The organism is Vreelandella sp. L-15 (assembly GCF_056857635.1).
The window spans coordinates 56,461-111,665 of the sequence record NZ_JBSXNN010000093.1 but is presented as its reverse complement, the minus strand read 5'-3'; the positions used below and the strand labels follow the sequence as shown (position 1 = coordinate 111,665).

At 58.4% G+C, this 55,205-nt stretch carries 63 protein-coding genes and 1 pseudogene (1 of these 64 running past the window's edge); 41 read left to right on the top strand and 23 right to left on the bottom strand.

Annotated features, from left to right (window positions below; all coding sequences use genetic code 11):
- Positions 1–1,232 precede the first annotated feature (1,232 nt).
- From AC13CY_RS15035 to AC13CY_RS15025, 3 genes are all read right to left on the bottom strand, one after another.
- Complete coding sequence (locus AC13CY_RS15035; protein ID WP_483052747.1) at positions 1,233–1,994, bottom strand: DNA adenine methylase; 762 nt, start codon at positions 1,992–1,994, stop codon at positions 1,233–1,235.
- A gap of 126 nt (positions 1,995–2,120) precedes the next feature.
- A complete protein-coding gene (locus AC13CY_RS15030) occupies positions 2,121–3,167 on the bottom strand; it encodes a phage portal protein (RefSeq protein WP_483052746.1) in 1,047 nt (348 codons plus the stop codon).
- Entirely contained in the window at positions 3,164–4,942 is a 1,779-nt protein-coding gene (locus AC13CY_RS15025) for a terminase large subunit domain-containing protein (protein WP_483052745.1), read from the bottom strand. The genes AC13CY_RS15030 and AC13CY_RS15025 overlap by 4 nt, the downstream gene beginning before the upstream one ends.
- 146 nt (positions 4,943–5,088) lie before the next feature.
- On the opposite strand from AC13CY_RS15025, the gene AC13CY_RS15020 reads away from it, so the two are divergent.
- From AC13CY_RS15020 to AC13CY_RS14935, 18 genes are all read left to right on the top strand, one after another.
- Complete coding sequence (locus tag AC13CY_RS15020) at positions 5,089–5,901, top strand: GPO family capsid scaffolding protein (RefSeq protein ID WP_483052744.1); 813 nt, start codon at positions 5,089–5,091, stop codon at positions 5,899–5,901.
- Positions 5,902–5,910: 9 nt separating this feature from the next.
- Positions 5,911–6,960, top strand: coding sequence for a phage major capsid protein, P2 family (locus AC13CY_RS15015; RefSeq protein ID WP_483052743.1), 1,050 nt, complete (start codon positions 5,911–5,913; stop codon positions 6,958–6,960).
- Between the two features lie 9 nt (positions 6,961–6,969).
- Entirely contained in the window at positions 6,970–7,650 is a 681-nt protein-coding gene (gpM, locus tag AC13CY_RS15010) for a phage terminase small subunit (protein ID WP_483052742.1), read from the top strand.
- 146 nt (positions 7,651–7,796) lie between these two features.
- A complete protein-coding gene (locus AC13CY_RS15005; RefSeq protein ID WP_483052741.1) occupies positions 7,797–8,282 on the top strand; it encodes a head completion/stabilization protein in 486 nt (161 codons plus the stop codon).
- A complete protein-coding gene (locus AC13CY_RS15000) occupies positions 8,279–8,494 on the top strand; it encodes a tail protein X (protein ID WP_483052740.1) in 216 nt (71 codons plus the stop codon). Before AC13CY_RS15005 ends, AC13CY_RS15000 begins: the two co-directional genes overlap by 4 nt.
- Before the next feature lie 23 nt (positions 8,495–8,517).
- Entirely contained in the window at positions 8,518–8,721 is a 204-nt protein-coding gene (locus AC13CY_RS14995) for a hypothetical protein (protein WP_044627847.1), read from the top strand.
- Entirely contained in the window at positions 8,690–9,196 is a 507-nt protein-coding gene (locus AC13CY_RS14990) for a lysozyme (protein WP_483052739.1), read from the top strand. Before AC13CY_RS14995 ends, AC13CY_RS14990 begins: the two co-directional genes overlap by 32 nt.
- On the top strand, positions 9,193–9,615 hold the full coding sequence (gene lysB, locus AC13CY_RS14985; protein WP_483052738.1) for an Rz-like lysis system protein LysB: 423 nt from the start codon (positions 9,193–9,195) through the stop codon (positions 9,613–9,615). The genes AC13CY_RS14990 and lysB overlap by 4 nt, the downstream gene beginning before the upstream one ends.
- Positions 9,515–9,760 carry an Rz1-like lysis system protein LysC gene (gene lysC, locus AC13CY_RS14980; RefSeq protein ID WP_483052737.1) on the top strand — a complete coding sequence of 82 codons (246 nt, stop codon included), beginning with the start codon at positions 9,515–9,517 and terminating at the stop codon, positions 9,758–9,760. The genes lysB and lysC overlap by 101 nt, the downstream gene beginning before the upstream one ends.
- A complete protein-coding gene (locus AC13CY_RS14975) occupies positions 9,723–10,217 on the top strand; it encodes a phage tail protein (protein WP_483052736.1) in 495 nt (164 codons plus the stop codon). The genes lysC and AC13CY_RS14975 overlap by 38 nt, the downstream gene beginning before the upstream one ends.
- 1 nt (position 10,218) lies before the next feature.
- Positions 10,219–10,665 (top strand): phage virion morphogenesis protein, encoded by a 447-nt coding sequence (locus AC13CY_RS14970; RefSeq protein WP_483052735.1) that lies wholly within the window; start codon positions 10,219–10,221, stop codon positions 10,663–10,665.
- Positions 10,666–10,741: 76 nt separating this feature from the next.
- On the top strand, positions 10,742–11,281 hold the full coding sequence (locus AC13CY_RS14965; RefSeq protein ID WP_483052734.1) for a phage baseplate assembly protein V: 540 nt from the start codon (positions 10,742–10,744) through the stop codon (positions 11,279–11,281).
- Positions 11,281–11,478, top strand: coding sequence for a hypothetical protein (locus tag AC13CY_RS14960; protein WP_483052733.1), 198 nt, complete (start codon positions 11,281–11,283; stop codon positions 11,476–11,478). The genes AC13CY_RS14965 and AC13CY_RS14960 overlap by 1 nt, the downstream gene beginning before the upstream one ends.
- Before the next feature lies 1 nt (position 11,479).
- Positions 11,480–11,830, top strand: coding sequence for a GPW/gp25 family protein (locus tag AC13CY_RS14955; RefSeq protein ID WP_483052732.1), 351 nt, complete (start codon positions 11,480–11,482; stop codon positions 11,828–11,830).
- Complete coding sequence (locus tag AC13CY_RS14950; protein ID WP_483052731.1) at positions 11,827–12,723, top strand: baseplate assembly protein; 897 nt, start codon at positions 11,827–11,829, stop codon at positions 12,721–12,723. Before AC13CY_RS14955 ends, AC13CY_RS14950 begins: the two co-directional genes overlap by 4 nt.
- Positions 12,716–13,402, top strand: a complete 687-nt coding sequence (locus AC13CY_RS14945) for a phage tail protein I (protein ID WP_483052730.1) — start codon at positions 12,716–12,718, stop codon at positions 13,400–13,402. The genes AC13CY_RS14950 and AC13CY_RS14945 overlap by 8 nt, the downstream gene beginning before the upstream one ends.
- 4 nt (positions 13,403–13,406) lie before the next feature.
- The gene (locus AC13CY_RS14940; protein ID WP_483052729.1) at positions 13,407–16,070 is read left to right on the top strand and encodes a DUF7483 domain-containing protein; all 2,664 of its coding nucleotides are present in this window, start codon (positions 13,407–13,409) and stop codon (positions 16,068–16,070) included.
- A 15-nt stretch (positions 16,071–16,085) separates the two neighbouring features.
- The gene (locus AC13CY_RS14935; RefSeq protein WP_483052728.1) at positions 16,086–16,754 is read left to right on the top strand and encodes a DUF4376 domain-containing protein; all 669 of its coding nucleotides are present in this window, start codon (positions 16,086–16,088) and stop codon (positions 16,752–16,754) included.
- 52 nt (positions 16,755–16,806) lie between these two features.
- Here AC13CY_RS14935 and AC13CY_RS14930 read toward each other — a convergent pair whose 3' ends face one another.
- The 3 genes from AC13CY_RS14930 to AC13CY_RS14920 form a co-directional block, all read right to left on the bottom strand.
- Positions 16,807–17,127 (bottom strand): hypothetical protein, encoded by a 321-nt coding sequence (locus AC13CY_RS14930; RefSeq protein ID WP_483052727.1) that lies wholly within the window; start codon positions 17,125–17,127, stop codon positions 16,807–16,809.
- On the bottom strand, positions 17,117–17,389 hold the full coding sequence (locus AC13CY_RS14925) for a hypothetical protein (protein WP_483052726.1): 273 nt from the start codon (positions 17,387–17,389) through the stop codon (positions 17,117–17,119). Before AC13CY_RS14925 ends, AC13CY_RS14930 begins: the two co-directional genes overlap by 11 nt.
- Positions 17,390–17,648: 259 nt before the next feature.
- Entirely contained in the window at positions 17,649–18,497 is an 849-nt protein-coding gene (locus AC13CY_RS14920) for a hypothetical protein (RefSeq protein WP_483052725.1), read from the bottom strand.
- A gap of 166 nt (positions 18,498–18,663) precedes the next feature.
- Between AC13CY_RS14920 and AC13CY_RS14915 the strand changes: the two genes are divergently transcribed.
- Genes AC13CY_RS14915 through AC13CY_RS14885 form a run of 7 tightly spaced genes read left to right on the top strand, consistent with a single transcriptional unit; the run spans position 18,664 to position 24,923 of the window.
- On the top strand, positions 18,664–19,848 hold the full coding sequence (locus AC13CY_RS14915; RefSeq protein ID WP_483052724.1) for a phage tail sheath protein: 1,185 nt from the start codon (positions 18,664–18,666) through the stop codon (positions 19,846–19,848).
- A 21-nt stretch (positions 19,849–19,869) separates the two neighbouring features.
- Positions 19,870–20,382: a phage major tail tube protein gene (locus tag AC13CY_RS14910; RefSeq protein WP_044627860.1), complete on the top strand. Its 513-nt coding sequence runs from the start codon at positions 19,870–19,872 to the stop codon at positions 20,380–20,382.
- 55 nt (positions 20,383–20,437) lie between these two features.
- On the top strand, positions 20,438–20,746 hold the full coding sequence (locus tag AC13CY_RS14905) for a phage tail assembly protein (RefSeq protein WP_139525405.1): 309 nt from the start codon (positions 20,438–20,440) through the stop codon (positions 20,744–20,746).
- Between the two features lie 26 nt (positions 20,747–20,772).
- A complete protein-coding gene (locus tag AC13CY_RS14900) occupies positions 20,773–20,910 on the top strand; it encodes a GpE family phage tail protein (RefSeq protein ID WP_082051383.1) in 138 nt (45 codons plus the stop codon).
- Positions 20,900–23,482, top strand: coding sequence for a phage tail tape measure protein (locus tag AC13CY_RS14895; RefSeq protein WP_483052723.1), 2,583 nt, complete (start codon positions 20,900–20,902; stop codon positions 23,480–23,482). Before AC13CY_RS14900 ends, AC13CY_RS14895 begins: the two co-directional genes overlap by 11 nt.
- 14 nt (positions 23,483–23,496) lie before the next feature.
- The gene (locus tag AC13CY_RS14890; protein ID WP_483052722.1) at positions 23,497–23,940 is read left to right on the top strand and encodes a phage tail protein; all 444 of its coding nucleotides are present in this window, start codon (positions 23,497–23,499) and stop codon (positions 23,938–23,940) included.
- Positions 23,937–24,923, top strand: coding sequence for a phage late control D family protein (locus tag AC13CY_RS14885; protein WP_483052721.1), 987 nt, complete (start codon positions 23,937–23,939; stop codon positions 24,921–24,923). Before AC13CY_RS14890 ends, AC13CY_RS14885 begins: the two co-directional genes overlap by 4 nt.
- Before the next feature lie 2 nt (positions 24,924–24,925).
- On the opposite strand, the gene AC13CY_RS14880 is transcribed toward AC13CY_RS14885, so the two are convergent.
- The 6 genes from AC13CY_RS14880 to AC13CY_RS14855 form a co-directional block, all read right to left on the bottom strand.
- A complete protein-coding gene (locus AC13CY_RS14880) occupies positions 24,926–25,921 on the bottom strand; it encodes a hypothetical protein (protein ID WP_483052720.1) in 996 nt (331 codons plus the stop codon).
- Between the two features lie 248 nt (positions 25,922–26,169).
- A complete protein-coding gene (locus tag AC13CY_RS14875; RefSeq protein WP_483052719.1) occupies positions 26,170–26,520 on the bottom strand; it encodes a transcriptional repressor LexA in 351 nt (116 codons plus the stop codon).
- 173 nt (positions 26,521–26,693) lie between these two features.
- Entirely contained in the window at positions 26,694–27,065 is a 372-nt protein-coding gene (locus tag AC13CY_RS14870) for an ASCH domain-containing protein (protein WP_483052718.1), read from the bottom strand.
- Positions 27,043–28,098 (bottom strand): N-acetyltransferase, encoded by a 1,056-nt coding sequence (locus AC13CY_RS14865; RefSeq protein WP_483052717.1) that lies wholly within the window; start codon positions 28,096–28,098, stop codon positions 27,043–27,045. The genes AC13CY_RS14870 and AC13CY_RS14865 overlap by 23 nt, the downstream gene beginning before the upstream one ends.
- A 339-nt stretch (positions 28,099–28,437) precedes the next feature.
- The gene (locus AC13CY_RS14860; RefSeq protein ID WP_483052716.1) at positions 28,438–29,355 is read right to left on the bottom strand and encodes a BRCT domain-containing protein; all 918 of its coding nucleotides are present in this window, start codon (positions 29,353–29,355) and stop codon (positions 28,438–28,440) included.
- Positions 29,356–29,420: 65 nt separating this feature from the next.
- Positions 29,421–30,086 carry an XRE family transcriptional regulator gene (locus AC13CY_RS14855; protein WP_483052715.1) on the bottom strand — a complete coding sequence of 222 codons (666 nt, stop codon included), beginning with the start codon at positions 30,084–30,086 and terminating at the stop codon, positions 29,421–29,423.
- Between the two features lie 92 nt (positions 30,087–30,178).
- On the opposite strand from AC13CY_RS14855, the gene AC13CY_RS14850 reads away from it, so the two are divergent.
- The 13 genes from AC13CY_RS14850 (at position 30,179) to AC13CY_RS14790 (ending at position 37,280) form a co-directional block, all read left to right on the top strand.
- On the top strand, positions 30,179–30,505 hold the full coding sequence (locus AC13CY_RS14850) for a hypothetical protein (protein ID WP_483052714.1): 327 nt from the start codon (positions 30,179–30,181) through the stop codon (positions 30,503–30,505).
- Between the two features lie 45 nt (positions 30,506–30,550).
- Complete coding sequence (locus AC13CY_RS14845; RefSeq protein WP_483052713.1) at positions 30,551–30,757, top strand: hypothetical protein; 207 nt, start codon at positions 30,551–30,553, stop codon at positions 30,755–30,757.
- A 25-nt stretch (positions 30,758–30,782) separates the two neighbouring features.
- Positions 30,783–30,986 carry a hypothetical protein gene (locus AC13CY_RS14840; RefSeq protein ID WP_044627875.1) on the top strand — a complete coding sequence of 68 codons (204 nt, stop codon included), beginning with the start codon at positions 30,783–30,785 and terminating at the stop codon, positions 30,984–30,986.
- 38 nt (positions 30,987–31,024) lie between these two features.
- On the top strand, positions 31,025–31,225 hold the full coding sequence (locus AC13CY_RS14835; RefSeq protein WP_239296065.1) for a hypothetical protein: 201 nt from the start codon (positions 31,025–31,027) through the stop codon (positions 31,223–31,225).
- Positions 31,225–31,509 (top strand): Ogr/Delta-like zinc finger protein, encoded by a 285-nt coding sequence (locus AC13CY_RS14830; protein ID WP_219863131.1) that lies wholly within the window; start codon positions 31,225–31,227, stop codon positions 31,507–31,509. Before AC13CY_RS14835 ends, AC13CY_RS14830 begins: the two co-directional genes overlap by 1 nt.
- Positions 31,510–31,670: 161 nt before the next feature.
- Positions 31,671–34,337, top strand: a complete 2,667-nt coding sequence (locus tag AC13CY_RS14825) for a toprim domain-containing protein (RefSeq protein ID WP_483052712.1) — start codon at positions 31,671–31,673, stop codon at positions 34,335–34,337.
- A gap of 11 nt (positions 34,338–34,348) precedes the next feature.
- On the top strand, positions 34,349–34,747 hold the full coding sequence (locus tag AC13CY_RS14820) for a DUF7673 family protein (RefSeq protein ID WP_483052711.1): 399 nt from the start codon (positions 34,349–34,351) through the stop codon (positions 34,745–34,747).
- A 2-nt stretch (positions 34,748–34,749) separates the two neighbouring features.
- Entirely contained in the window at positions 34,750–34,965 is a 216-nt protein-coding gene (locus tag AC13CY_RS14815) for a TraR/DksA family transcriptional regulator (protein WP_483052710.1), read from the top strand.
- Entirely contained in the window at positions 34,955–35,248 is a 294-nt protein-coding gene (locus AC13CY_RS14810; protein ID WP_483052709.1) for a hypothetical protein, read from the top strand. The genes AC13CY_RS14815 and AC13CY_RS14810 overlap by 11 nt, the downstream gene beginning before the upstream one ends.
- On the top strand, positions 35,245–35,502 hold the full coding sequence (locus AC13CY_RS14805; protein WP_483052708.1) for a pyocin activator PrtN family protein: 258 nt from the start codon (positions 35,245–35,247) through the stop codon (positions 35,500–35,502). The genes AC13CY_RS14810 and AC13CY_RS14805 overlap by 4 nt, the downstream gene beginning before the upstream one ends.
- Before the next feature lie 62 nt (positions 35,503–35,564).
- Positions 35,565–35,954, top strand: a complete 390-nt coding sequence (locus tag AC13CY_RS14800) for a (deoxy)nucleoside triphosphate pyrophosphohydrolase (RefSeq protein WP_483052707.1) — start codon at positions 35,565–35,567, stop codon at positions 35,952–35,954.
- Positions 35,941–36,759: an HNH endonuclease gene (locus tag AC13CY_RS14795; protein WP_483052706.1), complete on the top strand. Its 819-nt coding sequence runs from the start codon at positions 35,941–35,943 to the stop codon at positions 36,757–36,759. The genes AC13CY_RS14800 and AC13CY_RS14795 overlap by 14 nt, the downstream gene beginning before the upstream one ends.
- Positions 36,760–36,764: 5 nt before the next feature.
- Complete coding sequence (locus AC13CY_RS14790) at positions 36,765–37,280, top strand: hypothetical protein (RefSeq protein ID WP_483052705.1); 516 nt, start codon at positions 36,765–36,767, stop codon at positions 37,278–37,280.
- Here the strand turns inward: AC13CY_RS14790 and AC13CY_RS14785 are convergent.
- Positions 37,263–38,318, bottom strand: coding sequence for a site-specific integrase (locus AC13CY_RS14785; protein ID WP_483052704.1), 1,056 nt, complete (start codon positions 38,316–38,318; stop codon positions 37,263–37,265). The two genes, AC13CY_RS14790 and AC13CY_RS14785, sit on opposite strands and share 18 nt — an antisense overlap.
- A 130-nt stretch (positions 38,319–38,448) precedes the next feature.
- Here AC13CY_RS14785 and dusA point away from each other — a divergent pair, with 130 nt between their 5' ends.
- A complete protein-coding gene (gene dusA / locus AC13CY_RS14780) occupies positions 38,449–39,495 on the top strand; it encodes a tRNA dihydrouridine(20/20a) synthase DusA (protein ID WP_483052754.1) in 1,047 nt (348 codons plus the stop codon).
- Between the two features lie 67 nt (positions 39,496–39,562).
- Here dusA and AC13CY_RS14775 read toward each other — a convergent pair whose 3' ends face one another.
- Entirely contained in the window at positions 39,563–41,017 is a 1,455-nt protein-coding gene (locus AC13CY_RS14775; protein ID WP_483052703.1) for a catalase, read from the bottom strand.
- Positions 41,018–41,209: 192 nt separating this feature from the next.
- Positions 41,210–42,241: a succinylglutamate desuccinylase/aspartoacylase family protein gene (locus tag AC13CY_RS14770; RefSeq protein WP_483052702.1), complete on the bottom strand. Its 1,032-nt coding sequence runs from the start codon at positions 42,239–42,241 to the stop codon at positions 41,210–41,212.
- A gap of 199 nt (positions 42,242–42,440) precedes the next feature.
- Here AC13CY_RS14770 and AC13CY_RS14765 point away from each other — a divergent pair, with 199 nt between their 5' ends.
- Together AC13CY_RS14765 and AC13CY_RS14760 are read left to right on the top strand one after the other, a co-directional pair.
- The gene (locus AC13CY_RS14765; RefSeq protein ID WP_483052701.1) at positions 42,441–43,052 is read left to right on the top strand and encodes a TetR family transcriptional regulator; all 612 of its coding nucleotides are present in this window, start codon (positions 42,441–42,443) and stop codon (positions 43,050–43,052) included.
- A 61-nt stretch (positions 43,053–43,113) separates the two neighbouring features.
- A complete protein-coding gene (locus AC13CY_RS14760) occupies positions 43,114–44,043 on the top strand; it encodes an alpha/beta fold hydrolase (RefSeq protein WP_483052700.1) in 930 nt (309 codons plus the stop codon).
- Between the two features lie 6 nt (positions 44,044–44,049).
- Here AC13CY_RS14760 and AC13CY_RS14755 read toward each other — a convergent pair whose 3' ends face one another.
- The 8 genes and pseudogenes from AC13CY_RS14755 to AC13CY_RS14720 all read right to left on the bottom strand — a co-directional run.
- A complete protein-coding gene (locus tag AC13CY_RS14755; protein WP_081137441.1) occupies positions 44,050–44,724 on the bottom strand; it encodes a hypothetical protein in 675 nt (224 codons plus the stop codon).
- 220 nt (positions 44,725–44,944) lie between these two features.
- Entirely contained in the window at positions 44,945–48,133 is a 3,189-nt protein-coding gene (locus AC13CY_RS14750) for an efflux RND transporter permease subunit (protein ID WP_483052699.1), read from the bottom strand.
- A complete protein-coding gene (locus tag AC13CY_RS14745) occupies positions 48,133–49,404 on the bottom strand; it encodes an efflux RND transporter periplasmic adaptor subunit (RefSeq protein ID WP_483052698.1) in 1,272 nt (423 codons plus the stop codon). Before AC13CY_RS14745 ends, AC13CY_RS14750 begins: the two co-directional genes overlap by 1 nt.
- A gap of 66 nt (positions 49,405–49,470) precedes the next feature.
- A complete protein-coding gene (locus AC13CY_RS14740; protein WP_483052697.1) occupies positions 49,471–50,931 on the bottom strand; it encodes a TolC family outer membrane protein in 1,461 nt (486 codons plus the stop codon).
- Between the two features lie 148 nt (positions 50,932–51,079).
- Positions 51,080–53,035 (bottom strand): sigma 54-interacting transcriptional regulator, encoded by a 1,956-nt coding sequence (locus AC13CY_RS14735; RefSeq protein WP_083602225.1) that lies wholly within the window; start codon positions 53,033–53,035, stop codon positions 51,080–51,082.
- A 241-nt stretch (positions 53,036–53,276) separates the two neighbouring features.
- A pseudogene (locus AC13CY_RS14730) lies at positions 53,277–53,693 on the bottom strand (FUSC family membrane protein); the annotation flags it as partial.
- Positions 53,694–53,870: 177 nt separating this feature from the next.
- Positions 53,871–54,506 carry an outer membrane protein gene (locus tag AC13CY_RS14725; RefSeq protein WP_483052753.1) on the bottom strand — a complete coding sequence of 212 codons (636 nt, stop codon included), beginning with the start codon at positions 54,504–54,506 and terminating at the stop codon, positions 53,871–53,873.
- Positions 54,507–54,660: 154 nt separating this feature from the next.
- A protein-coding gene (locus AC13CY_RS14720; protein ID WP_074210897.1) for an IS256 family transposase crosses the window boundary here: on the bottom strand, positions 54,661–55,205 show its final stretch. 709 nt of this gene lie beyond the right edge of the window; only the last 545 of its 1,254 coding nucleotides appear in the window; its start codon lies beyond the right edge, outside the window; its stop codon occupies positions 54,661–54,663.

Here is a 55,205-nt window from a genome sequence, read left to right as displayed (position 1 = left end):
CGCTGGCCTCGAATTAAGCTAGCCACTGCTGCCCCCACTGATATAAAGATGAGCAATTTTATTTCCTAATGCCATTGAGCGAGGCGACGAGTGCCACACCTATGGTTTAGTGGTGTCCGGCTGCCATTCAGCAGGCGACACCTTCGAAAACACCTAGCAAGGATGATGAACACCAGCGATGTCGGAAGGAATTTTTGAGCCTCCCCTTCCCCGTCAACACACTGCATCAAGGCGCAGCGACTTATTTTGTGCTGCCTACCCTTTCTTGCGTACAATTGCCCGCCAACGCGCCCACCACTTCTGATAGGTCACCATGTAGACCATGGTGTTGCTGTTCGTTTAGCGAATAGCCGCGATCAGAGGGCAATAGATGTGTGTACTTACATCGCATACCAAGTATGCAAGTGATTAATATGACGAAACAAAACCCAGCAGAAGCGGCCCGCCGATTTTCTGTAGCTCCGATGATGGATTAGACCGAACCCCCGCCGTTAAGCCTCCCGTTCAGAACAAGTACCAAATTTGTGCCAACAAAATAGCGCTTTTGCTCTATTCGCCTACTGCTTACAGATATGCGTGTGACGCGTGTGCGTGCGCATCATGTGTGAAGGCTACGCCAGAATGTTTGGGGGTCTCGGAAAAAGGTAATAAAGGTAACCAACCTCAGAAATACGACCTAAGCCACTGAAAATAATAAAATTAAAACAGTCGTTCAAAAGGTAATAAAAAGGTGATCAATAGGTAACCACATTACCTTTTGAAAAGGTGAATTGAACATTTTAAAAAAGCATTCAATATCAATCACTTGAGTAAAAATTACCTTTTACATCACCTTTTATTACCTTTTAGAGGTAATCCATAAATCATTTACAATCAATTAGTTACGAACAAAAAAGAGCCAGATTACCTAGATTACCTTTTCCCGATACCCCCATGCTTTTTAGAACCACACCTCATGGCTGTATTACTCCACCTGCTGTGTGAAGAAATTCGCATGATTCCGCATGAAAATGGGCGTACAGAATATGGCCGCAGGCCCCAGTAACGGCGCGGTTTAGCTGCATGTGCATGGGTGCATAAAAACACACAGGTTTAGCGCGCAGGCGGGGCGGGGAGTCGACGGCGCGCCGTGGGGTGGCGGGCCTGGGGCAGCAGGCTTGATTTTTTTGGTGGACGTCAGCAAAGAAAAAGCCGCCCTTCAATGGAGCGGCTTCATAAGTAAGGCTACCAGCCTAAAGGTTACTGATGATCAGCTCACCCCGCGGCTCTGTTGCCTTCTGCCCAACAGTGTATCGAATTTCGGTTGTCTGGATGGTTAGCCCTTTGAAAGCGTCGCGCATCTCTGGCGTGTCGTTGACGCTGATCACGAACTGCCCCTGCCCTGTTCTGGCTAGGTCGCCCATGCGGTAGTACTCCTCCAGCGGGAAGTCGCAGCCGTAGCCAGCGGTGCCCCAATATGGTGGGTCGAGGTAGAAGAGCGTGCCTTCCCGATCGTAACGTTTAATGCACTCTGCCCAGTCCAGGTGCTCGACCACGGTTCGAGCCAGTCGTAAGTGTGCAGCGCTGAGATCTTCCTCAATCCGTAGCAGGTTCATACGCGGCGGGGAGACGGCAGAGGTGCCAAACGTCTGGCCACTCACCTTGCCGCCGAAGGCGAGCTTTTGCAGGTAGAAGAAGCGCGCCGCCCGCTGAATATCAGTCAGGTGGCGTGGGTCGATCTCGCGTTGAGTGAGGTACTCTTCCCGGCTGATCAGCCCCCAGCGGAATTGTTTCACCAGCTCATCTGGGTGGTGCTTCACTACGCGGTAAAGATTGACCAGCTCCCCATGGGCGTCGTTGATGACTTCCACTTTGCTGGGGGCTTTCATAAAGAAGAGCGCAGCACCGCCGCAGAAGGGCTCCACGTAAGCGGTGTGCGGTTTGAAGAGCGGTAGGATCTGTTTAGCCAAGCGGCGCTTGCCGCCCATCCAGGGCAAAATCGGTCGATTCATCATCCATGATACCTGTTCAAATATACAGTATTGATATACAGTAGTGGGTATCGCTTGCGGGGCCGGGACGCCTCCACTGCTTTCAGGGATGAAACGAGCGATATGCGCCTGGTCATGCCAGGCGCTTTTTTATTGTGGGTCTAGCGAATACTCCCGAAACCGAATCACCTCCTCCCCCAGCACATCATTGATCTCACTGAACACAGCCTGCACCGGTTCGAGCTCATTGGTCACAAACACCTTGGCGGCTTTCTCTACGTCGCCAAAGCCGCCGGTGTTGTTGGGGATGATGCCCATCAGCTGCGGGGGGATGCGGTGGCCGGCGAGTTGGTCGTCGCGGGTGATGTTCTTGATCGCGGCGAAGTCGTCCTTCGCGGCCACCTCAGATATCGGGATGATCTGGATGCCATCCTTTTTGCCATTCGGGCTGTACAGGAACAGATTGCGGAAGTTGCCCACGCCCTTCGACTCCTTCAGCGCGGTGCGCATGGCGTCGATGTCTTCCTGGTTGTGGGCCGCGTCGGAGACGTACATCACGAACCCCGCGTGGGAGCCGTTCAGATAGTACTTGCGCCGAAACAGCGTGGCGTTCTCGTTCAGGAAGATCGACTGCAGCGCGCCAAGGTAATCCGGCACGCCGTACACCTCCTGGTTAATATCCGGTTCCAGCAGGTGAATGATGCTGCCCTCGTCAAACTCGCTGCGATCGGACCAGTTGGGCACCCAGAAGTAACGTTTGAGATCCGCCCCACGGCGAACGTACTTTGCCCGCGCAGGCTTCAAGGCCAGCAACCTCCCCAAGCGGCCGAAGATCCGCTCCAGATAACAGTTACCAAACACCAGGTAGTCGGTGGCCAGCGCGCTAAACGCTTGGCGGCTTAACAGCGGGTGGGGAATGAACGAGCGCACCAGAATATTGCGTTTCACCTGAATGGCCGAGCCGTGGTGTGCCGTGGCCCGGTAGGTTTGAGCCAGGGCGGGAAAATCCACCGGCGGCTCGTACCACTCATTGCCCAGCATCCAGCAGCCGGTATAGAAAAAATCGTACCCATCAATCACCGGCGTCGGCTCACCGAAGCTAAACGCTTCCGCTTTGGCAGGCGCGGCCGTGGTCTCGTCGGTGTCTGTCACGTAAGCGGGCACGCGCACCCGGGGCTTTGCTGCCGCGTCGCTCATCCGTACATCTCCATTAGGGAACGGCCCGTGCCATAGTCGGCGGGGCCATCAAGAGGCTCATTGTGTAAGGCGTGCATGGTCGCCCACGCCAGGTCAGCGTGGCCGGTTTGGTTGTTGCGCCCAGCGGTGTAGGTCATCTGGCGTCCGGAGGCGGTCAGCTCTCGGCGGATCGCCATAAACGACTGGGCGAGATCTACCCAGCCAGCGTCGAATTCAAGCCGCCCCTTATTGATGATCTGCTGCGCCTGCATCACCAGGCGCGACTTCATTTCCGGGGTATAGCGGTAACGGGTGACGGTGGGGAAGAACTTCGCCACCAGCTGGGCCACGGCTTCACCGAGGCCCGAGGTATCAATGCCGATAAAGGTCACGTTATAGCGGCGGGTCACGCTGCGGATAAATTCCGCCTGGGCTTCATAGTCGCGCCCTTTGAGGCGGTGGCGTTCCAGGATGCGGTGTTTGCTGTCAGCGGTTTTCGGCGGCGCGACCACCACCAACCCTGCCCCATCGCCATCCTCACCATCCCCCGCCGGGTCGTAGCCAATCCATACCGGGTGCTCGCCATAAGGCCGGGGCGCGAAGGGTTTAAGATCCCGCCAGGCATCCCAGCTATCCACCATGCAGCGCTGCATCATCGCCAGCGGGAAGGCACTTTGCGTATCGTCCACGAACTCGCACATCAGCAGGTTCGCAAACTCATCGTCGCTGTACTCCAGGCGCAGCTGGTCGATGTCAAACAGGTCGCAGCCCCCAGCAATCGCATCCTCAATGGTCACGATCTGCCGCCACTGGCCATCCGGCCCCCGCGCCCCGTTCTTCAAGGCCGCGTGGCTCACATCGATCTTCACCCGGTCGGCTTTCTTCTGGCGTTTGTTGAACCGGTCACCGGTCCAGAACGGGTAAGCTTCATGGGCCACCGAAGAGGGCGTGCTGAAGTAGGTCTGTTTCCACTTCTTGTGCATGGCCATGCCCGACGTCACCTTGCGGAACGTCTCGAAGCCATGAATCCAGAAGTATTCGTCTAGATAGGTATCGCCGTGGTAGCCCTGGGCGGTTTTCGCGTTGGTACCCAGAAAATGCAGCTCCGCGCCGTTGGCAAGAATGATCGGGTCGCCCTTGAGCTCCACCCCGGTCACTTCCTTCACGAACTGCACGATGTAGTGGCGGAAGATATGCGCCTGGGCCTTACTCGCGCTCATGAAGATCTTGTTCTTGCCGGTCTCCATGGCATCGGCAATCGCCTCCCGGGCGAAGTACCACGTCGCGCCGATCTGGCGGCTTTTGAGCAGGTTACGAATGCGCTCATGCTGTCCCGCCCGGTACCAGCCCCGCTGGTAATCGAACAGCGACGCCTCGAACGCCTCGACAATCTGAATCACCCCCTCATCGCCCACATCGTTACGGGCGGGCTTCTTCTTCGGCCCCTCGTTACGGCGCTCGATGTTGGGGTTCAGGTCAACTTCTTTCCCACTGCCCTGGTACTTATGCACCCGAGCCAGCCGCTCGATCTGGCGGCCCAGCAGGTCGATCTCCTTAAAATCCTTGCCCTCTTTCTGCTCCTTCCAAATCAGCTGCACCAGGCGCGCTTCCAGCGCCCCTTCGACCCGCTGCGTGGGCGTGGCCTCGTCCCAGGCGTCGCGTTTCTTCCACGAATCCACGGTGGCACGTGGCAAATCCAGGAACTCGGCAATGCGCGCAATCCGCCACCCCATCCAATAGAGATGGCGGGCAGAAAGTCTGTGCTGGTCGTCGTCAATCGGGGCTTGGGCTGTCATGCCGCCAGCGTACCCGCGCAGGCACGGTCACGATTGCCCCGCCCGATGTAAGTCACGCCACTTACACCCAGCCCTCATTGAGCCAAGGCCCCACTGCGGGGAACCTGACCGCAGCCAAACGCCCACCCACTCACCGAGGCCCGACCATGCCCTGGCACCGTATCGCAAAAGAAGGCGCAACCACCGATGGCCGCACCATCAGCGCCGAATGGCTCACCCAAATGGCCGCCAATTTCGACCCCGCCAAGTACGGCTGCCGGGTCAACATGGAACACATCAAAGGCCTGCTGCCGGAAGGCCCCTTCAAAGCCTACGGCGACGTGACCGCGCTCAAAACCGAGGAAGACGACGACGGCAAGCTCGGCCTCTATGCCGAGATCGACCCCACCGACGAACTCAAGGCCATGGTCGAAAAACGCCAGAAGGTCTACACCTCCATGGAGATCGACCTCGACTTTGCCGACACCGGCGAAGCCTACCTGGTCGGGCTGGCGGTCACCGACTCCCCCGCCTCCCTCGGCACCTCCATGCTCAAGTTCAGCGCCTCTGAGGGCAAAAACTCACCGCTGGCCGCCCGCAAACAGCGCCCGGAAAACCTCTTCTCCGAAGCGCTGGAAACCGACCTCTCGTTTAGCGATGAACCGCACGAGCAAGGCCCAACGCTGGCCGAGCGCGTCAAAGCGCTGTTCAAAAAGCAGGATGCGAAAAGCGCCGCGGGCTTCGAAGCCTTCCGCAGCGAGCTGGAAGAGACTCTCGGCCTGTTCGTGGAAAAACACCAGGCGCTGAGCGACGCCCTGAAAAAGCGCCCCACGCAAGCCGCCTTCAATGAGCTCAAAAGCGCCCACGACACCCTGAAAAAAGAGTTCGACGCGCTCTATACCAAGCTCGACGGCACCCCCAACCGCCCAGCCCGCACGCCCGCCACCGGCGGCGACACCGACATCGAAACCGACTGCTAAGAGACGCCCATGCGCAACGATACCCGTAAGCACTTCACCAACTTCGCCGCCCAGGTGGCGAAGCTCAATGGCGTCCCCGATGCCACCCAGAAATTCGCCGTCGATCCCAGCATTCAGCAGCGGCTGGAAAAGCGCATTCAGGAATCCAGCGACTTCCTCTCGCGCATCAACATGGTCGGCGTCGATGAGCTGAAAGGCGAAAAACTCGCCCTCGGCGTTACTGGCCCCATCGCCGCCCGCACCAACGTCGCCAACCAGGACCGCAAGACCCGCGACCTCACCACACTGGACGCCCAAGGCTACGAGTGCCGAATGACCGAATTCGACACCCACCTGGGTTACGCCAAGCTGGATGCCTGGGCCAAGTTCCCCAACTTCCAGGCCATGGTGCGCGATGTCATCGTTCGCCAGCAGGCGCTGGATCGCATGATGATCGGCTTCAACGGTACCTCCGCCGCCGTGCAAACCGACCCGGTCGCCAACCCGTACCTCCAAGACGTCAACATCGGCTGGCTGCAGCACTACCGCACCCAGTCACCGGCACGAGTGATGACCGGTGGTAAAACCAACGGCAAAGTGCTGATCGACCCGACACCCAACGACACCATCCCGGGAGGCATCGTTGGCGACTACGCCACGCTAGATGCCCTGGTCTACGACGTGGTGAACAGCCTTATCGCCCCCTGGTTCCGCCGTCTACCAGGTTTGGTGGTCATCCTCGGCCGTAACCTGATGTCAGATAAATACTTCCCGCTGCTCAACCAGCTACCGCCCAGCGAGCAACTCGCCGCCGATCTGGTCATCAGCCAGAAGCGCATCGGTGGCCTGCAAGGCATGGATGTGCCCTTCTTCCCCGATAACGCGCTCATGGTCACCACCCTGGATAACCTCTCGGTCTACTGGCAGAACGGTGCCCGCCGCCGCTTCGTCACCGAGAACCCCAAGCGCAACCGCGTGGAAAACTACGAATCCTCCAACGACGCCTACGTGGTGGAAGACTTTGGCGCGGGCTGCCTGGTGGAAAACATCGAACTCTCTGAAAAAGCCATCAACGGTTAAGGAGACACGATGACCAGCCCAGCCCGCCGCCACTTTGAACGCGTCAGCGCGGCCCTCGCCGCCGCTGACGCGGGAGAAGCCCCCATGCAAGGCGAAGCGTATGAGCTGATGCAAGCCGCGCTGTTTGAAGACTATCGCCTGCTCAAATCCACCCAATCCATGGAGCGCAAAGCCGAGATCAAGCGCGAGATTTTGCCCAAGTACGCTGACTACATCACCGGCGTGCTGGAAGCGGGCCAGGGCGCGCAAGACGACGTGCTGATGCGCGTGATGCTCTGGCGTATCGATGCCGGCGACCTCGCCGGGGCCATTGCCATCGCCAAGTACGCCACTAAACACGGCCTTACCCCGCCGGATCAATTCGAGCGCGGCACCGCCGCCATCATCGCCGAAGAGGTCGCCGACCAGGCGCTGAAGCAGCTCGATGAAGAAGGCGCAGACACCACCGCCCTGCTCGTGCACCTGGTGGATGTGGAAGCCCTCACCCGCGATGCGGATATGCACGACCAGATCCGCGCCAAGCTGCACAAAGCATTGGGCTACGCCTGCCGAGCCACCGGCCAGCTAGACGACGCCCAGCACCACCTGGAACGTGCCCTCGCGCTCAACGACCGCATTGGCGTGAAGAAAGATCTCGAACGCCTGGAACGTGAACGCAAACAGAACGCTGCCGCTGCGCCCACGGGCTAGCGGCCAACCGAGTCGACCGCCGACGTCAGGGGGCGCGACGTAAGAGCCAGGCGTTTTAACGCCCACGCTCGAACGCCGCCCACCCCCTTCTTATTCATCGCGCCCGACCCCGCGCGAAAAACGATTACCCGCTACCAGGAGGCACGATGAGCAGCTTTATCTCGGCAGGCACACCCAAAAGCGACACCACCGAGCAGCCGCTCGACAGCCCGCTCGAAAACAACGGCTTTTGGCCGGACATCCAGCCCAGCGATTTTCGCGCCACCCACCGGCTAGACAGCACCATCACTCAGCCGCGCATCGAAAGCGCCCTGAAGGCCGCCATGATCACGGTCAATCGCGTGCTGCGCCACTGGCAGCAGGCCAAGGTCGAAGCGGGCTACCCCACCATGACCTCGCTGCCCATTCCCGTGTGGCAGTCGCCGGAAGTGTTCAACGTGCTCTACCTGCGCGCCGTGTACTCCACCGCTCACGCCAGCCTGCTGGAGCACTACGCCGATTATGACGCCACCAACAGCGCCCGGGAGCGCGGCGAACAGCTCCAAGCCCCCGCCGATGGCTACCGCCGCGACGCTGCCTGGGCGATCAGCGAGATCGAAGGGCGGCCACACAGCACAGTTGAACTGATATGAGCGCGACGACTGTACACGCCCAACAGCACGACACCCTGGATGCCATTTGCTACCGCGTCTACGGCACCACCCGAGGCATCACCGAGCAGGTGCTGGCCGCCAACCCCGGGCTGGCAGAACAGGGGCCGGTGCTGCCCCACGGCACACCGGTCACGCTGCCTGCGCTGCCCCAGGCCACCCAACGCGCCCCCACGGTGAACCTGTGGGATTAACGTTCTAAACCGCCGAGGCCCGAATGAGCCACCACTTTGAAATCACCACCGAAAGCGCCAAAGCCGCGCCCCCGGCCATCGTCTCGCTGCTACACGTGGGCGGTATGACACCCGCCGATTGGGTCACGGTGCTAACGCTGCTCTACCTGGCGCTACAAATCGGGCTGCTGATTCCCCGCTACCTCACCCGCTTACGTGACTATTGGGAGAACCGCCGTGGGTCTTAAAACCAAGCTCGGCGTCAGCCTGGCCGCCGGGGCCATCAGCATCGCCACCGCCGTCGTCTCCTACTACGAAGGCTACAAGCCCAGCGCCTACCGCGACCCCGTGGGCATTCCCACCATCTGCTACGGCCACACCGCCACCGCCCGCCTGGGCCAAACCCTCAGCCAGGCCGAATGCACCGCCCTGCTGCAGCAGGATCTCGGCCACGCCTTCGCCGTGGTCGACCGACGCGCCCAGGTCGAACTGCCGCCCGCCACCCGCGCCGCGCTCGCCTCGTTCGTGTACAACGTGGGGGAAGGCAACTTCGCCCGCTCCACGCTGCTGCGCAAACTCAACCAGGGCGACCTGCGCGGTGCCTGCCACGAGCTAAGCCGCTGGGTCTACGCCGGGGGAAAACGGCTCAACGGGCTGGTTAGCCGCCGCGCCACTGAGAAAGAGATCTGCCTGGCAGGCTTAGCACAGGAGACCACCCCATGACCCGCCTACTCGCCGCCCTTGCCATTCTGGTGCTTGTGCTGCTGGTCACCTGGGCGCTGTGGCAACGCACCCACGCCGCCGAAGCCCGCGCCGAACTGGCCGAACAGCAGCTCGCCCAATCACAGCAGCGGGAAGCAGAAAGCAAGGTGGTCATCGATGCGCTCTGGGAAAACGCCATGCGCCTAGAGAGCCAGCGCCGCGCCCTCGCTCAGCAGCAGGCCACACTCACCCGAACAGCGGCCAACCGCCTAGCCACCATTGAGGAGCTACACCGTGAAAATGCAGAACTTCGCGCTTGGGCAGGCTCTCGCCTGCCTGATGCTGTTATCCGGATGCGCCGCCGCCCCGCCGTCACCGGTGCCGACGCTTATCATCAATCAGTGCGCGACCCCCAGCCCCTGCACGCTCCCCGCGAGTAATCCCGAAACCAACGGCGAACTCGACCTGCAGCTAGAACGCACCGAAGCCGCCTGGGCACAGTGCGCCGCCGAGGTCGATGCCATCATCGCCTGCCAAGAGGCCAACCATGCAGAAGCTCCACCTGCTACGCGCTCACCTGATTAACGCGGTACCCGCCCTGGCGAAAGACCCCGAACGGCTGCTCACCTTCGTGGAAGAAGGCAGTATCGCCTTTCGCCGTGGCCCCAACCTCACCCACGAATACCAGTTCACCGCCCAGCTCGTGCTCACCGACTTCAGCGCGAACCTAGACACCATCATCGTGCCGCTGCTGCAGTGGCTGGCCGAGTACCAGCCCGACGCCGACCCAGCGGAAGCCATCCGCTTCGAAGCCGAGATCCTCAGTCATCAATCGGTGGATGTCGCCCTGCGGGTAACGCTCAGCGAACGGGTGCTCGCCAAGGTGGAATGCGCGACCGGGCACATTAAGGTTGACCGCGCCCTGCCAAGGTTTGATAGCAATGGCTGCCCGGATACCCGCTGGCAGCTACTGATCCGCGACAGCGCGGCCCAAGCGGAGTACACCCTGGTAGCCGAATGGGACGGCCCGAATGGCGGATAACATGGAAGCACTAGAAGAGTGGGTCGGCCCGCTGCTCGCCAAGCTGGACGACCAACAGCGCCGCGCCCTGGCCCGCAACGTGGCGCGGGATCTTCGCCGCCGCCAGCGCGAACGCATCCGCGCCCAAACCAACCCGGATGGCACGCCCTACGCCCCGCGTAAGGAACAGCGCCTGCGCGCCCAGCAAGACAGCATCAAACGCCGCGCCATGTTCAACAAACTCTCCACTGCCAAATGGCTCAAGGCCACCGCCCAAGGCGACACCGCCGTGGTGGGTTTCTTCGGCAGCGTCGCCCGCATCGCTGCCACCCACCAGCGCGGCCTAAAAGATCGCGTCACCCGCGACGGCCCCCGCGTGGAGTATGCACAGCGAGAGCTGCTCGGTTTCACCGCACTGGATCAAGAGCACATTATGGATTCTGTGCTCAAGCACCTCAGCCCCGGCTAAGCGGATCGGTGTAAACCGCCCCATTCACACCCGCCGCCGCTTCGCCTTCGCCAAACGCCGCCGCAGGATAGCGGCTATGAACATTCCCGAACTCCTCCGCCTGCTGCACAACCTGATCCGCCTCGGCACCATCGCCGAGGTGGATCACGGCGATGCTGAAGCCGATCCGCCGCGACCGCCCCGCGTGCGCGTCAAAACCGGCGAGCTGTTAACGGGCTGGCTGCCGTGGATCGAAGGCCGCGCAGGCACCACGCGGGACTGGGACCCGCCCACCCAGGGCGAGCAAGTGATCATCTTCTCCCCCGGTGGCGACCCCACCGCCGGTGTGGTGCTCACCGGCATTGTCAGTGATGCCCGCCCAGCGCCCTCCAGCGATCCCAACGTGATTGGGCGATGGCTGCCCGATGGCACCCGCATCGAGTACGACCACAGCAAAAACCGACTCTTCATCGATTGCGTAGGGCCTATCGAGGTGAAGGCCACTGGCGAGGTCACGGTCGATGCTCCCTTGATCAAACACAACCAGGGCACTGGCGTGGTGACTCAGCAACACATCTGCCACTTCACCGGCAATCCCCATGGCGACGGTAGCAGCACCGTTAAGGCAGGCAAGTAATGGCCCTGAGCAAAGCCCAGCTTAAAAACCGAATCATCAGCGAGATGCAGAGCCAAGGGGCCACTGCCACGGGTGAACACAGCTGGGTAACGCGTATGGCCGAAGCGATCGCCAATGCGGTCGTGGATGAAGTACAGGCCAATGCTGAAGTGCCCGTTACGGGCGGCTCCAGCGCGGGCCAATACAAGGTGCAATGACATGCCAGGTATGAACGCAAACAACGGCCGCGCCATGGAGCCACTCGCTCACATCCAGCAATCGGTGGCGGACATTCTCACCACCCCAATTGGCTCCCGCGTGATGCGTCGGGACTACGGCTCGCTGTTGCCGGAACTGATCGACCAGCCTTTGAATGGCCCCACCGCACTGCGTGCCTACGCCGCTACGGTGGTGGCCTTGATGAAGTGGGAACCGCGCATTCGCGTGCAGCAAGTCACCCGGCAAGTCTCCACCCAACGCCCCGGACGCTTTGATCTCATCATTAGCGGCCGCCGTGTCGATACCGGTGAAAGCGTCAGTCTGGCCGTGCCGCTCAGGGGGAACGTATGAACAGCCCTATTGATCTTTCACGGCTGCCCGCCCCGGCGGTGATTGAACCGCTCGACTTCGAAACTATTTTCGCAGAGCTGACCACCGACCTGATCAGTCGCGACCCAGCACTGGCCGACACCCTCACCTTGGAAAGCGAGCCGCTCACCAAATTATTAGAGGTGGCCGCCTACCGTGAGCTGTTGCTACGCCAACGCATCAACGAAGCCGCTAAGGCGGTGATGCTCGCCTACGCCCAAGATGAGGACCTCGAACACCTGGCAGCGCTGTTCGATGTTGAACGGCTGGAAATAGCCCCCGGCGACCCAGACGCCACCCCACCGGTAGCCCCTACGTTCGAAAGAAACGACGCCCTGCGCCGCCGCGTGCTGCTATCGCTCGATGGTCTTAGCACCGCCGGGCCAGAGCGCGCCTACGTGTATCACGCGCTCAGTGCCAGCGGCGATGTCAAAGACGCCGATGCCTTCAGCGAAGCCCCCGGCGAAGTCACCGTGGTGGTGCTGTCGCAAGTGGATAGCGGCACAGCCTCCGCCGAGCTACTCAGTACCGTCAGCGCCGCCGTGAACGCTGCAGACACCCGCCCGCTGACCGATTACCCCACCGCCGTGAGCGCCGAGATTATCGGCTATACCATCCGCGCGATACTGCACATTTTGCCGGGACCGGAAGCTGCCGTGGTACGTGAAAACGCCCTGGCGGCAGCGAAAGCCTACACCCAGGAACAGCACCGCATCGGCGCGCAAGTCACGCTCTCCGGCGTGTACGCCGCGCTCCACCAGCCCGGTGTGCAGCGGGTAGAACTGCTCAGCCCCACGGCCACCCTCACCACCACCCGCAAGCAAGCGCCCTACTGCAACGCTATCGAGCTAACCAGCGAGGTGGTCAATGGCTAACCACCTGCTACCACCCAATGCCACACCCCAAGAGCGCGCCGTCAGCGAAACGTTCAGCCGCACCGACGCCATTAGCGTACCCATTCGCGCACTGTGGCGGCCTTACGATTGCCCAGAACGGCTACTCCCCTGGCTGGCCTGGGCGCTATCGGTGGATGAATGGGATGAACAGTGGAGCGAGGCACAAAAGCGCAATGCGATTGATGCCTCGGTATACCTGCACCGGCACAAAGGCACCCCGGCCGCAGTGCAGCGCGCCGTAGATCTCATCTTTGACGATGCAGAGGTGCAAGAGTGGTTTCACTACGGTGGCCAGCCCTTTCATTTTCGCGTGGTGAGTGAAGGTGCGTTTACCAGCGAGCGCGACTACCAGCGTCTGATTCGCCTGATCGAATCCGCCAAGAACGCCCGCAGCTGGCTGGAAGCCATCGTCATTCGCAGCCGTATCACGCAGGAAATCACCCTGGCCACTGCCACCGTTCAAGGGGTGCATACCCGCATGGGGCCACGCCCGGCCACACCACGAATCACCCCGAGTGAGTTCAACACCAGCTCTGTGCAGCACTCCGCGTCACGCGTTCGCATTTCACCGTGGCAGTTACGCCTGGTGATGGGCGAAGCCGCTACCGCCCACTCAACCGCCTATCACGAACACCGTCATATCACCGTAAGAGGTTAAAACGATGGCCAACTTTCCCGGCTTAGTGCTCACCCAGGCAGGCCGCAACCTACAAGCCAAAGCCCAGATCGGCGCGCCTTTAACGTTTTCCCGCGTCGCCCTCGGCGACGGGATCAGCGCGGCACCGGATGCGATGGCAGCGCTAGATAACGAACGGCTATCGCTCAGCATCCAAGACTTTGAAGTGATTGGCGACGGCACCTCACGCATGCGCGTCATCATGACCAATGAGTCATTGGATAACGGCTTTTTTGTGCGCGAGCTAGGCGTATTTGCCGAAGACCCGGACACTGGCGAAGAGCAGCTCTACAGCTACTCCAACGCTGGAGACCAGCCCGACTTTCTACCCGCCGGTGGCGGCGCAACCCTGGTTGAAAACGTCTTTGACCTCTACACCGTGGTCGGCAACGCGCAAAACGTCACCGCCAAGATCAACGACTACATCACGATCGCTACAAAGCAGGACATCGACGTCATCCGGCCCTACATTCTGCCCACGGGAGGCTTAACAGGGCAGATGCCACGTAAGGCATCCAATGCTGAAGGCGACACCGAGTGGTTCGACCCTGATGAGGGGATGAATGTCCGCGTGCACAGTATCACTGAGCGCCGGATGGCGGTGGCCGGGCAGACGGTGTTCAACCTGCGGGAAACCCGCACCGATGGCTTGGCGGTCTATGTCAACGGCCTGCGCCTGGACCCGGACCAGTACACCAAGCTGAACCAGACCCAGGTGGAGCTGGGCACCGCGCTGGGGGCAGGTGACGTGGTGCAGTTCGTCAACAATGAGGAAACCGGCCTGGACGAACTGGCGCGCGTTTCCCTGACCGGCCCCACGCTGGTGTTTGAGGATTCCACGAACACTTACACCATCACCGATCATGATGTCTTTTCGACCTACGGCGTCAGCACGGACGTGGGCACCGCAAGCGTTTCCGGCGATACCATCACGCTGACAATCCCGATGGGAGCAACTGCCAGCGCCGCGAACCTATCCGTGACCCGCAACGGGGGAACCAGCACCTTCCAGGTCGCAGTCAATGAGCAGACGGTGGCCCAGCCCGAACTGCAGCAGCCTGCAGACGGCGCCACGGACGTGGTGTTTGATCCGCTGCTGACGGCATCCGCGTTCGTGGTCTACCCAAGTGGCGCCGACACGCATGCAAGCACGGACTGGCAGATCGCCACGGACAGCGCCTTTTCCACGATTGCCTGGCAGTCCCTGGCGGACACCGCCAACCTTGAGAGCATCCAGCTACCCAGCGGGACGCTGGATCCACTGACCACCTATTACATTCGCGTGCGCTACAACGGCAGCAGCATCGGTGCGTCAGCCTGGTCCGGCATGGTGGCGATCACCACGTCCGCCGAGTACATCGAGCAGCCGACCATCACCGCGCCGGCAGATGGCACTGTGGATGTGGCGACAGACCCGAATATCACCACCAGCGCGTTTACGGTCATGGGCACCGACACCCACGCCAGCACGGATTGGCAGATCAGTGACCTGTCAGACTTTTCCAATATCGTCTGGCAGTCCCTGGCGGACACGGCCAACCTGGAAAGCATCAGCGTCCCTAGCGGGATACTGGCGCTCGAAACCAGTTATTACGTTCGTGCACGCCACACCGGCAACGGCCTGGGGGATTCGGAATGGTCACCGGTGAATTCATTCGTAACCCGTGCCGGAGTGACGCCCCAGGAAGCGTTCTCTACGACGCTCTACACCGGAAACGGCAGCACGCAAACCATCACGAACGGGATTGATTTTGCGGGTGAGGGTGGGCTGGTTTGGATTAAGCGCAGAGATGGGACTAGGGACAATGCTCTTTTTGACACCGTGCGGCACCCTCAAAGCTTCATCAGCACCAATAAAGCCTCGGCTGCGGAAGTTTTTGCGCCTTATGAGACGCTTTACTATTCCGACGGCTTCAAAACTGGATACAGCGGGACTGTTTCCGACTCAGGCGGGGAGTTCGTTTCCTGGTCATTCCGACAAGCCTCCAAGTTCTTCGATGTTGTCAGCTACACAGGCGACGGCACAAGCGGACGGCAGATAGCGCATGACTTGGGTGTTGCGCCGGGGATGGTTGTTGTTAAGTCCACGAGTATGTCTGTTAATTGGGCGGTCTATCATCGAGAGGCCGCTATTTCAGGGTACCCTGCTAACGGACCCGAAACAGGTGTAGGCACTTTAAATTCAACTAGTGGCTATCATCTTGATTCGACTGCATGGAATAGCGCCGCCCCTACCAGCTCTCATTTTACAGTTGGCAATAGCGGTCTATCTAACTCGTCAGGGCAAGAATACATCGCCTATTTATTCGCCCACGACCCGAGCGATAGCGGCATTATTCAGTGCGGAAGTTTTACGACAGATAGCACCAAAGGCATTGTTGGTGGTGACGTTTATCTCGGCTGGGAGCCCCAGTATCTGCTGCTAAAAAGAACCGATGGTATAGGTAACTGGGAGATAGTCGATACTCAGCGTGGCTGGGGTTCAGCAATGAGCAATTCAAATATGCTGCTTGCCAATGCAACTAGCGCCGAAGATGCCGGAGGCGACGCAAAAAACTTTACTTCAGTGGGACTGAGCGGAGAGTCCTACAACTGGCCTTCAGCTAATGCCGAATTCATTTATATGGCCATCCGTAAGCCGGTTATTTAAGGGAGGTGCAGCGCCATGAAATACGCAGCAGTTAAGACCCAGGCGATCCTGGGAACCTTTGAATACTCTCAGGCTGAAGCAAACGCGATCCTGAACCGGCACGGGGTTGCACAAGCCGCGCCGGAAGATCCGGCTCCGGTGGTCACTGGCGTGGTGGACCTGCTGCCGGTGGTGGACGTGACGGACTATCCAGAAACGGCACGGTTCTACCATATCGGCCAGCCAGTGCTGACCGTGGCAGCAGATGGCCAGGCGGTCGAGGAAAGCCGGCCGATCAATCCTTACGCGATGGACTACCTCCGGAGCCTAGTGCTGGATGATCTAGCCGACCACCGCTGGCGAATCGAAACAGGCGGCGTAACGCTGCCCGACGGTGCGCGCATCCTCACAGACCGCGAGAGCCAGGCGCAGGTCAACTCAGCGTATACGAGCCTGCGTGATGACTTCATCCCGACAGCGGATTTTAAGGGCGAAAACGGTTGGGTGTTAATCACGCTCGAAGAGATCGCCCCGATTGCCAAAGCAGTGGCCCGGCATGTGCAGCCGTGTTTCACGGCTGAGCGCCGAGTCGCTGAGAAAATTAACGCCGCCGAAGATGCTGAAGCGCTGCACGCTATCGATATCGCCGCTGAATTTGCCGCCGAGCTGGAAGCGATTAAGGCTGAACAACTGGAGGCAGCATAAGCATCTGCCGCGACCGAAACCTAAAGCCACCCAAGCCCGCCACCCGGCGGGCTTACTCTGTCAGCCGTCGAGCTAAATTGATATACGAAAACAGCTCACGTGCAAGCGGAGAGAGCGAATTAGGGTTCTGCGCAGCGCCGCTTAATCCAGGTGTGTCACTGGTCACCAAGCTCGTACTCATAAGTCCAGTGGTGATCGCCGATAGCATTGTGCTCTCTATTCCTAGAGTGTCTTCGCACTCCTTGATGAACGCTTCACGATTACTTTTAAGATCGCGGCGAAAATCCGCGTCAACGTAGACTTGGTGCCGGTGCATCATCAGTAGAATATCCAACTCAGTCTTCGTGATGCCGCTAAGGGCACTAATGGCCATGTGTACAAGATCTGGCTTGTTTTCCCATGTCTCCCGCTTTAATGCCGCCAATCATGGCATCGGCAATGTAGTCGACCACTTCCCTTTCAGAACAAACTTCAAATGCTCTGCCCACTTTCATGAACAGAGCGAAACGTTGATCGCTATTGCATAGTTGCTCTTCGGTCATCCCGTGGTCATTTGCTTTTTGGAGCAGCCGCTCAAACTTCCAAGCCATGTAGCCCTGGTAGGCTAACGCTGCGCTCTTAGGTATTAATTCCATTTCATCGACCCCAACCGCATAAGTTTCATGACTACTCTAACCCAATAGCCTGTGGAACAGCATTGCGCGAAATCAGCCGTGCATCAGGCGGGGACGATCGAAGCGGCGGAGGCAGCGGCCAAGGGGGCGATTGAGCAGTTGAATCGGTAACGGCTGCGGAGGGATAGCCAATCACACTACACACAGAAGCCTGTCGATTGGCGGGCTTCTTTGTGTTTTCAAGCTACATCTCCACTTATACCAAACTTAAAAGCAGGATTCACTCCACAGGAAGTAGTGGCTTTATCAACTCTCCAATTTCTTGCCATTGAGCTAACTCATCTCTAGACCCCTTATAATCCGGAAGCATACGTAGATATAAAACCGCATCACCAACATCTTCCCGTTCTAATCCAACCAAATATGCATGCCAGCAAAGAAAATAAAACTTATACTCTTCAGCCACATCATCTTCTTTGTCTAAATACATATCAAAATAATCTTCAAGCAAAAAATCCGAATCAATACAATCCATCATAAACTCAAGCAAAGAGTAAGCTTTCTTGTAATTCATATAGATAAATCGACAAAGACTTGAGACCTCAACTCTACCTATCAGAACTTTCACTTTACCTGGATTAGAAATAAAATCCCTTGCTTTAGGGGCTATTATTCCAAACTCTTGAACAAGACCATCCATCAAAAGATCATCTTCTTGAAAAGGTGACACATGGTAGCCCAAGTAACTAACGAAATCGTTAAACATAGGCGGAAACAATACAGCAGCTTTATTATGCGCTAATTCGATCTGACGACGCATCTCTTCAGCTTTTAATTGTTTTTTTGATATCTTTATCTGCTTATTCTGTTTTATTATCATTTTATCTTGACTATCAATAAGCTTTTGCTGCTGTCTCAACGTAATCACAAAAGCCATTAATGTCGCCACTACGGCAGCCACACCTACAGTCCCTGATAGATACGTCGCAAAATCTGCCCACTTCCCTGTATCAGTGGAAATAGCCAGCTCTCTGAAATTCCAAGCATAAGCACCTATCGCAATAACAGCGATTATCAGCACGGCAATTGCCAGTGCCCAATAACTGTGCTTTTTAATCCACTTCAACATCCCAACATTCCCTTAACAGTCACTTTCCCGCACCTTACCACACCCACCATGTAAACCACCCCACTTACACCCACCACCGCTACCACCCTCCACCTAGCCCCCGCACGATACCTGCGTGAATTCACCCTTTTCGTTACCCGAACAGTGAACCTGCGCAGGAGCCACCATGGCACTCGATCAATACCACCACGGCGTGCGCGTTGCGGAAGTTAATGACGGCACGCGTACCATCCGCACCGTCTCCACAGCGGTGATTGGCGTGGTCTGCACCGCATCCGACGCAGATGCCACCATCTTCCCCCTCAACCAGCCCGCGCTGGTGACCAATGTGGATACCGCCATTGGCAAAGCGGGCACCCAAGGCACGCTGAAAGACACCCTCACCGCCATTGGCCAGCAAGCCAAGCCGATCATCGTCGTGGTGCGGGTAGAGGAAGGCATCGACGACGACGAAACTACCGCCAATGTGATTGGCACCACCACGGAGCTAGGCCAGCGCACCGGGCTGCAGGCACTGCTGACCGCCAAGCAGAAGCTGGGCGTGACGCCGCGCATTATCGGCGTGCCTTATTTGGATACCCAACCGGTGGCCACCGCGATGGTCTCGGTGCTGCAGCAGCTGCGCGCCTTCGGCTACGTGTACGCCCACGGCTGCGAGACCCTCACCGACGTGCTGGCCTACCGCGATCAGTTCGGTGCCCGCGAGCTGATGGTGATCTGGCCCCAATGGCAAGCGTTCGATACCGACGATGCCCAAATTCGCGATATCAGCCCCGTGGCCATCGCCCTGGGCCTGCGCGCCAAGCTCGACCAAACCGTGGGCTGGCACAAAACCCTAAGTAACGTCGCGGTGAACGGCGTCACCGGCATCAGCAAAGACGTGTTCTGGGATCTGCAAAGCCCCAACACCGATGCCGGGCTGCTCAACGCCGCCGATGTCACCACCCTGGTCAACCAGAACGGCTACCGCTTCTGGGGCTCGCGCACCTGCGCCGGGCCAGAAAGCCTCTTCCCCTTCGAGAACTACACCCGCACCGCCCAGATCCTCGCCGACACCGTGGCCGAAGCGCACCTCTGGGCGGTGGATCTGCCTCTGCACGCTTCCCTGGCGCGAGACATCATCGAAGGCCTGAACGCCAAGTTCCGCGAGCTGAAAACCCTGGGGCTGATTGTCGATGGCAGCGCTTGGCTAAACGAGGAGCTCAACACCCAGACCTCCCTCAAGGGCGGCAAGCTGCGCATCGACTACGACTACACGCCGGTACCGCCGCTGGAAGACCTCGGTTTTCAGCAGCGCATCACCGACTCCTACCTGGCCGACTTCGCCGAGCGCGTCGCGGCCACCGCCTGATTGGATTAGCGAGAGACCCCTATGGCACTCCCGAAAAAGCTCAAAGACCTCAACCTGTTCAGCAACGGCGAAAGCTGGCAGGGCATCGTCCAGTCGATCACCTTGCCCACTCTCACCCGCAAGATCGAAGAGTGGCGCGGCGGCGGCATGGACGGCGCGGTAGGTATCGATATGGGCCAAGACGGCCTGCTCACCGTGCAGTGGACGGTAGGCGGGCTGGTTGAAAGCCTGTTCGACAACTTCGGCACCGCCCGCATCGATGCCGACATGCTGCGCATGACCGGCAGCTATGAGCGCGACGACATCGACGACGCCTCCTCGGTCGAGGTGGTCATGCGCGGCCGCCACACCGAGATCGATATGGGCGATGCCCAAACCGGCGAGAACACCGAGCACCAGGTCACCAGCACGCTCAGCTACTACAAGCTCACCATCGACGGTACCGAGAAAATCGAGATCGACCTGGTGAACGGCGTGTTCAAGGTCAACGGCGTTGACCGCCTCGCGGGTCGCCGCCAGCGCCTGGGTATTTAACACAGGCATCTAAGCCCGCCCCTTTTTCCCTTAACCCAACACAAGGAACACTCTCATGACCAAAGCTGCCGTCACCCAAGCCATCGCTGCGACTATCACCCTGGATACCCCGCTCACCCGGGGCGAAACCGAAATCACCGAGCTGCGCCTGCGCAAGCCCACCTCCGGCGAGCTGCGCGGCGTCTCGCTGGCCGATGTGCTGCAGATGCAAACCGACGCGCTGATCACCCTGATCCCGCGCCTCTCCAACCCCTCGCTCACCGCCACCGAGGTGCGCCAGATGGACCCGGCGGATCTCGTGCAGTGCGGCGGTGAAATCGCCGGTTTTTTGCTGACGAAGCGGGCCAAGGGCGAGAGCGAATAAACCTCCCCAACCAGGTAGAAGACGCGATGGCGGATCTCGCCATCGTCTTCCACTGGACCCCGCAAGACTGCGCCGCCTTCACCCTGCGCGAACTCATGGCCTGGCGAGAAAGAGCGCGCAAACGCAGCACCACCACAGACACCAGGAGCCAGCGTGGCCGGTAACAACCTCAAGCTGCAGGTCATTTTAAACGCCGTGGATAGGGCCACCCGCCCGCTGCGGGCCATCGACCGTGCCAGCCAGGCCGCTTCTCAGGCCATGCGTGAAAACCGCGACCGCCTAAAGCAGCTGCAGGCCACGCAGAAGAACGTCAGCTCCTTTCGTACCCTCACCCGGCAATCCTCGGAAACCACCACCGCCCTGCGGGAACAGCAAGAGCGCATTCGTCGCCTCTCGCAGCAAATGCACACCCACCAGGGCGACACCGCCGCCCTGCGCGCTGAACGGCAAAAGGCCATTACCCAAGCGCGCAGGCTCAGCCAGCGGGTGGACGAAGAACGCCAGCAGCTCCAGCGGCTGCGCAGTACCCTGAACGAAAACGGCGTCAGCACCGCCCACCTCTCCCGCGATCAACGGCGGCTCTCCAGCGAGATCCAGCAGGCCAATACCGCCGTGGAAGAGCAGCGGCAGCGGCTCAAACGGCTGGCCGAACAGCAGCGCAACGCCGCCCAAGCGCGTGGCCGCTACGACCGCGCCATGAGCCTGCGCAGCAGCATGGCCGGTACCGGCGCGGGCATGGTGGCCAGCGGCGGTGCCGCGCTGTACGCCGGGGCACGGCTGCTGGCTCCTGGTGTTGAATACGGGGAATCGATGTCGCGGGTGCAGGCGCTCACCCGCCTGGAGGGAGACGACGAACGCCTGGCAGCGCTTCGCCAGCAAGCGCGGGAGCTAGGGGCCACCACCGCCTTTAGCGCCGGGCAATCCGCCGATGCCCAAGGCTACCTGGCGATGGCCGGTTTCAACCCCGCCGCCATTCAAGCGGCCATGCCGGATATGCTCAACCTGGCACTGGCCAACCAAACGGATCTCGCCCGCACGGCAGATATCTCCTCCAACATCCTCTCCGGCTTCGGGTTAGACCCCGCCGAGATGGGCCGCGTGGGCGATGTGCTCACCGCCACCACCACGCGGGCCAACGTCGATTTAGAGATGCTGGGCGAGTCGATGAAGTACGTCGCCCCGCAAGCGCGGGCGATGAATATGTCGCTGGAACAGTCCGCCGCCATGGCCGGGCTGCTGGGTAACGTAGGTATTCAAGGTAGCCAGGCAGGCACCACCCTGCGCGCCATGGTCACCCGCTTGGCCGCGCCCACCGGGGCCGCCGCCGGTGCGCTGGCCGACCTCGGCGTGAACGCCAAAGACGCCGAAGGTAACCTGCGCGACATCCCCCGCATTCTCACCGACGTAGCGAGAGCCACCGAAGCGATGGGCAACGCTGACCGCGCCGCCTACCTAAAAGACATCTTCGGCGAAGAACCCGGCGCAGGCATGGCGGAACTGATCGCCCAGCAAGGCAGCGAAGGCATCGAAGCGTTTGTCGAGATCCTTTCCAACGCCGCCGGGGAAAACGCCCGGGTGGCGAAAACCATGGCCGACAACATCGGCGGCGACCTGAAATCGCTCAAATCGGCCTGGGATGAAGTGGGTATCTCAATCACCGAGACCAACAACGGCGCGCTGCGCGGCCTGATTCAGAACGTTACCGCCATTACTCGCGGCATCGGCCGCTGGATCAACGAAAACCCCAAGCTGGCAGGCACCCTCGCCAAAGCCGCCGCCCTGGTGGCGGTGCTGGTGGCAGCAGGCGGCGCGCTTACGCTGATGCTCGCCTCCATCCTCGGCCCCTTCGCCATGGTGCGCTTTGGCATGGCGATGCTCGGCCCGCAGGCGCTAATGGTGGGTAAAGCGCTTACCTGGTTAGGTGGGGTGATTCGCGCCGTGGGTATGCTGGCCGTGGCCAACCCCATTGGCGCAGCCGTGGCTGCCATTGCCGCTGCGGCGTACCTCATCTACCGCTACTGGGAACCCATCAAAGCCTTCTTCCAAGGTCTGTGGCAGCAGGTAAAAACCGCGTTCGGTGATGGGCTAGGGGCGGTCGCGCAGCTGCTGATGAACTGGTCGCCGCTTGGGCTGCTGTACCGGGGCATCACCACCGCCCTTTCTGCGCTGGGCGTCGAGATCCCCGAACAATTCCGCTCGCTGGGCAGCGCCATTGTGGATGGCCTGATGAGCGGGCTGACCGGCAAGCTGGCCGACCTACGCGACCGCGTGGTGGGCATTGCAGGCAACGTGCGCAGCTGGTTTGCCGACGTGCTGGACATCAACAGCCCCTCCCGCGTGTTCACCCAGCTAGGCGGCTACACGGTAGACGGCCTAAACCAAGGGCTAGACGCCCAGCGGGACGAACCCGCTAGACGCATTCAAGAGATCTCCCGCCGCGTAAGCCGCGCCGGAGCCGGGCTAGCACTCGGGGCAGCCACCCTGCCCGCCGTGGCGATGCCCAACATAGAGCAGCAAGCGCCCATTCAGTTCGATACCCGGCCGCCGCTCACGGCGCAAAGCTCCCAGGCCAGCGGTTTTACGATGGGCGATATCAACATCAACGTCACGCCCGCCCCCGGCATGAACGAACAGCAGCTCGCCCAGTACGTGGCGCAGGAAGTACAGCGCGCCCTCACCAACGCTCAGCGCGACGCCCAGGCGCGGCAGCGTTCGTCACTGCGCGACCTCGACTAACCGGAGAACTGATCATGTTAATGGCGTTAGGCATGTTTGTATTTGAGACCCGTAGCGTGCCTTATCAGGAATTAAAACGCATCACCGAATGGCGGCACCCCAGCCAATCCCGCGTGGGGCAGCGGCCCGCTTACCAGTTTGCAGGCCCAGGGGCGGACACCATCACCCTAAGCGGCACCCTGCTGCCCACCTTCACCGGCGGCCGCTTTAGCCTGGATGAGATCCGCGAGATGGCCGATCAAGGCAACGCCTGGCCACTGGTCGAAGGTACCGGCCGCCAGTACGGCCTATGGGTGGTCACCCGGGTAGAAGAAGCTAGCACGCACTTCTTCCGCGACGGCGCGGCGGAGAAAATCGAGTTCAACCTCACGCTGGAACACGTCGATGATGAGCGCACCGACCTGATCGGCCGCTTGGCACTGCCCGCCGTGGCGCGATTGGCCGGGGGCTATGTATGAACTCCTACCCTAAGCCCAGCTATCGCATCACCCTGGATGGCACCGACATCACCCCGCGCATCAACGGCCGCCTGATTAGCCTTTCACTACGCGAGCAACGCGGGCTGGAAGCCGACCAGCTGGACATTACCTTGGCCGACAACGACGGCCAGCTCTCCATTCCCCCACGCGGGGCCGAGCTGCAGGTGGCGTTTGGCTGGCAGGAGGAAGGGCTGGTGGATAAGGGCCGCTTTACGGTGGATGAAGTGCAGCACAGCGGCACGCCGGACCAGCTCACCATTCGCGCCCGCTCCGCGGATATGCGCGGCCAACTGCCCGGCAAGCGCACCCAGGGCTGGCACGATGTCACGCTGGGCGAGATCGTCACCACCATCGCTGGCCGCAATAGCCTGGAGCCAGTGGTGGCCGCCGCCCTCAACGGCATCCGCATTGGCCATATCGACCAAACCGACGAATCCGACCTGAATTTTCTCACCCGCCTGGGCGAACGGTACGATGCCATTGCCGCCATCAAAGCCGGGCGCATGCTGTTCACCGTGGCTGGCCAAGGGCTCACCGCCAGCGGCCGCGCCATGCCCGCCATCACCCTCACCCGCCGCGACGGCGACCAGCACCGCTACAGCGTGACCGACCGCGACGCCTACAGCGGCGTAAAAGCCTACTGGAACGACACGCGAGGCGCAGAGCGCCAAACTGTACTGGCAGGCACGGACGAGAACGCAAAACAGCTACGTCCCACCTACGCCACGGAAGACGACGCCCTGGCCGCCGCCCGCGCCGAGTGGCAACGCATCCAACGCGGCCTGGCAGAATTCGAGTTAACGCTGGCACTAGGCCGCGCCGACCTGCTGCCCGAAACCCCGCTCACGCTCGCGGGCTTCAAGCCTCAGATCGACGCCACTGCCTGGCTGGTGAGCGAGGTCACGCACTCGCTGAATGATGGGGGGTTTGGGACGGTGGTTAGGTGTGAGGTAAGAGGTTAGCTTTATGCAGCTATTATCAAATTCGTCGCATTAAACTGCTCGATTATCTCAGAATCAGCTTCTGATATTTTTTGTGCTGCTTTAGATGGAGATACAGGAGCCTCGAACTTATTAAAGCTCCACATCCGGTACAATTGAACTCGTTCACTGTTTTCAGATGTTAAATAGATAAAAAATTTTGTATCTGAATTTTCAAACATGATTTTTTCTGAACAGTAGTTTCTTACTCGCTCACACAAAGGGTCAATCTCTAAAAGTTCATTATGCAGCTTTGCCACGGATCTCGCTGAAGAATTGTGTTCGGTGTATTCCAAACGACTTATGAGACCCTTCTTTTTTACCAGCTCATCAATAAGGCTCGATCTGTATGCATGGTTAAAAATATTTAACCCTTGAACCTCACCCAATGTATGCGTGAGCACACTTACTTCCTTCTCGACTTTACCTGTGACTTCGTTCTTTTCTTCAACTACTTTTCTAACATCCACAGTTATGGATCGCCTACCTGACTTAGCCATTTCCTTTAGTTTTGAAACAGCACCAGAAGGTAAAGAATTTATCAAATCAGAAACATACTTATTTACACTGCTTATCTTTTGAGCTTCCACCTCTATTTTACTTATAATCTTTTCTTTATCATAGAAACAATGATTAACATACCTAACTCTTTCAAAGAACCGCTTTTTATTGTCGTAGTGAACTACTGACCTTCGTAGCTCACCTTCTGGGTCAAAATCTTTAACGCATGTACTTCCAAGGAGAGACTTGACTCCATCAGTTAACTCAACAACGTAACCATTCCTGTGATTTTGACCACATATATCTTTTTTCTTTTTTTGACAAAAACACTTTAGATGAGGTTCTGAATCACTTAAACGATAGTCTCCTATCAATGCAACAAAATTTTTTGCATTCACTGCGGTAGGGGTTTGAGTATCTACGATCTCAAGAATATCACTAGTACGCTCATAAGAATTTATATCTAGTCTCTTACTCATCCCTACCCCTAGCTGTCTTAGGCTCACGTATATTTTCTTAATATAACCTAGCACACAGGTAGCGCGTGAACCAATCTGGAACGGGAGGCAAATTAATACCCCCAGCCATTCCATGGCTGGGGGTATCGGTGCCGCATCCTTCTGGCGAGGCGGAGTCCGTCCCGCGTGCTTCCAAGCGACTGATTTATCTTCTCAAAAAATCATGCGGGCGGCTGTAAGCCATCGCTGATTCGTGTGTAAGAAATTGCCTACAACGCCCAGCACCGCGCCTGCCTCACCACCACACCACGAAACTGCGTTGCCGTGATGAAGCATCCTTCTCCACCCAAAGGCGGCAACAGGCGGCAGCGGCTGCCCACACGCTGGGTTTTGAATAGCCGGTACTCGCCCTCTACCTCCGCCACCACCAGATCCGCGTGGCCATACGAGCGCGCTTCGTCCACCACCAGCACGTCGCCTTCCATCCATGGCCCACCGGGGTGCGCCTCGTCGCTGATCTCCACCAGAAAACAGGTCGGCGGAAATTTTCGCCGGTCCATCTCCGCTACCGCCGGGTGCTCCACACCCACCACGGCAGGCCCCAAGTAGGTCACTCGCATCCGCGTTCCCCTGTTGGCTCCATCACGAGCGATGCCCTGCACCGCGTCCCAATGTCTATACTGTGAAAATTATCAGTGCTTAACAAGGGTTATGGATATCTACGATAGAAGAAGGGATTGTTAAGGCGAAAAAAAGCCCAACCGGGTGGCGGCTGGGCTTTGGAACAAGAAAACTAGAGGTAACGGTATGACTGAGGTGCCGCACCGTTAGAAACCACTTGGTTAAGGTCGAAGGGTTCACTGTAGCGCACAGGGTTTTTTACTTTAATCGCAAACCCCTTATCTCGACCAGTAAAGTAGGATTCAAAAAAGCTCAAGCTGATACCCGCGTGATGCTTAGTTTCTTCCCATAACTCACTAGGTTCTAGAGATAGCACACCATCAATATCAAACTCTCCGATTACCTTACCTACCGGCTTTGTTGCATAAATGACTACTTTCTCTACATCTTCTCTTTTAAATATAGACTTGCGAAACTCAAAATGCTTACTCCCATCAAGAATGGAGTTTGCATATTCCGGTTTAATCGATAATAAGACTTTCATCTACACCACCATTTATCAAAATGCCTTTAGCGGCTTGGGGATTTAAAGGAACCAAGCTCCACCGAATTTTTTCTGGTATCTGATATACATCTATCAAATGACCGCGCGTAATCCGCTTTTTCATAGCTACATTATAGCTGAACTTGACGATAAATGGATACTTCTTGGTAGCATAAAACGCTTGAAGCTCTTTAAGATCAAACACACTATAAGATTCACAATAACGTCTAAATTCTTCAAAATTAGCGAACTCGTGAATATTTCTCACTTCTTCCACAACACACGCTGACGTTACAACCGACCTAAATCTTGCAGGCCCTTGTCCGTCACCTGTGCGATAAATTAAAAGTACATCACCTCGCTGAAAGGCGGAAGCCTCACGCATGGCAGTCAAGTATATTTTATGAATACTATTCGTGTGTGAAACATCCTGCACCACATCGAAACTTTCATTATTAAGAATGGAGTCAGGCAGCATTCTGGTATGAAACTCTGGATAAATAGCAAGCAAATAGCATCTATTCGATTTCATATCCAGAATGGGGTAATTTAAAAGTGAATCTCGATGAAACGCCCCAATCTGTTTAACAAACACCAACTCAGTACCATTCTGAGTACGCTTACCTCCATGTACTTCAAAACCATACCGACGCAGTAGTGAAATTAGACCTTCATGCTTTTCAAAAACGGTAACGTAAATCTCTTTTAAATGATTCTCGACAGCATGGTCAAAAATTTTCTTGATAAAGCGTTCACCCAGCCGAGTACCGTGGGCATTGATCTTCAATGTGCCCACTTTTAAACGCGGAAGGGGTGGTAGTGGCGGATCGACGTCGGGGACGGCTTCATCTTCACGTTTCAAATAAAGAAAGCCGTCTACATTCCCTAATTGATTGTAGAAAACATACGCTCCTTCACCTTGGGCCGCTTTTCTACTAAACCAATCAGAAAATTCTTGATAGTCATACTTCAAAGAGTCGAAAAAAACATCGTTCAAATCGACTGTAGAAAAATATTGATAGATTAGTGCCACTCCCTTCCCCTCCATCCTTTTTTATTGAAGCAAACCTGCCTGACTTTCAGTTCTCATTAAAATTTTGCGATGGGTGGCCGTCAACTTTCAAGCGCCTTCCATCGATGACCCACCTGGGGGCACCTCGTCGCCGATCTCGACCAGAAAGCAACTCGGCGGAAACTTCCGCCGGTCCATCTCCGCTATCGCGGGGTGCTCCACACCCACCACGGCAGGCCCCAAGTAGTTCACTCGCATGCTGTTGCCCTGTGCTAGCTCCATATTTAGCAACGCGCCTAAGTATTGGCCGTCGCTTCCCTAGCGTTTAATACTGTACAAGAAAACAATGTCTAACGAGGGTTATGGCATCACACCATTTTCAATTAAATCCAGAAATTGGTCTTCACTAAGCACCGTACAGCCTTGCGCACGCGCCTGCTCTAATTTAGCCGAACCTGCACGCGGCCCAGCACAAAGAAAATCCAGATTTTGCGTCACGGTTTTCCGCACGATCATGCCATACGCTTCAGCATCGTCTTCCAGCATCTCTCTATCGCTAGCTGAAAATCCTGTAAACAGTATCTCCATGGCGTCTACGTTCTGCTTTTTCTGTGCAGATATAGGCCCCCTGGATGACAACAGAAATTCTCCTTCCAAAAACTCTACAATCCGATCACGCCGGAAGGTGCGAACGTCCCCAGCTTTGTGGCAGAAGCCCTCTAGATAAACGCCCTCTTCACGCCAGTTAGAAACCTCACGCGTAGTAATGCTTCCCTGCGAGTCTTCGTAAATGAAGTGAAGATTGCCAGTCGTAGCAGTCGAGCGTGGTGCTAGGTACGAAGAGGCACGTTTACCCGTGCGTTTCTGGATGTGAGCACGAACCGCCTGACGATTATTTTCTAAGGCTTGCTCAAGTGAGTCAGGTGCCGCATTAGATTGGGGAGATTTTGAAGCTGCTTTAGCTGTTTCGTTCGTTACTTTATTGATGGTTTGTCTGTTACTTTTACGCCATGAGAGCCAGAGCGGTATTAGCATAGGCAGAGATACTACTAGCCCCATAGCCGCACCACTCCAACCGAAGGGTTCCCCATCCTCGTTTGTTACCCCCAGAATGCCTGCAAAAAATAGCGATAGGCCAATTGTGGGAAATATGAATAGCGAAGCTCCAACCAAATGCCGTAACCACCACGGACGACCATTCACTCTCATGCAACGAACTAGCCAAAACCAGCTAGCAATACCGATGCCCAGGCCAGCTAAAATTGAAAAATCATCCATCCCTACCTCCCTGTTTTATCTTTCAGCAGTCTCATAGCTGCCTTTATGTCTTTATGGTTTTACAGCTACACGATCCTGCCAATCCGAATCTCACACCGCCCCAGAATTTCCACATCGTGCATATCCTGCGGCTTGATCATCTCCGGCTGATAATGCTCGTTATCACTAATTAAGAACAACGCCCCGCCCGCCAGGCGCTGTACCCGCTTAATCCGCCTTTCACCACTCACCAGCAGCAAAAACACCCCCTCCTGCTTCGGGTCGCGCTTGCTCCGATCCACCAGCACCCAGTCGCCATCGGCCAAGGTGCCGTCCATCGAATCCCCACGCACTTTGATGCCCACTACCTGGGCAGGGTCTAGCCCCTGCTCGGCCAGCTCGCTGCTAGGAAAATGAAGGGTGGTTTTGATCGGCTCGCCTTCGAAGCTACGACCAGCGCCCGCAGCAGCTTCGATGTCGTACATCTTGATGGGTGAAAGCTCTACCGATGGTTCACTTAACGCAACTCCTAGAGGTTGAGCAGTGGCAGTTCCTGAACGCTGGCCTTTGAGCACGTAAAAGACATCTACGCCTTCATCAGAAACGGCGGAAAGGTAGGAAGAATCAGGGCTACTGGCACCTTTTTCATATTTGATCTGGGTGGTTTTTCCTACACCCCCAATCTGCGCAAGGGCCGTTTGACTCAACCCAATCCGCTCACGTTCTTCTCTAAGACGTTCGCCAATGCTCATTTTTATGAACCATCCTTATTGACAGGTTCATTTTTGTGAACCATTCTATTCATGTCTTTCACTTCGATACACATGCAAAAGGAACCACTGCCATGGTCACCCTCATTGCCACGATCATCTTGCCGCCTTCCCCCACCGTGCTGTTTCGCGGGGTGGAAGTGAATCTGGACCGCTGTTCGCCACGTACCCGCCGCACCATTGAAACGGCGCTGCGCCAGGGCACGGAGAAGCCCAACCCGCTGGCCGATCTCGAAGCGCTGGAAGAGCGCACCACCGCCCAGGCGGTGAGCCAGCTCGCTGCCACGATGCTGGCCCAAAACGCGCCGTTTGAGCAGGTGGAAGACGCCCTGTGCGAACTGCGCACCCACATGGATGAGCACTTCCTGCAGCGCAAGCTGGTGCGCTTGTACGAGCGCTAAACCGCTGCGGCCAAAGTTATTCACTCTGATACGGAAGCCTACCCCATGACCTCGCCCAACGCTATTGCCCCAAAGCCAATTTATGCCCCCAAAGGCTGTACCAGCACAGTTTTGACGCGCATGACCGAAGACGAACGCGCCGACCTGGAGCGCATCGCCGAGCTGGAAATGCGTTCGCTCTCGGCCACCGCCCGCATGTTGCTGCTGCGCGGCATCGCCCAGTACGACCAAGACACGCTGAATGCCGAATGACCCTGCCTGCATAAGGATGTTTGCCATGTACCAGGACCCCAAACGTGTGCGCACCCGCTACGCCGCTCTCAATTTGGATCAGTACGAGGCCCGACTGATCGATGCGCTGGTGGATTACACCGGCATCGAGCGGGCATCGCTGCTGCGCCAACTGGTGCTGAAAGAAGCCCTAGAGACGCTGGGCGTTGCGGATCTCTCACTTAGCACTGTGCCCCAGCAGGCGTCGTAAAGGCAGGGCTTTTTGAGGCCCTCAAGGAGCATTGAGGTATGGCTGACCAACCGGCACGCGGCGAACGCCTTCCGCTGAACGACCAGCTAGAGGCCGCGCTGCAGCAGGTGTGTGAACAGCAGGATTTAACCAGCCTGGACGACGCCGCCGAATGGCTACTGCGGCGGCGGCTACGCAAAGGCACCCAAGGGCTCACCGGCCGAGGCCGCGCCCTTTACCCCGTAGGGAGAAACCATTGATGTCGACCGCTTCCAAGCACCGTATGCCCTGCCCCCACTGCGGCCACAACATGCGGGTCCGCAACAGCCAGGGGCTAACACCGGTGTACCGCGAAGGGGTAGTGGAGTGCCGCAACGTGGAGTGCGGCTTTCGAGGCAAGGCGGGGTTTCAGGTGCTGCACACCCTAACCCCGAGCGATATCCCCAACGCCCGGGTGGATCTGCCGTTCGCGCCTCGCCTGATCCAGCAGATGCAATTAGACATCACCCGCCCAGCCGCCAACGACGAACGTTATGAGGGTTAAGACGATGCAGAGAGCTGCCCATCACCCAAGGCCCCCGCGGCCACCACGCCCCTTTCGGCCTGTGTGTTATGCCCGGCCGAAAGGGGGCACCCACGGCCCCGCCGGTGCCGTGAGCTAAGCCCAAGCCCAGCCCCATCCATTTGTTGAATAAGGAGGCGAGCGTGAATTCATCGCTGCGCCAGGACATTGTTGCGCGCTTGATCAGCGATTTTGAGGCGATTGAGCGCGGCCCCTACCTGCAACGGGTGCGCTGCCCGGAGTGCGGTAAGCGCGAGGCGTATATCAACGCCGACGCGCCGTGGATGCTGAAATGCGGGCGGGAAAATAACTGTGGCGCGCAAATCCACATCAAAGCGCTGTTCCCGGATCTGTTCCGCTCCTGGAGCGAGCGCTACAGCCCGAAAGCCAACGAGAAACCCACTTCCACCACGCCGGTGGCCGATGGCTACCTGCGCGATGGCCGAGGGTTCGAGCTTTCCCGCCTTCAGGGCTGGTACACCCAGGAGAGCTACTGGAAGCCGGAGATAGGCGGTACTGCCACCGTGCGCTTTGCGCTTCCCGGCGGCGCTTACTGGGAGCGCCTGCTGGATAACCCGGAGCGCTTCGGCAAGCAGAAGGCCAATTTCGTTGGCCGCTACAAAGGCCAGTGGTGGTGCCCGCCTGCCCTCACGGCTGCTGATTTAGTCGCGGCTGGGGAAGTGTGGATTGTAGAGGGCATCTTCGATGCGATCGCCCTTTACCACCACGGCATTGCGGCGGTTTCCGCCATGAGCTGCGCCAACTACCCCGACGAGGCGTTGAACGCCCTTTCCGATGCCGCGCATAAGGCAGGCACCAGCCGCCCCACGTTGGTGTGGGCGTTGGATAACAACCGCGCTGGCCATAACGCCACCCATAAGCACGTGAAGCGTGCCAGGGCGGCGGGCTGGGCGTGCCACGCGGCGCAGATCCCCCACGGTGGCCACGACTGGAACGATGCCCACCAGCGCGGCGAGCTAACCGAGAAACACCAGGAAACCTACCGCTACCACGGCGACCTGCTGTTGGCCCCCACGGCCATGGCGAAGGCGCTGTTGATGTACAAGCGCCGTGAACAGCGGGAGTTCTGGTTCGAGTTCAAACGCCAGCTGTGGTGGTGGAAGCTGGATATGGATGCCTTCGACCGCGCCCTGCGCGCCGATGGGCTGGATGGTGAAGACCAGCGGCAGATCGACCCCGCCCTGCGCGATGCGGCGCTGGAGCAATCCGGCAGCGTGAAGCGCATCTGCACCTGTTTCCCCACGGCGCTGTACTACCAGGCCAACGCGGTGACCGATGAGAGCTGGTACTACTACCGCGTGGAGTTTCCCGACGGCCGCCCGCCGATCAAAAACACCTTTAGCGGCGGCCAGCTGGCCTCTGCCTCAGAGTACAAAAAGCGCCTGCTGGGCATTGCGCCAGGTGCGGTGTGGACGGGTACCAGCCAGCAGCTCGATAGCCTGCTGCAGGACCAGATCGGCAACATCAAAACCGTCGAGACCATCGACTTCATCGGCTACAGCAAGGAGCACGGCGCCTATGTGTTCGGCGATCTTGCCGTGGCCGGTGGCAAGGTGGTGCCGATCAACAGCGAGGACTTTTTCGAGCTTGGCCCCCGCCGCCAGTTGAAAACCTTGAGCCAATCCGTGGCGCTGCACATCAACCCCGACCGCAAGGCGTTCAGCACCGAGTGGACACAGCAGCTTTTGGGCGCGTTTGGCTCCCGGGGCGTGGTGGCCTTGGCTTATTGGATGGGCAGCCTGCTGGCGGAGCAGATCCGCGCCGAGATGGGTAGCTTCCCGTTTTTGGAGATTGTGGGTGAAGCCGGCGCGGGTAAATCCACGCTGATCGAGTTCCTCTGGAAGCTGTGTGGCCGGCGCGACTATGAGGGTTTCGACCCCAGCAAGGCCACCATGCCCGCCCGCAGCCGTAACTTTGCCCAGGTGAGCAACCTGCCGGTGGTGCTGATCGAATCCGACCGCGAGCAGGAAGGGGGTGCCAAGCAGAAGCAGTTCGATTGGGATGAGCTGAAAACCGCCTTTAACGGCCGTTCGATCCGCGCCCGTGGCGTGAAGAACAGCGGCAACGACACCTACGAGCCGCCCTTTCGCGGCAGCATCGTGATTAGTCAGAACGCTCCGGTGCAGGCGGGCGAGGCGATTCAAACCCGTATCTGCCACCTGCATTTCACCCGGGAAGGCCAGAACAAAACCACCAAAGCGCTGGCCGAGGCGCTGGAGCGTACCGAGCTAGAGCACGTCAGCCAGTTCGCCCTGGCCGTGGCCCAGCGGGAAGCCGCACTGCTGGCCACCATCACCCAGCGCGCCCGCCACTACGCCGACCGCTTGGCCGACGACCCGGATATCAAGGTGCTGCGCATCGCCAAGTGCCACGGCCAGCTAATGGCGTTGGTGGAGTGCCTGGGGCCGGAGGGCTTGGGGCTGTTCGACCAGCAAACCATCGACATGGCCAACGGCATGGTGGAGCAGATGGCCCGCGAGCGGCAGCAATCCATCAACGCCGACCACCCGATGGTGGCCGAATTTTGGGAAGCCTTCGACTACATCGAGGGCCTGCGCGATGAGCCGCAGCTGAACCACTACGGCAAGGGCAGCGAGCACATCGCCGTGAACCTCAAAGACTTCGAGCGCACCTGCGCCGAGTACAAGCTGCGCACCCCCGAAATGCGCGAGCTGAAGCGCTATTTGAAGACCAGCAAGACCCGCAAGTTTGTCGAATCCAACCGCACCGTGAACTCCCGCGTCCGCCTGCACGGCGGCAGCGTGAAGTGCTGGGTGTTTCAAGCATAAAGGAGCCTGTGATGACCACTCAACCCAGTATGCCCCTGGTGGTTCAGCGTATTCGTGAACGCAACCGCCAGACGTTAGAAGCCATGATTGCCGCCGAAGATGAAGCCGATCAAAAGCGCCAAACGCTCGACCTAAAGGGCCCAGATGCCTGGAGTCGCCTCGCCGTCGTGGCCCAGAAAGAAAGCGGCCAAAGCCACCACTGCCGGCGCATTCTGCTTTCCGCTTACAACAGTTACGCCTGGCCGCTGGATCTCACCCGCCTGCGGGTGCTGGATCGCGACCTGCAGCAAGCCGCACTCACCATTATCGAGTGGAGCCTCTACGCCAGTGATGAGCTGCACGAATACACGCCTGATGGAAACAGGCTAATGCAGCGCTTTGCCGCCATCGAGCAAGAGAAGGAGCAGTAACCATGGCCGACAACGCCGACATCGCCGCCGATCTGATGGAGCGCCGCATGCAAGCCGCCCTCAGCAGCCGCCTTTCCCTGCACATTCCCAACCCGGACCCAGAGTGCAAAGACTGCGGCCACGAGATCCCCCAAGCCCGCCGCGACGCTCTGCCCTGGGTGGCCACGTGCATCGAGTGCCAAAGCATCCGCGAACAACGGGGGCGCTATGGCTGCTAACAGCCCTAAGGGCGGCCAGCTTGCCCGGCAAGCCGCCATGCTGTGCCAGGACGCGCAGTTTCAGCTCTACCTCGACCGCCGCCGGCGCGCCAAGCACGGCATGACCGAGAGCCAACTGCCCGACGGCACCCACAACACAGAAGACGCCCGCGACTGGCTCTGCGCCGCGTGCCAGATCCAAAGCCGGGCCGAATTAGATCACCACGTCACCGCGGCGGCCACGTTCCGCCGCATTCGCCAACGCTTCCTAGATTGGAAGCAGCGACCTGGGAGAGAACAATGAACACGTACTTTGGCTTAATGGCGGAGTTCAACGGCCGCACCGAGCTACCCCTGGATGAAGTCGCCCCACGCTTCTTCGGCATCAGCCCCCGCACCGCCGCCTTCCGCGCCGGTGCTCAGGCCCTGCCGGTACCGGCCTATCGTGCGGGGGATTCACAGAAAAGCCCCTGGCTGGTGAGTGCGATCGACCTAGCACAGTACATTGATAAGAAGCGGGCTGAGGCGAGGGAGCAGTGGAAGATGGTGAATGAGTAGGTGGCGATCGACCGAAAAGCTAAGGTAAGCTAACCCCTTTATGAGAGACAGGTGCTCACACTTTGAAAAATGTTGCTGCGGCGCTTGCGATCGCAAACGGCCAGATCATGTTGACGCGAAGAGCGCCTGGGCAACAGCTCGAAGGCTTCTGGGAATTTCCTGGAGGCAAGGTAGAGCCAGGCGAAACCGTGTACGAGTGCATTGAGCGGGAAATCAAAGAGGAGCTCAATCTAACATGCGTGGCTGAGCGCATTTTTCAGGAAAGCGTGTATGAGTATCCAGGCGGTGCGATTAACCTTATTGGCGTTCTCGTGACCGTCACTGGAGAGCCTGAACTACACGTACACGACTCCCTCACATGGGCGCCGCTCACCGACCTGCTCAACTACAAGCTAGCACCCGCTGATATCCCGGTCGCCAAGGAATTGATAAGTACATATGGACTCGATTAGCTCGCTTAAGCCCGGCACCGTTCTCGATAACCAAGAGCTATGTGCAATTTTTCAATGCAGCCCACAAGGAGGCATGCGCCGATCGCTTAAAACGAACACCCTGGTGATCGTCACTAACCACGTTGCTTCGATTTATGACGATCAGTGGCACGGTGACACTATCCACTACACGGGCATGGGCCAAACTGGCGACATGAGCCTTAGCTTCAATCAGAACAAAACGCTCAATGAAAGCCCAGAAAATGGCGTTTCCGTACACCTTTTTGAAGTCTTCAAAGATAAACAGTATACCTACACAGGCGAGGTCATTCGCGTTGCACCGGCTTATCAAGCCACTCAGCCTGACTCCCTTGGCAACCAACGTAGCGTTTGGCTCTTTCCATTAAAACTGAAGGACACCGAAGCCGTGACCGTGGATGAGGTAACCGCGCGCGAGCTGTTTGAGCAGAAAGAACGTAAGGCTCGCAAACTGTCAGACGCTGAATTGCGGAAACGCGCAGAGAATGCACCTGCACAGTTAGGTAAGCGCACAGGCCAAACCACCATCATCCCGCGGTCCCCTTACATCGCTGCTTATGCGAAACGCCGAGCCAACGGCCATTGCGAGCTTTGTAATGAACCTGCCCCATTTGAATCCAAAAAGGGAGAGCCCTATCTGGAATGCCATCACATCGAATGGTTGGCCAAAGGCGGTGATGACTCGATAGAGAACACTGTGGCGCTATGCCCGAATTGTCATAGGAAGATGCATGCGCTAAATCTTTCAGACGACATTGCGTTACTTCAAAAAGTTGCCGAGGGTTGAAGTACATGGTTCTAAAAAACGCTGCAGTTGGAACATTAATAACCGCATTGGCTTTGGCTGCTATCTTTCAGTGGCCAGGGTTCATAACCGCTTTGGCCATTCTCGTGACGGCACTTAGCTGTTGGCTGTTACTAAAAGGGCAAAAAGAAACAGCCATAATTATATTCTCTATCGCCGCTTTTGGTTCTCTGGCCATTGCTTACGGCACCTTTGTAAGTGACACAGAGTCAAGATCTAGTAATACCGATATGTCTATGAGCTCGCTAATAATCGCCCACTGCCCACCCTATGCTAAATCGCTGGGTGGTGAAATATTGGCCAGTTGTCATCTTGAGCAGCAAGGAGCACTGACCAAGCTGACTTTTGATAGTTTTGCTGCTGTACATTTTGGTCCTGTTACTTCACTAGCTATTGCTCCCGCCACGCAACAATCCCCTTTCGCAGGTAGGTGTGACGAGGCTGTGCAAAAGCTTTGGGAGGCTTGCCCAGAAGTCGCTGAGGTCTTAACGGAGAACCAGTGACTCAGGCCGAAGATGCGTGTATCGCTTCAACACATCCCAACTCTCGTGAAGCGTGAACTGCTGTACCTCCACGATCTCATAGCCCGCCTCAAACAACCGCGACGTTGCCTCATGACGTAGGTCATGAAAGCGCAGATCCTCAATCCCTTTGGCGGCTGTCGCGGCCCGAAAGCGAGTGCCAATCGATTTAGCACCGTAGGGGAAAATACGCGGCTCGCCTTTCGCTCTTGGCTGCCGCTGAATGATGGCCATCGCTTCGTGGGTGAGCTTGAAGCGCTTATGGTTGCCCCACTTTTGGCGTGGGTGCTTGGCGTCACGCACCCAGCAAGTCATAGCCGTTTCATCTAGATCATCCCAGGTAAGTCGAGTGATCTCCTCCTGGCGGCGTGAAGAGGCGATCGCAAAGTCCATGATGTCTTCCATCGGAATGATCGCGCTCGGCCGGATCTTCTGCGAGCGCTGGAAGTAAGCTCGGAGCTGCTCGATCTCCTCCAACGTCGGCCGCCGATCGCGGGATGCTGGGCGAGTAATCAGCCCCTTGCTACGCAGCAATAGCTTGGCCGACTCGAACTCATTCAGATCCACCGGCATACGCCATGCAGCCACCGCTGTTTTTAAGATGATGCCCAGCCAGGTGATATCCAGGGCAGTGGTCGATGGCTTCACGCCACTTCGCCGCCTCATTTGGGCATGGTCGATGATCTGCTCGCTGCTGAGCTCGGTGATTTTCACGCGGGCGATGGGGAAGCGCTTCAGCTGTTCGATGGTGGCTCGCTTGCTGCGGCCTGCCCCATCGGCAAACTCATGCAGGTAGCGTTCGATCGCATCGTGTAAAGTAACGCCTTTCCATTTAGCGGTTAGCAGGCCACCTGGCGTGGCCAACTCTAACTCCCGGCGCTTCGCCCACTCTACGGCCATCGACTTCTTAGGGAATGTTTTCGATTCTGTGTAGTCTGGTTGGCCAGTGCGCGCAATGCGAATACGCGCCAGGTATGAGAAACTGCCGTCCCTTTTCGGACGCTTCACTATCGTCGCCATCACTGCCTCGAAATGTGACAAATGAAAGTGCCACGAAGTGCCAAAAATGTGACACCTATTTGCTAAAAATGTGGCACAACCACTGTAAATATGAACAGTTATGAATGATACCACAAACGCTCAAACCCGCATGAAGTCTGGCACCGCCCGCCCGGCGCTGGATAGAACTTTCTCCGTCGCCCCCATGATGGATTGGACTACCCGAGACTACCGCGCCTTCGCCCGCACGCTCACCAAGCGGGCGCTGCTGTATACCGAGATGGTGACCACCGGTGCGGTGCTGCACGGCTCCCCGCGTGAGCGCTTTTTGGGCTATAGCGAGGTGGAGCATCCGATTGCTTTGCAGTTGGGGGGCAGCGATGCGGGTGAGCTGGCGGAGTGCGCAGCGATTGCGCAGGCGTGGGGCTATGATGAGGTCAACTTAAACGTTGGCTGCCCCAGCGACCGGGTGCAGAACAATATGATTGGCGCGTGCCTGATGGGCCATCCCGAAAAAGTGGCGGCGGCGGTGAAGGCCATGCAGGCGGCGGTGTCGATTCCGGTCACGGTGAAGTGCCGTATTGGTATTGATGACCAGGATGAAGACGCGGATTTAGCGCGGTTTATTGATATTGTGGCCTCAGCAGGCTGTGAAGTATTTACCGTGCACGCCCGAAAGGCGTGGCTTCAGGGGCTATCGCCGAAAGAGAATCGCGATATTCCGCCGCTGAATTACCCAAGAGTGCACCGGCTAAAGCAGAGCCATCCTGAGCTGCATATTGGTATCAACGGCGGGATTAAAACCCTGGCGGAGTGCCAAGCGCAACTTGAGCAGGTGGATAGCGTGATGGTGGGTCGTGAGGCGTACCAAAATCCGTGGTTATTGGCAGGCGTGGATGAGCAGCTCTTTGGCGAGCCGGGCCCGGTGCGTACACGCTTGGAAGCGGCCACGGCGTTTCGCCCATACATTCAGCAGCGGTTGGATGAAGGTGCCAAGCTGAACCATATCACTCGCCACTTGCTGGGGCTTTTTCAGGGCTGCCCTGGCGGGCGTCGGTTCCGTCGTCATCTCTCGGAGCACGCACATAAAGAGGGTGCAGGCTTACGCTTGTTTGATGACGCGCTCGGCTTGGTTCGTGAGCCTGAGTTCGAAGCGGAGCCTCTCGACGAGCAAACAAACCGCCAGCCCGTGACCTAACGACCAACAGGCTGGCGGTTTAACGAACGCCCAGCGATTTTATCGTTGGGCGTTTTCTTTTGGGAGGCTACTGCGCGCGAACGCCTTGCTCAATACGCTCGCCTACTTCTTGATCGATGTTGCGCCAATACTCAAACGCGCGCTCCAACACCGGCTCGGTGACGCCACCGGAAAGGTGCCCCACCACGTTGGAAACCAACCGGTCACGCTGGGCATCGTCCATCACCTCACGCACCAGGGTGTGCGCTTGGCTCCAGTCGTCGTCATCTTTGCGCAGCGTGTACGCGGTGCGTACGAATTGCCCATCCGTCGACCACACCGCATCTTCCGGGTAGCGCTGCCCATCTGCCTTGGGGCCGCCTTTGCTATTGGGCGTGTACACCGGGTCGGTAGAGTGACGAATGCGCATCGCGCCGCCCTGGGTATAGCTATGCACGGGGCTCTTGGGCGTATTAACCGGAATATGCTTGTAGTTCACCCCTAACCGCGCACGGTGGGCATCGGCGTAGGAAATAGAACGAGCCAAGAGCATTTTATCCGGCGACAGCCCGGTGCCGGGCACCATGTTGTTGGGTTCGAACGCGGCCTGCTCGATTTCGCTATGGAAATCGGTAGGGTTACGGTCGAGCGTCAGTTTACCCACTTCGATCAAGGGGTAATCTTTGTGTGACCACACCTTGGTCAGATCGAAGGGATTAACGCGGTAGGTCTTGGCATCCTCAAACGGCATGATCTGCATGTGCAGCGTCCAGGTGGGGTAATCCCCGCGCTTGATCGCCTCAAACAGGTCGCGGCGGTGGTAATCCGCATCGCTGCCGGCCATCTGGTCAGCCTGTTCCTGGGTCATGCACTTGATACCTTGATCGGTTTTAAAGTGATACTTCACCCAAAACCGCTCGCCTTCTGCGTTTACCCACATATAGGTATGGCTGGAGTAGCCGTTCATGTGCCGCCAGGTGGCGGGAACGCCGCGGTCGCCCATAAGCCAAGCCACTTGGTGAGCAGATTCAGGCACCAGCGTCCAAAAATCCCACTGCATGTCGTGGTCGCGCAAGCCATTATCGGCGCGACGCTTTTGGGAATGGATAAAGTGCTGGAACTTCATTGGGTCGCGAACAAAGAACACGGGGGTGTTGTTACCCACCATGTCGAAGTTACCTTCTTCGGTGTAGAACTTGATCGAGAAGCCGCGCGGATCGCGCCATGTATCCGGGCTACCGCTCTCCCCTGCTACAGTGGAAAAGCGAATGAGGACATCGGTCTTCGCGCCTGGCTGCAGAAATTTTGCTTTGGTGTATTGGCTAACGTCTTGAGTGATTTCAAAGTGACCAAAAGCGCCACTGCCTTTCGCATGGGGCTGCCGGTCGGGAATCATTTCCCGGTTAAACGCTGCCATTTGCTCCATCAGGTAGTGATCGTGCATCACGATCGGACCATCCGCGCCTACCGACAGCGAATGCTCATCGCTCGCTACCGGAATACCTGACTCATTAGTGGTGGGATGCTGGCTACCACTGCTCATTGCTCTTCCTCCTTGTCACACTCGACATGGCACGGTCTGCACCACTGGAAATGACCGCTTTTGCAACACTATTTAATGTAAGCTAAAGCGGCCCCCACACAGGTATAGTCAACAAGGAGGTATTGCGCCATCCATGGCACCAGATACTTGGCTATTAGAGCAATAGCTTTTGTTTATTAGCTGCGCTGGATGTTAGTACATCGCATCCGGTGGCGGGGTCAGGCTAGATTGGAAGCTCTCAATGGCCGTTTCAGCTTCTTCAATTTCGTCAAAACGGGCAATGTGATAAAGCGCTTCACCTTCATTAGCCAGCGGTAAACGGCTCATGCCAATCACAATACCGTCCGCCATGGCGAGCACTTCGCCTTCGTCATTACCAAATGGGTCAGCCACTTTGCCAAGCACCTCGCCTTTGGCCACTCGCGCCCCCAAGCGCACCTTGGGGCGCAAGATACCGTCGATGGGTGCGCGCGCCCAGCTTGAGCCATTGGCCAGTTCGGCCGGAGCCGGGGCACGGCGACGCTGCTCGCCTGTGAGCATGCCCAAGCGGCGCATGACGCGCAGCACGCCTTGCACCCCTGGGACAATGGCCCATTCATCGAAGCGCAGCGCTTCACCCGCCTCATAGGTGAGCACCGGAATACCGCGGCTTTGGGCGTAATGACGCAGGCTGCCCTCACGTAGTTCCGCATTCAAAATAACCGGCGCACCAAAGGCGTCTGCCATGCGCTCGGTTTCGCTGCCCGTACTTAGCTGTGCACGGATTTGCGGCAAGTTCGTGCGGTGAAGGGCGCCGGTATGCAGGTCAATGATATGGGTGGCGTGATCAACGATCTCATCGCGAAACAGCGCCGCGATTCGGCCGCCCAGCGAACCTTTTTCGCTACCAGGAAAACAGCGGTTCAAGTCGCGGCGGTCGGGCAGGTAGCGGGTCTGCTGCAAGAAACCGAAGACATTGACCACCGGCACGGCAATCAGCGTTCCGCGCAGGCTGTTGATGGACTTCGAGCGCAGTACGCGCCGCACGATTTCCACGCCGTTGATTTCATCCCCATGAATACCGCCACAGACCAGCATGACCGGCCCCTCCTTGCGGCCATGCACCACCTCGACGGGAATATGCAGCGGTGTGTGGGTGTAGAGGCGTGCCACCGGCACATCGATCTGTGACCGCTGGCCGGGCAACACCTCATGCCCGGCTAGCGTAAAAGGCGCTCGCCCCATGACAACTCCTCGATCAAGCATCGTGCAGTAGCTAAAAGGTTGGAAAACCTGATGTCTGACAACTCTATTTAGCATTATCCGACATCTTTGTTAACGCACGCCATGAAGTTCTGCGATTAACCATACACTTTTGAATGTAAAAAACCGACGAGTTCATATAAAATACGCCGCATACGTGTCGAGAGTGAGGTGAGGTTCCATGGCAAGAAAAACCAAAGCGGAGGCTGCGGCAACGCGCGAAGCGCTGCTGGATGCGGCTGAAGAGGTGTTTTTCGAAAAAGGCGTTGCTCGCACCTCGCTTGAGCAGATTGCCCGCCATGCGGGGCTGACCCGCGGCGCCGTCTATTGGCACTTCAAGAACAAGGGCGATCTGTTCATGGCACTGGTGGAGCGGGTGCGCATGCCATTTCAGTCGTTGATGGAAGAGGTCAGTAACGCCGCCCCCACGGTGTCACCACTCGATGCCATCCGTCTTGCCTGCCATGCGGGCCTGAACCGTTTGGAGCAGCCCTCTCACCAGCGCATCCTATCGATCCTGCTTCACCGCTGTGAATTCTTCAGCGATATCAACCCCATTGCCATGCAGGATGAAATCGGCGAAGAGTGCTTCGACGAAATGCTGCCGGCGTTCCAACTGGCCCAGCAACAGCAGGATATGCGCGAAGATATCAGCCCGGAAACGGCCACCCGTCTGATGCTGTGTACGCTCGGCGGCCTGTTTCATGATTGGCTGCGCACACCCGATGCTTTTTCTGTCTCCGAGCGCGGCGCAGAAATCATCGATACGCTGATCCGCATGATGCGCAAGTAAACGCTCTACTGCACCGCAGCATTGCATCTATACTACAGGCACCACATGACAGGAGCCGTGTATGGATGCCTTGGAGTTTGTACGCGTACGTGAGCTGGAGATTGCGGTTCGCATCTGGAACCCTGACGCCAAACGAACCCTGATTGCCTGGCACGGGCTGGCTCGCCACGGCGGTGATTTTGCCGCCCTGGCCCGCCAGCTAGGCAGCGAATGGCGCGTACTGGCCCCGGACACCCCAGGGCGCGGCCTATCGAGCTGGTCGCTGTTTCCCGCCCATGACTACCTTTACAGCCACTATGTCACCGTTGCCATCGCGCTGCTGGACCACTACCAGTTGGAGCAGGTGGACTGGCTGGGCACCTCCATGGGAGGGCTGCTTGGTATGCTGATCGCCGCCGACGAGCAACACGCCCCGCGCATTGCGCGTCTGGTCCTCAATGACGTTGGGCCTGAACTCGACAAGGAAGGGCTGATTGCGCTGTCGAGCTACTTTGGCGTCACCCACCGTTTCAACAACTTTGCCAACCTGCAGGCAGAGCTGATCAAGCACTATGCCAGCTTCGGCATCACCAGCGAGGCGGAGTGGCGCGAGCTGGCGCTCAATAGCGCACGACGCCTGCCCGATGGCAGTTGGACCTACCACTTCGACCCCCGCATAGGCGAGCAGTTTATCCACGACACCCCCCGGGATACCTGGGCCGACTGGGCGAAGATTCGCTGCCCGCTCATGGTCATTCGCGGTGAAACGTCGGCTCTGCTGGCCGCCGAGACGCTGCCCAAAATGGCCGAGTCACAGCCATCGTTGGTGACCATGACCGTGCCGGGCTGCGGGCATGCGCCGATGCTCAACGACACCCAGCAGGTCAAACCCATACAGCGCTTTCTGACGACTCCGTTAGCCGCGCCGTCCACGGCGACACCTGCCCAGCCAGCTGGCACGTTCAGCCAGTGGCTGGCAGATGTGTGGCGTTACCTGAGAGGCGGTAGATAGGACTGGTTACGTCGGGTAGCCGTTGGGGTGATGCTTGTGCTGCAAACGCAGCCTGTTGAGACGTACCCGCGTATCCAGGTAGTCCTGCTCCATGACGCTGCGGTAGGCCCCTTCACTGGCCAGATATTTGACCAATACCCGGTGCTCACCCGGCTGGGGGCAATCCCCCGCCTTGCAATGCAAGCGCACCACGCTGTTTGGCTCATTGAGCAGCCGAGCAGTGGCACCGCCCTGCTGGTCTCGCTCGATCACCACCGCGGTAGCGCCCAGCAGGCAACGGCGCTGGAACGGCGGGTAGCGATGCAGCCCACGCTGCAGGGCGTGACACACGGCGGCCGCCAGCGGCGAAGCAACGGCAAAGGAAGCCCACAGCACCAGCACGCCCACGGGCACTCTCAACATGCCCAGCGGTAGCCAGCGTAGCACCAGTAGTTCGACGGCCAGCGAGATGGCGCCTGCCAATAGAACGAGCAGGCTCAGCGCCAGCGAGGCCGGCACGCCTGCAAACCCCAGCGAGACGAGCGTGCTCGCCATGTGGTCATCGCGCAGGCTATCGCGTTCGAACAGCTCCAACGGCGCCAATCGCAACAACACCAGCAGCCAATAGAGCGTGCCCAGCACCAGCAACAGGGCAAAGACGATGGTTGGAAACTGCAGAGCAGCAGACATGAAGGTTTGCATGGCGTGTTCTCCTCCGGGCAAGCTGCCCGGTCTTGTTCTCGCCTGAGCCTATTGTCGACCATTATTGTGCTACTCAGGCTAAAACGATGGTCACTTTCAGCTTAGCTCATCTTAGCCATGTCAGTAGCTCGGGCATTGACCCGTATCAGCCTTTGGCCCGACGCCCACAAAAAACGGGCACCCCGTGGGGTGCCCGTCTGGTGGATCGCTGGCGATCAGGTCAGGTCTGATCGTGACCCAGCGCCGCCTGCTCATCCTCCTTGCGTTCAGGATGACGCTTGCGGTAGAGCCAATCCGATACCGAGGCAATCATGGCGTAGAAGCTGGGAATAAACAGGCTGCCCAGAATGGCGACGGACGCCATGCCCACGGCCACCGTGGTGCCGATATGGTGGCTACTGACATCACTGGCCCCGGTGGCCAGGGCCAGCGGCAGCGTGCCAAAGACGAACGCCAGCGAGGTCATGACGATGGGCCGGAAGCGCAGCTCGGCCGCCGTGATCGCGGCTTCACGAATCGTCTTGCCCTGCTCTTTACGCTGCAGCTCGGCAAACTCGACGATCAGGATCGCGTTCTTGGCCGCCAGCCCCACGACCACCAGCATACCGATTTGCACGTAGACACTGGTATCCAGCCCGCGCAGCACGATACCGCCAATCCCCCCGAGGAAGGCAAACGGGGTGGCCGTCAAGACCGCCAGCGGCAAGGACCAGCTCTCGTACTGGGCCGCCAGGATCAGGAACACCATCAGGATACCGAACACGATGGCCAGCATGGCGGTATTGCCCAGGTTGGCCTCCTGATACGCGGTACCGGTCCAGCCCATGCCCCAGTTCGGCCCCAGCGTTTCCAGCACGACTTCTTCCATGGCCGCGATGGCTTGCGCCGAGCTGTAGCCCGGAGCCGCCCCGCCCTGGAACTGCGCCCCGATGTACACCCCGAAGCGTGACACTACCGAAGGTCCTACCTGGCGCTCCAGCGTCACGAACTCGGATAACGGGATGCGCTCACCGTTGCCGCCCCGCACGTAGACATTGTTGATGTCTTCGGGGGTCTTGCGGAACTCGTCCTCGTTCTGCAGATACACCTGGAAGTTACGGTTCTGGTAGCTGAAGAAGTTGACGAAGCCATTACCAAAGGTATTGGAAAGTGCCGAAGAGATATTCTCCAGGGCCACGCCGTAGCTCAACGCCTTCTGCTGGTCGATCTCCGCCCGGAACGAGGGAACGTTCATGTTGAACGTGGAGAATACTTGATTCAGCGCAGGGTGCTGGTTCGCCGCCCCCATGATCTGCAGCGATGCTTCATACAGCTCACGGGGCGATGCGCCGTCGAAGGATTGCAGGTAGCCGGTGAAGCCCCCAGTGGTCGACAGCCCCATGATGGGCGGCACGTTGAAGGCCATGGCCGAACCACCGTCGATGCTGGCACCCAGCTGCATGATACGGCCCACCAGCTCGTTGGCGGTCAGGTCGCGCTCCGACCAGGGCTGCATGTTGACGAAAATGATCCCGCGTGCGGTGTTCACCGCGCTGGAGAGAATGTCATACCCCGCCACCGCCGAGGAGTACTGCACGCCGGGGATATCTTCAATGGCAGCACTTAGCTCGGCCATGTAGTTCTGGGTACGATCCAGCGAGGCAGCGTCCGGCAGCGACACGCTGACCAGCACGATCCCCTGGTCCGTTTCGGGCACCAGCGTGGAGGGCGTATTGGCATACAGCCAGTAAGAGCCCGCCCCTACCGCCACGGTCAGCGCCAGCGCCAGCACCCAGAAGCGCACCAGCTTCTTCACGAACCACATGTAGAGCGCCGTGAAGCCTGCGAAGAAACGATCGAACAGGCGCAGCGGCGTGGTAATCGCACGCTTGAAAGCGGACTGACGGGTCTTGTGCAGGTTGTGCTTGATGAAGATCGCGGACAGCGCCGGGGTGAAGGTCAGTGCCATCAGCGCCGACAACGCCACCGAGATCGCCACGGTAATCGCGAACTGCTGGTAGATCTGGCCCGTGAAGCCGCCCATGAAGGCCACCGGCACGAACACCGCCGCCATGATCAGCGACGTGGCGATGACCGGCCCACCGACCTCTTTCATGGCGCGAATGGTGGCATCGCGAACGCTGATATCGTCCTCTTCGCTGAGCACCCGCTCGACGTTCTCCACCACCAGAATCGCGTCATCCACCACGATACCGATCGACAGCACCAACGCGAACAGCGTCAACAGGTTGATCGAGAAGTCGAACAGGTAGAAGCCCGCAAAGGTACCAATCACGGAGACCGGCACCACCGACATGGCGATGACCGTAAAGCGCCAGTTCTGCAGGAAGATGAACAGAATCACGATAACGATCAGGAACGCTTCGATGAACGTCTTGAGCACCGTCTCGACGGACGCATCGATGAACAGCGTCGTATCGTAAGGCGTCACGTACTCGAGCCCCGGCGGGAAGCGTTCAGCCAGCTCTTCCATGGTCGCCCGAACCGAGTTGGCCGTTTCCAGCGCGTTGGCGCCCGGCTGCTGGTTGATGATGATGGGCGTCATGGTCGCGCCGTTCAACCGCGCATCCACGCCGTAGAAAGAGGCGCCCAGCTCGATCCGTGCCACGTCTTCCAGGCGCAGCGAAGAGCCATCGGCATTGGTGCGCAGGAAGATGTTGCGGAAATCATCCGGGCTGGAAAGACGCCCGCCAGCGGTAATGGTGTAGGTATAGGCACGCGGCTCGCTCTGGGGCGTCGCGGCAAGATTACCGGCCGGAATTTCGGTGTTCTGAGCGCGAATGGCACTGGCCACTTCGCTCGGGGTCAGGTCGTACTGGGCCAGCTTGTCGGGATCCATCCAGATCCGCATGGCAAACTCGCCGCCCCCCAGCACCTCGGCGTTGCCCACCCCAGGCACCTGGCGCAGCTCATCGAGAATGTTGAGCGTGGCATAGTTCTGCATGTAGACGTTGTTGTAGTCACCGCTGGGCGAGGTCAGCGCGACCAGCATCAGAATGGAGTCGGAACGCAGCTCCACGGTGACACCCTGAGACTGAACGGCCTCTGGCAACTGGGACAAGGCCCCCTGCACGCGGTTGTTGACGTTGATGGTGTTGATATCACCATCGGTGCCGATGTTGAACGCCACGCTCAGGCTCATCAGGCCGTTGTCGGCGCTGTTGGAGGTCATGTACAGCATGTCCTCCACGCCGTTGATGGCTTCCGCCAGGGGCGCGGCCACGGTCTGTGCCACGGTCTCCGCATCGGCACCGGGGAACTGCGCCTGTACCGAGACCGTGGGCGGCACCACGCTGGGATACTGCTCGATGGGCAATATCCGCATCGCCATCGCGCCTACCAGCGTCAGGATAATCGCCAGCACCGTGGCGAATATCGGACGACTGATAAAGAAGTTAGAGAAATTCATTATTGAGCACCCTCTTCCCCTTCCGCGGGCGCATCACCGGCGCCTTCGGACATCTCGGCAGCCGCTTCGGCTTGCTCCTGCGCTTCGGCTTCTTCCACGTCATCGACCAGCTGTTCTGCACCGCCATCGAAACGCACCGGGTCGATCACCATGCCCGGCTCGAGACCCGCCGGGTCGCCCACCACAACGCGCTCGCCAGGCTCCAGGCCATCCACGATGATCTGCCAGGGGCCAGCCACATCGCCCAGTTGAACCGTCCGCTCACGCGCCTTGCTCTCGTCGTCCAGCACAAAGACACGAGGGCCCATCAACCCCTGGGTAACGGCAATTTCAGGCACCGCGATGACGTCGAAGCGCTTGAGACCTTCGAGGCGTACGCGCACGAACTGGCCAGGCAACACATCACCATTGGGGTTGTCGAACGTGGCCGAGGCTTGCACCGTACTGGTACCGGTATCCACGCGGGAACCGAGGTAGTTCAAGCGTCCCGCCAGCTCACCCCCAGCGCTACCCGCTAACCCGGGCACGCTGAGATGGGCGGTAATGGAGGACATGTCACCGGCGCTTGCGGCCAACTGGCGACGCAGCTCGAAGGCATCGCGCTGGGGTAGCTGAAAGCGCACTTCCAGCGGGTCCAGAGGCGTGATGGTGGCCAGCTCAGTGCCTGACGTGACCAGGTTGCCCACGTTGACTTGGCTCAAGCTGATCATGCCCGAAACGGGCGCGGTGACGTTGGAGTAGCCCAGGTCCAGATTGGCACTGGTGAGCGCGGCTTCCGCCTGTGCCACGCTGGCCTGCGCAACCCGCTGCTCTGCCAGCGCCTGGTCGTACTGCTGGCGGCTGACCGAGTTCTGGCTCAGCAGCTGCTCGAAACGCTGCGCATCCCGCTGGGCGCGTGCCAGCTCTGCCCGGGCGCTCTGCAGGTCTGCTTCACGCTGGTTCACCGTGGCCTGGTACAAGTCCGGCTCGATGGTGTAGAGGCGATCTCCTTCCTCGACCATTTGCCCGGGTTCGAAATGCCGCTCTTCCAGAAAGCCGTTGACCCGCGCCACCAGCGTGACTTCACTGTCGCTACGCAGCAGCGAAGGATAGGACTTGTTGAGCGGAATGTCCTGACGGCTTACTTCAGCGACTTCCACCGCGTGGGGTGGCGCTTCCTGCTGCTGGCCCTGCTGCTCCTGGGACGGCTGTTCCTGGCCACAAGCGGTCAGCGCCAGCACGGCGATCAGCGTCACCAGGCTCGCCCGGGTGGAGTGCATCACTCTTTTCATGCGTCGAATTCCCATTCATTTTTTCTGTACGTTGACGGATCGCAGGCGTGCCCCCATTGGCCGCGCTCAGGCGCCTGGGGTAGGAGGAGCACCAATGTCCATCGCGCGCTGGTAAGTATCAGGCGCGTTGCTTTCAGGCAGGGTGAAGTTGACGCTGTCACCGGTCAGCCAGGCATTGACTTCCTCGATGGCCGCCACGTCCAGCATGCCCGACTGCTGGCGCAGCGACATCAGATTCACCACGTAGTCGTAGCGCGCTTCGGCGTAGCTGGCGATGGCGTTATAGAGGTTCTGCTCGGCATTGAGCACATCGACGATATTGCGGGTACCCACCTCGTAGCCGGAGCGAGTCGCTTCCAAGGCGCTGCGGTTGGACACGATCGCTTGGCGCCGCGCCGCCACGGTGGTGACGTCGTTGACGACCTGGGTATAGAGCGAACGCACCTGCTGGGTGGTATCGCGGCGCTGAGCCTCGAAGTCGTACTGACTGGCCTTCAGGCTATAGGTGCTTTGGCGGATCTGCGCGGAGGTGGTACCCCCGGTGTAGAGCGGCATGGAAGCACGCAGCCCCAATTGGCTATTGGAGTCATTGCCGATCAGTTGGTCCTGATCACTTTCGAAATACTGGTAGTTAGCGAAGGCTTCCAGCAGCGGCAGACGCTCGGCACGCGACAGCTCAACCTCGCTATGCGCCACCTCGACCCCGGCGTCGGCCAACAATACCTGAGGGCTATTGTCCATGGCCAGCGCGACCCAGGCGCCGCGCTCCCTGGGCTTGGGCACATCGATGAGCAACTCCCCGGCCAGGCCCTCGATGCTTGCGTAGCGGCGCCCGGTGAGCTGCTCCAGGGCCTCGAAGTTGACCTGCATGGCACTCTCGGCGGCGATACGCTGGGCGCGGGCCAGATCAAACGAGGCCTCCGCCTCGTGAACCTCGGTGATGGCGATCAGGCCTACATTGAAGCGCTCGCGCGCCTGCTCGAACTGGCGACCGATGGCAGCCTCCTGGGCACGCCGTGCCTCCAGGATATCGTAGGCCCGCAGAATCTCGAAGTAGGCCTCGGACACGTCGAACAGCAGTTGCTGGCGGGTCACCTCCAGCGACAGTGTCTGCTGATCGAGCTGACGCCGGGCGCGGTTGAGCCGCGCGCTGCTGGTGGCATCGAACAACGCCTGCGAGGCATCGAGATTCAGCCTGGTGCTACTGTAATTATTGTCGGTGCCGAAGCTGCTAGCACCGATGCTATTACCACCAAAGTTGAAAAGCTGACGGGAATAGATGCGAGTATTGCTGACGCTGGCGTCGGTGTTGACCTGGGGCAGCAGGGCGCCACGCTCGACGTCAGTGCCGGCCTCGGCGGCCAGCAGCTGGGCACGCGCCGCGGCCAGAGTGGCATCGTTTTGCAGCGCATCGCGGGCGATGGTCACAAGATCCGCCGCTTGAGCTGGCAGGATAAAAGAAGACGTGAGCACTGCTAACAACAGGGGGCGAAAGGGGGCATTGACTGCCCAGTGTGCTAGTCGCATGGGATTGCCTCTAGGTGTCAACGTAAGACGGCGCAGCACGGCACCATTATGAAAGAGTGGCATTATAGTTACATTCATGTATGTATGCTAGACTTGAAGTTGCCTGATTTGTGTGTACAAACGGATGTCAAGCAGATCCTCCCTAACCTTAGTCAAAAGCATCGTTGGCTGACGTACTTTTGCGCTGGCGTCTGCGATATTGCCGGGGATCGATGCCCCATTTTCGCAGTCGTGAAGTGAGCGTGGTGGGCTTCATGCCCAACAGCTCAGCCGCTCCTCCTGCCCCAGACACTTTTCCGTTTGCGGCTTTCAACGCTTTTAGTGCATTGCACCGCTGCTGATGGCACAGCGCTTGCTCGGTGAGCAGGTGGTCGGGCAACTCGCTACTATCGTGCGACGTTTCGTTGAACGCCGTGTGACGAGATAGTGGCTCTACCAACAAAAGATCATCGAAAGAGAGCCGCTGATCTTGCGTTACGATTACCTGACGCTCGATGACGTTCTCCAACTCGCGAATATTGCCGGGCCAGGGATAACGCGTGAGGACATCAAGTTGCGCAGGCGGTATTCGCACCCCAGGTTTGTTGAACTTCAGGCAGGCGCGATGCAAGAAGTAGCGGGCCAGCAGCGGCACGTCTTCGATGCGTTTGCGCAGTGGAACGGAGTCGATGGGAAAGACGTTCAATCGGAAGTAGAGATCTTCGCGAAACTGCCCGGCATCGATCATCTCTTTTAACTCACGATTGGTCGCCGCAATCACCCGCACATCCACTTCGCGGGTACGGTTATCCCCCACTCGCTCGAACTGCTGATCCTGCAATACGCGCAGCAGCTTGCTCTGCAGCTCCAGCGGAATTTCTCCTACCTCGTCAAGAAACAGCGTGCCGCCGTGGGCCAGCTCGAAACGCCCCGGACGATCCTGCATCGCCCCGGTAAAGGCCCCTTTGACATGGCCAAAGAACTCGCTTTCGAACAGATCTCGCGGTATGGCGGCACAGTTGACCCGAATCAGCGGCCGGTCGCTGCGCCCACTTCCGGCATGAATGGCCCTGGCAATCAGCTCCTTGCCCGTGCCGGACTCACCGCTGATCAAGACGTTGGCCCCAGTCGGCGCCACCATGGCAATCTGCTGGATCAATTTGGCCACCGCCGGGCTGTTGCCCACGATATTGCGGTGGTTCACTTCGGCCTTAATCTCTTCTTGCAGGTACTGGTTCTCAAGTTCCAACCGGCGTTTGAGCGACTCCACCTCTTCCAGCGCATCGCGCAGCTGCTGTTCGGCGCGCTTACGCTCGCGAATATCGCGAAACAGGACCACCGCTCCCACTAATCGGCCCATTTCAAAAATCGGTGTGCTGGTGTACTCCACGGGAATGGCCTCGCCATTTTTATGCCAGAACACTTCGTCATCCACATGGTGCACCTGGCCATCGCTAAACGAGGCGTGAATAGGGCACTGCTGTACCGGAAAGTGGCTACCATCGGCGTGGGTGTGGTGAAACATTAAATGCGCATCATGACCCACCATATCCTCGGTGCTCCAGCCGAGAATGCGCTCAGCGGCTGGATTAACGAAGGTCGTTTTACCCTCCGCATCCAAGCCGTAAATACCCTCCCCGGCGGCGCTTAGAATCAGCTGGTTCTGCTTTTCGATTCGCTCGAACACCTGCTCGACTCGCTGCCAACCCACCTCCCCCTGGCGGTGCTGGCGGCTAAGCTCCGCCTTAGCGCGGCGCTGCTCGGCTTTATTGCGATCAATCACCGTCAGCAACAGCTTTGAGGAGTCGTGTAAGCGTTTCCCATAGACCTCAACATGGCGAGGCTGGCGCACGCTATCCAGCAGCACCAAATCATCCGACCATCCTTGGCCGGTGGTCAGCACCTCATCGGTAAAGCTGACCCATAGCGGCAATGAAGCGCTTAAACGGTGGCTAAAAGGGGTCGTAAGCGGCTGCTCATGAATCAGCAGCAGTTGGCACGCCGCTGTATTAGCGTCAATTAACCGGTCGCTGAGCGGGTCAATAATCACCATGGCCAGCGGCGTGTGGTGCGCCATCAGCGTTAAGGTCGGGTGAGCATCATCTTTCAGGGTGGCAGCGTGCATCGCAGGCTCCTCATTTGCCAGCAGGATGTCGCTTACTCCATACAAACAACGGGCCAATCACGAACTTTCGTTATTTAAACAACGAAATATCGTTATTAACGAAATTTCGTGAGTTTTTGCCATTCAAAAATGCCGCCAACCAAAATAGTAAACATTTGATTTTATGCAATTAAATCCAAAACAAGACGTTATGGCACGTAAGTCGCTATCTACTAAGTAGCGCCCAGCTCTCCTCCGGCGCAACACCACTCTGCTGACCGATGCTAATCATGATGTAAAGCGACAGGATCAGCGCACCCGACGCAATGGTGGCGTAGCGCTGACCGATGGCACCCAGCATGATCAGCACAAAGGTCGCCACGCCCAGGCCCAGGGCAAACAGCCACGGCCAGGGAAACAGCCAGTGCACGATCAACGAGGCAGCGCTGAAACAGAGCAGGGTCACGATCAGCAAGCGGAGCCGACCCTGCCAGCTATCGTCGGTTTCCGATAACGCGCTGGCGATAATTCCGAGAAACAGCGGCAGCAGTTGCGTGATATCGGCCAGCGTCCAGCTCAACAACAGCGCACCGCTGAAGGCAATGAAAACCCGCAGGCTGTAAGCGAACTTGTCCAGCGTCCACAGACGCCGCAGGGAAAACGATAAGGAATTCGACATCAAGCCCATGCATACCGTTGAGTGACCACGGCCATTCTATCCGATAGCAGCCTTATATAGCGGGCGGTTCGGCCAGTAATTAAGGACAGGTGACAGCACGGCGCTATGAGCAAGCGCAAAAAGCCCGGCGGTCAAACCGACGCCGGGCAAAAATGGGATCGAAATCAGCGCAGTCGGTTAGAACTTGAACGCGACGCCTATCTGGAAAAGGCTTTCAGTCGGATCGTAGGTCAGGGTGTCGCCGGACTCATCAAATGATTCGCTGGAGTAGTCGGTGTAGGACCAATCCAGGCGTAGCGCAACGTTTTCGGCGACTGCGGTCTCCATGCCTACGCCAACACGAACGCCACCGAATGTTTTGCTCTCACTTTCAGAGATGGATGGGAATCCGATGCCGCTTGCGCTATATGTTGCTTCAAACTTGGTCCACTGATAACCCAAACGACCGTAGACACTGGTGGCGTCGGTAATGTTGTAACCGGCCAAAGCGGCGAGACCATAGGTCTGCTTGGCTTCAACCTCATAGGAAGAACTGGAGCCTCCACCACTGTCACTCACACCGCCATCAGCGTTGCTATAACCGAAGTTGAGCTCAGGAGCCAAATAGAATTCAGGGGTAATATCGAATTTAGCACCAGCAAAAATGCCACCCGCCAGTCCAGTACCAGAATAGTCTGTGGACTCAGAGCCCCAGTTACCTGAAACTGTTTCTTCCACATCAATATTTTGGTAACCGGCTTGAGCACCGGCATAGAACTGCGGAGCCGCCATGGCAGCGGAAGAGGCACCGGCTAGAAACGCGGCGGAGGTCAGAAGAGCGAGCTTATGCTTGATGCTTGATGCTTGATGCTTGATGCTTTCATTTTTAGTTCCCTCCTAGTGTACTGAAATACATAAATACAAACCCTTGATGGGAGCCAGCATTATAATTTTAATTAGAGTTATAGTCAAACTTGGTGGATGGCGGTCAGGCGACAGTCCTGTCTGACTGATCGGTTACCTGCTCTCCATCCTGAAACCGGACGTTGTTCACGACCAGTTCCAGCTTGCTGAACCCCTTGATGCGCTTCCAGCGCTTCTCGGCGCTCTGGAGCAGCTTGAAGACCATCGCCAGGGTCGTCGCTCGGGAGCCGCAGTTCCGGCTCCGCTTGCTCCGCAGGCGCACCGTGGCGAAGGTCGACTCAATCGGGTTGGTGGTGCGGATATGCACCCAGTGCTCTGCCGGGTAGTCGTAGAACGCCAGCAGCTCGTCCCGATCCTTGGCCAGGCACGCCATCGCCTTGGGGTACTTGGCCTCTAAGCGTTTCAGCGTGCGATCGAAGGCCTTGTGCGCATCAAAGCGGGTCTCGGCCATCCAGATGTCATGCAGGTCGGCCTTGACCTTGGGCTGTACCGACTTCGGCAGCTTGTTCAGTACGTTAGCGGTCTTGTGGACCCAGCAGCGCTGATGGTCGGTCTCTGGGTGGATCTTGCTCAAGGCCGCCCAGAACCCCATGGCACCGTCGCCCACTG

Excerpts from the sequence above, each read along its gene's own strand:
- AC13CY_RS15035 (WP_483052747.1), bottom strand. The coding sequence starts at position 1,994 with ATGATGAATCGACCGATTTTGCCCTGGATGGGCGGCAAGCGCCGCTTG.
- AC13CY_RS15030 (WP_483052746.1), bottom strand. The coding sequence starts at position 3,167 with ATGAGCGACGCGGCAGCAAAGCCCCGGGTGCGCGTGCCCGCTTACGTG.
- AC13CY_RS15025 (WP_483052745.1), bottom strand. The coding sequence starts at position 4,942 with ATGACAGCCCAAGCCCCGATTGACGACGACCAGCACAGACTTTCTGCC.
- AC13CY_RS15020 (WP_483052744.1), top strand. The coding sequence starts at position 5,089 with ATGCCCTGGCACCGTATCGCAAAAGAAGGCGCAACCACCGATGGCCGC.
- AC13CY_RS15015 (WP_483052743.1), top strand. The coding sequence starts at position 5,911 with ATGCGCAACGATACCCGTAAGCACTTCACCAACTTCGCCGCCCAGGTG.
- gpM (WP_483052742.1), top strand. The coding sequence starts at position 6,970 with ATGACCAGCCCAGCCCGCCGCCACTTTGAACGCGTCAGCGCGGCCCTC.
- AC13CY_RS15005 (WP_483052741.1), top strand. The coding sequence starts at position 7,797 with ATGAGCAGCTTTATCTCGGCAGGCACACCCAAAAGCGACACCACCGAG.
- AC13CY_RS15000 (WP_483052740.1), top strand. The coding sequence starts at position 8,279 with ATGAGCGCGACGACTGTACACGCCCAACAGCACGACACCCTGGATGCC.
- AC13CY_RS14995 (WP_044627847.1), top strand. The coding sequence starts at position 8,518 with ATGAGCCACCACTTTGAAATCACCACCGAAAGCGCCAAAGCCGCGCCC.
- lysB (WP_483052738.1), top strand. The coding sequence starts at position 9,193 with ATGACCCGCCTACTCGCCGCCCTTGCCATTCTGGTGCTTGTGCTGCTG.
- lysC (WP_483052737.1), top strand. The coding sequence starts at position 9,515 with ATGCTGTTATCCGGATGCGCCGCCGCCCCGCCGTCACCGGTGCCGACG.
- AC13CY_RS14975 (WP_483052736.1), top strand. The coding sequence starts at position 9,723 with ATGCAGAAGCTCCACCTGCTACGCGCTCACCTGATTAACGCGGTACCC.
- AC13CY_RS14970 (WP_483052735.1), top strand. The coding sequence starts at position 10,219 with ATGGAAGCACTAGAAGAGTGGGTCGGCCCGCTGCTCGCCAAGCTGGAC.
- AC13CY_RS14965 (WP_483052734.1), top strand. The coding sequence starts at position 10,742 with ATGAACATTCCCGAACTCCTCCGCCTGCTGCACAACCTGATCCGCCTC.
- AC13CY_RS14960 (WP_483052733.1), top strand. The coding sequence starts at position 11,281 with ATGGCCCTGAGCAAAGCCCAGCTTAAAAACCGAATCATCAGCGAGATG.
- AC13CY_RS14955 (WP_483052732.1), top strand. The coding sequence starts at position 11,480 with ATGCCAGGTATGAACGCAAACAACGGCCGCGCCATGGAGCCACTCGCT.
- AC13CY_RS14950 (WP_483052731.1), top strand. The coding sequence starts at position 11,827 with ATGAACAGCCCTATTGATCTTTCACGGCTGCCCGCCCCGGCGGTGATT.
- AC13CY_RS14945 (WP_483052730.1), top strand. The coding sequence starts at position 12,716 with ATGGCTAACCACCTGCTACCACCCAATGCCACACCCCAAGAGCGCGCC.
- AC13CY_RS14940 (WP_483052729.1), top strand. The coding sequence starts at position 13,407 with ATGGCCAACTTTCCCGGCTTAGTGCTCACCCAGGCAGGCCGCAACCTA.
- AC13CY_RS14935 (WP_483052728.1), top strand. The coding sequence starts at position 16,086 with ATGAAATACGCAGCAGTTAAGACCCAGGCGATCCTGGGAACCTTTGAA.
- AC13CY_RS14930 (WP_483052727.1), bottom strand. The coding sequence starts at position 17,127 with ATGGCCATTAGTGCCCTTAGCGGCATCACGAAGACTGAGTTGGATATT.
- AC13CY_RS14925 (WP_483052726.1), bottom strand. The coding sequence starts at position 17,389 with ATGGAATTAATACCTAAGAGCGCAGCGTTAGCCTACCAGGGCTACATG.
- AC13CY_RS14920 (WP_483052725.1), bottom strand. The coding sequence starts at position 18,497 with ATGTTGAAGTGGATTAAAAAGCACAGTTATTGGGCACTGGCAATTGCC.
- AC13CY_RS14915 (WP_483052724.1), top strand. The coding sequence starts at position 18,664 with ATGGCACTCGATCAATACCACCACGGCGTGCGCGTTGCGGAAGTTAAT.
- AC13CY_RS14910 (WP_044627860.1), top strand. The coding sequence starts at position 19,870 with ATGGCACTCCCGAAAAAGCTCAAAGACCTCAACCTGTTCAGCAACGGC.
- AC13CY_RS14905 (WP_139525405.1), top strand. The coding sequence starts at position 20,438 with ATGACCAAAGCTGCCGTCACCCAAGCCATCGCTGCGACTATCACCCTG.
- AC13CY_RS14900 (WP_082051383.1), top strand. The coding sequence starts at position 20,773 with ATGGCGGATCTCGCCATCGTCTTCCACTGGACCCCGCAAGACTGCGCC.
- AC13CY_RS14890 (WP_483052722.1), top strand. The coding sequence starts at position 23,497 with ATGTTAATGGCGTTAGGCATGTTTGTATTTGAGACCCGTAGCGTGCCT.
- AC13CY_RS14885 (WP_483052721.1), top strand. The coding sequence starts at position 23,937 with ATGAACTCCTACCCTAAGCCCAGCTATCGCATCACCCTGGATGGCACC.
- AC13CY_RS14880 (WP_483052720.1), bottom strand. The coding sequence starts at position 25,921 with ATGAGTAAGAGACTAGATATAAATTCTTATGAGCGTACTAGTGATATT.
- AC13CY_RS14875 (WP_483052719.1), bottom strand. The coding sequence starts at position 26,520 with ATGCGAGTGACCTACTTGGGGCCTGCCGTGGTGGGTGTGGAGCACCCG.
- AC13CY_RS14870 (WP_483052718.1), bottom strand. The coding sequence starts at position 27,065 with ATGAAAGTCTTATTATCGATTAAACCGGAATATGCAAACTCCATTCTT.
- AC13CY_RS14860 (WP_483052716.1), bottom strand. The coding sequence starts at position 29,355 with ATGGATGATTTTTCAATTTTAGCTGGCCTGGGCATCGGTATTGCTAGC.
- AC13CY_RS14855 (WP_483052715.1), bottom strand. The coding sequence starts at position 30,086 with ATGAGCATTGGCGAACGTCTTAGAGAAGAACGTGAGCGGATTGGGTTG.
- AC13CY_RS14850 (WP_483052714.1), top strand. The coding sequence starts at position 30,179 with ATGGTCACCCTCATTGCCACGATCATCTTGCCGCCTTCCCCCACCGTG.
- AC13CY_RS14845 (WP_483052713.1), top strand. The coding sequence starts at position 30,551 with ATGACCTCGCCCAACGCTATTGCCCCAAAGCCAATTTATGCCCCCAAA.
- AC13CY_RS14840 (WP_044627875.1), top strand. The coding sequence starts at position 30,783 with ATGTACCAGGACCCCAAACGTGTGCGCACCCGCTACGCCGCTCTCAAT.
- AC13CY_RS14835 (WP_239296065.1), top strand. The coding sequence starts at position 31,025 with ATGGCTGACCAACCGGCACGCGGCGAACGCCTTCCGCTGAACGACCAG.
- AC13CY_RS14830 (WP_219863131.1), top strand. The coding sequence starts at position 31,225 with ATGTCGACCGCTTCCAAGCACCGTATGCCCTGCCCCCACTGCGGCCAC.
- AC13CY_RS14820 (WP_483052711.1), top strand. The coding sequence starts at position 34,349 with ATGACCACTCAACCCAGTATGCCCCTGGTGGTTCAGCGTATTCGTGAA.
- AC13CY_RS14815 (WP_483052710.1), top strand. The coding sequence starts at position 34,750 with ATGGCCGACAACGCCGACATCGCCGCCGATCTGATGGAGCGCCGCATG.
- AC13CY_RS14810 (WP_483052709.1), top strand. The coding sequence starts at position 34,955 with ATGGCTGCTAACAGCCCTAAGGGCGGCCAGCTTGCCCGGCAAGCCGCC.
- AC13CY_RS14805 (WP_483052708.1), top strand. The coding sequence starts at position 35,245 with ATGAACACGTACTTTGGCTTAATGGCGGAGTTCAACGGCCGCACCGAG.
- AC13CY_RS14795 (WP_483052706.1), top strand. The coding sequence starts at position 35,941 with ATGGACTCGATTAGCTCGCTTAAGCCCGGCACCGTTCTCGATAACCAA.
- AC13CY_RS14790 (WP_483052705.1), top strand. The coding sequence starts at position 36,765 with ATGGTTCTAAAAAACGCTGCAGTTGGAACATTAATAACCGCATTGGCT.
- AC13CY_RS14785 (WP_483052704.1), bottom strand. The coding sequence starts at position 38,318 with ATGGCGACGATAGTGAAGCGTCCGAAAAGGGACGGCAGTTTCTCATAC.
- dusA (WP_483052754.1), top strand. The coding sequence starts at position 38,449 with ATGAAGTCTGGCACCGCCCGCCCGGCGCTGGATAGAACTTTCTCCGTC.
- AC13CY_RS14775 (WP_483052703.1), bottom strand. The coding sequence starts at position 41,017 with ATGAGCAGTGGTAGCCAGCATCCCACCACTAATGAGTCAGGTATTCCG.
- AC13CY_RS14770 (WP_483052702.1), bottom strand. The coding sequence starts at position 42,241 with ATGGGGCGAGCGCCTTTTACGCTAGCCGGGCATGAGGTGTTGCCCGGC.
- AC13CY_RS14765 (WP_483052701.1), top strand. The coding sequence starts at position 42,441 with ATGGCAAGAAAAACCAAAGCGGAGGCTGCGGCAACGCGCGAAGCGCTG.
- AC13CY_RS14760 (WP_483052700.1), top strand. The coding sequence starts at position 43,114 with ATGGATGCCTTGGAGTTTGTACGCGTACGTGAGCTGGAGATTGCGGTT.
- AC13CY_RS14755 (WP_081137441.1), bottom strand. The coding sequence starts at position 44,724 with ATGCAAACCTTCATGTCTGCTGCTCTGCAGTTTCCAACCATCGTCTTT.
- AC13CY_RS14750 (WP_483052699.1), bottom strand. The coding sequence starts at position 48,133 with ATGAATTTCTCTAACTTCTTTATCAGTCGTCCGATATTCGCCACGGTG.
- AC13CY_RS14745 (WP_483052698.1), bottom strand. The coding sequence starts at position 49,404 with ATGAAAAGAGTGATGCACTCCACCCGGGCGAGCCTGGTGACGCTGATC.
- AC13CY_RS14740 (WP_483052697.1), bottom strand. The coding sequence starts at position 50,931 with ATGCGACTAGCACACTGGGCAGTCAATGCCCCCTTTCGCCCCCTGTTG.
- AC13CY_RS14735 (WP_083602225.1), bottom strand. The coding sequence starts at position 53,035 with ATGCACGCTGCCACCCTGAAAGATGATGCTCACCCGACCTTAACGCTG.